This window comes from Tateyamaria sp. (genome assembly GCF_039945315.1).
GTDB lineage: Bacteria > Pseudomonadota > Alphaproteobacteria > Rhodobacterales > Rhodobacteraceae > Tateyamaria.
Window position 1 is genome coordinate 226933 of the sequence record NZ_JBDUXB010000006.1, and the last position, 49358, is coordinate 276290.

The window sequence follows — 49358 nt, forward strand, 5'->3', positions numbered from 1 at the left end:
ACTGCTTAGCGCACAGATCGATTCTTCGGCGGCTTGTTACAGCGAAAGATCAACAAATCGAAAAAGCCCTAGTTGTTCTTGGATCGCCTGTATGGAAGGCAGCTTTTTTGCAAAAGGCAGCCTTTGCCACATGATAGGTTCACCTGCGTGAACGTATCATGCCTGCAACTCTGCATCCCAATACAAAAAGTCCATCCAGCTTTCGTGCAGATGGTTTGGGGGGAACTTGCGCCCCATGTTTCGCAATTCCTCGGCACCGGGCTGACGCGGAGGTTTGCGCAAGGACATGCCCGTGCGATGCAACGCCTTAGACCCTTTGCGCAAGTTACATGGGGAACAGGCGGCAACGACGTTTTGCCAGCTTGTTACACCGCCACTTGCACGCGGCACCACGTGATCAAAGGTCAGATCGCCCTTGGCCCCGCAGTACTGACAACGAAATTCGTCCCTCAGAAATAAATTAAAGCGCGTGAAGGCCACGCGCTTTTGAGGTTTGACATAGTCTTTGAGGACAACGACCGACGGTATCCTTATCTCGGTACTCGGACTGCGCACCACCTCTTCGTACTCGGCCACGATGTCGACCCGGTCGAGCCATGCCGCCTTGACCGCTTCCTGCCAGGGCCATAGCGACAAGGGATAGTAGCTGAGCGGCCGATAATCCGCATTCAGCACCAGCGCAGGGTGATGTTTCAGCGCAGACGGGCTGCGCACGAATTCTGTCCTAAATTCACCATCCATCATTACTGCACCCGTCCTCGCTTTGTCCGCTTGAGCGCACCGGGTCGGGGGAGCCGCCCCAGCTTTGAGTTCGACTATATCTTGTGGAAATCGATCTGCAAGACCTCAGGTGACCACAGGATGTCGCAATTGATGTATGCTGAATATATGACCACCTTGTGACGTTTATCTACAAGCTGCCCCTGCGTCAGCTTGGCTCATGGAATCAACCAAAGGTAAGGAATACATCACTCGACGAAAGAGAATTAATACCCCAATTATTAGTCACACTCCAAAAACCGAAAGGGCCAATTTGGCCCGCTGAATTCAAACCGTTCGTATCCAGCCTTGGAGCTACCCCATGTCCGCCGAACAAGACTTTGCCCCCGCCCCTGCCCCACAGAGACCTGGCGCCCTGTTTCAGAAGCTGATCAGTGAACGCAAAACTCTGTCTGCAAGCGAGAAAGAGGTCATCGCGGATGCCAGCGCCTTTACTTATGTGGACCGTACATGGGTCACGCTTTGGTATGATCCGGGCCACGCGATCCAGTCAAAATGCGGTGGCATGACCGCTTACCGGGCCATCACAACGTCGGGCGATCTGCTGTGGTACGTCGCCCCCCAAGGAGATGCCCCGGTTTATCACGCTCAATGTTCTGATCCTTTCGAGGCGATTGAACATGCAACCGTGGCGCTAGGAGCGCAAACTGATCTGAACCGTCGGTGGGCGCATATCGAGCGGCTTGCGCGGGATCTGCGCAATGGGACACTCGACTTTGATGTGCGCACAGAGGATGCACGAAACGTACCTTTGCGGGCCTCAGCTTTGAAAGGCGTTTTGGCGCTCGCAAGCCTGTTTGGCCATGGCAAAATATCCGGACGCACGGCAGCCGCGTTGATGACTGTTCAGCCAAGCATCGGGTTCATCATCCATGCAGCCTGGCTGCGCGCACAATCGAACACGCCTTCCCAACAGGGCATCGTAATTGCGCCGCATCGGCCTGTCGGGTTTGAAGCGATCTGCTAATCCTGCCTACGCGACGGCCGCAATCGCGCCGACCGTCGCATCAAGGTCTGACAGGGCGTCGACGAAAACCTCAGACACTGTCCCGCAAACATACAGACCAAACGGCCGGTCCAACGCGTCTTTCAGCGTTTAGATCTGTAACGGCGTGTCCGGCGCGCGCTTATCTGGCCAAAAGCTCCACGCAAGCGACAAACTCAAAACAGCGACCATACGTCCGCCAATTCCGACTAGCATCCGCATAAGCTACAGGCCCAATTTGTCCCGCATAAAGGCCAGCGCGACGCTTAACCCGTCTTGGGCGATGCCGTGGGCGGTGCCTTCCATTACGTGCGCGTACACGTCCTTCCACCCTGCTTCTTGCAGCGCTTCGGCCGCTTGCGGAAGAGACTGGGGCGGCACGACATCATCCTGATCACCATGCACCAGAAGAATGGGCGGTCGGCTGACGACCTCGTCCGCGAGGCTTTCGGGGTTCAGCAGACGGCCGGAAAAGGCCACGATCCCGGCCACTTCATCCTCACGCCGCGGAGCCACATGCAGCGCCATCATTGTACCTTGGGAAAACCCGAACAAAACGACCTGCTCTGGCATGACGTCTTCGTCCACCATTAGAGCATCTAAAAAGGCGTTGAGATCGGCGCTCGCGGCGATCAACCCACGCTCTGCCTCTTCCTCGCTTGACCCGTCGATCCATGGGATCGGGAACCATTGATAGCCACCCGGATATCCCGGTATCTCTTCGGGCGCATTGGGGGCTACAAACAGCGTATCCGGCAAGTGTTCGGCCAATGGATCCGCCAACCCCATTAGGTCAGCGGCATTCGCACCGTATCCGTGCAGGAACACCACGATCGAGCGCAGCTCGCCCGAATGGGCCGCACGCCGTTCTGATTTTAGAATTCGTGTCATGTTAGTTTCTCTCCCAGTCGACGTGTCGACCTGACCGACATGCCAAAACACGCGCGCCGATGGAACCAGCTTTTGGGTTCTGGCGGCAGAAAAGTCCGCTCTCGCCGCAGCCCGCAAGCCAAATCAGCGCTTATTCTTCTCCGAAAGGCGTTCAGATTTGAATGGTGGCGCATTGTCTAAGATCTAGATCCACAAAGAAACCAAAAGCAGCCGTTCCCTGCGTCGTTCTTCAATGGCCGAGTTGCTGACAATGGTGCCGTTCTGATCACCTCGGCTGAATGCCGCTTCCGAAGAAAAGCAGCCATTCATGCTGGCCGAGATGTCATTGCCATTTAGCGTTTATTATCGTTAGCTTACCACCCTAGCCGCTGTCAAAATCGCGGTGCGACATCGCCTAGCGACCAGAAATCATAGGGAGTAAATCAATGAAGAAACTACTTGGTTCAACGGCCGTCGCCTTTTTTCTCGTTTTGGGTCCGTCCATGGCCGTTACGCCAACCGGCTCTGATTTTAATGATACCGGTGACATTTTGGCCCGCTCTGCTGAGCATACGAACATTGAATATGACATCATGGTCCAGCGTGCTTCGCAGGCCGCAATTTACTACATGCCTGCCGTCGCCGAAGTGGATTTCATTAAGGCGACGAGACGCGCAGGTGGTGACTACGACACGGTTAACTTTGTCACCAAACCTTTTGGGTCCGAAAAAGGGTTCCTCACCGCGAACGATACGACTGCCTATGCGTGGGGGTCTATTAGTGCCAAAGACGGACCAATGGTTGTCGTAGTTCCCCCCATGTCCGACAAAATTGACTATTTTGGCTCTTTCATCTCGGCATGGCACGTTCCGATGGTCGATGTAGGCTCAAAGGGGGCTGATGAGGGCAAAGGCGGGAAATACCTGTTCATTCCTCCGATGTACGACAACGCGTTCGGCACAGCAGAAGAGTTGGAAGCCCAAGGCTACATTATCGTACCCAACTTTGACACTTACGAGGCGTCGTTTTCCTTCCGCCCGACGCTTTTGAACGGTGCCACCCATGCTGAAGCAGGTGCGCATGCCGAAGGCATCAAAATCTATTCACTGGAAGAGGCGGTCAACGGTGAAATCGAGCCGACGCATTATTTGGATGCGACCGAACTCCCTTATGATTGCCTGCCATATTACAACATGACCTTCATCGAAGACATCAACGATGTCGTGCAAAACAATCCAGTGCGTGAGAAAGACCGCGCCATGTACTCAATGCTGCAAAGCATCGGTATTGAAAAAGGCAAAGCGTTTGAGCCGACGGATATCCAGAAGAAAGCCGCTCTTGAAGGTCTGGAACTTGCGTACTCATACATGCAGAAAAAGTTCGTAACTGAGGGCGAAACTGTCGCGCCGCTGTGGATCAAAGATGGTGAGAAGCTTTCCGAGTGGTCCTTCTGGAACTTTGGCCCTCAGGCTGGATTGGGCTTCCCGTTCGAAGACGCAGAAAAAATTCTGATCGACAAACGAGCAGCATCCTACTTCTATGTAACCTTCCTGCCAAACAAGCTGGGCGGAGCAACTTTCTACCTGACGGGGCTGCGGGATTCGGATGGCAACATGCTGAACGGTACAGACACCTACAAGCTCACCGTTCCCAATGACGTTCCGGCGAAAGATTTCTGGTCAGCTATCGTCTACAATATGGAAACCAAGAACTTTAACCGTGGCGTTGATCGTGTCGGCGCGTCGACCAAAGATTTGGACAAAATGGTCAAGAATAACGACGGCTCGGTCGACATCTACTATGCGCCAAATCTGGATGAAGTCCCGGAAGGCTTTGAGGCCAACTGGGTAACGACCGAGAGCGCGACAGACGCGAACGACTGGTTCTTCCTGTTTCGTCTCTATCGTCCCGAGACGAAGGACTGGTTCAAGAACTGGATGCTGGGCGACGTTGAAAACATCTCGAAAAAATGACAAACCAAGGGGCTCTTTCGAGGGCCCTTTTCTTCTTACCGCAATAGAAGTCTTGTTTAGTCCGGTGTCTGAGCATTGCTGCCGTTTGTTCATTTAGCAGCATTGGTCAAAATGGGCTCAAAACAGTCATTCGAACCGGAGCGCCCTAAGGTCCGCCTCAGCGTCAATCATCAGCTTTTGGATCTATAGATCCAAAGCCTAGCACACCCCTTCACGCCCCTTGATCACCCGGTAGTAGGTAAAGAACAGGCGCGCCGCCACTGCGCGCCACGGGCTCCAATCTTCGGCCATCGCACGCAGTTCTTTTTCCTTTGGCCGGTCAGGCAGATCAAAGATCACCCGCGCCGCTTCTTGGAGCGCCAGATCACCGGGCGCAAAGACATCCGGTCGTCCCAGCGCAAACATCGCATAGATTTCTGCCGTCCAGACCCCAATGCCCTTGATGGCCGTCAGTGTCGCGATCACCTCGGTGTCTGGGGCGTGGCGCAAAGCGTGATAGTCGATCCCTGCCTCGGCCAGAGCCAATGCATAGGCGATCTTTTGACGGCTTAGGCCAGCAGCGCGCAGGCCCTGTTCTCCAGCAGCGATCACAGCTGAGGGCTGCGTCACCCCCCCCCTGTTCCAGTCGCAACCAGATCGCATTGGCCGAAGCCGTGCTGACCTGCTGGCCGATGATGGCATTCAGGAGTGCTGCAAACCCATCTGGGCGGCGGCGCAAAGGCAGTGGGCCTGCTATCTCCAGCGCACGCGCCAGAGCCGGATCTTGCGCTTCTAGCCAAGCGGCCCCTTCGGCCACATCCTTTTCTGTCTCGATGATCCTCACAAGCCCTTTACCCATCTGCGCACGTCCTCCGGTGACATAAGGACTGGGCCATCCGGCAAAGGTGGCGGACGCAAAAGCACAACGGGCAGTCCAAGCGCCCGGGCCGCTGCAAGTTTGGGGTAACTGTCCGGCCCGCCCACGTTGCGAGCGATCACCACGTCGATGGACAATTCGCGCAACACTTCGACTTCGCCCTCTACATCAAAGGGGCCCGCACCAAAGACATAGGTACAATTTGGCGGGGCGGGCAAATCATGTGTGCTCAGCTGGCGCAAAAACACAGGCCCATCATGTTTGGCCAATATCGGGCCACTGCCCTGCCCGGTCGCCGCAAACACGCGGGTTCCGCTTGGCAACGCCGCAACGGCCTGTTCAATCGAGCTTACAGTTGTCCACTGATCGCCTGGTTCCGGTTTCCAGAGCGCTCGTGCAACGCGGGCGTATGGCAAACCCGGTTTCACCCAGCGGTGACGCGTTTGTGTGTCAAAGGCATGGGTGACGTCCAGAATGGCTCTAACGTCGTCAGGCGCATTTTGCACCACCTCTGCTTCTACTGGGACAGGTGTGCTTTCATCGGCCCAAAGAACACAAACCCGATGCCCGGCGAGGGCCTGCAGGGTCCCAGCGGTTTCGCGGGCGCCTGCCAGAACAAGGATGGGGGGAACGGGGCTCATGCCTGCACCCTACTGGCAAAACCGCACTGCGCAACCGGCTGTGCATCCATGCGGCATTGCAGTCCTTGTGGCCGCTTCACACGCGGGCTAACCAGAGCCAATGACTGAAATTGATGACTCCCGCGCCAAGCGCAATGTGGCCGTTCTGGTGGCCGCCCAAGCCTTTCTAGGCAGCCAGATCACCATGATGTTTGTGGTTGCCGGTTTGGCCGGGCAACAGATCACGCCCTATGCCTGTCTTGCCACGCTGCCCATTTCCCTGATCGTTTTCGGGTCGATGACCACCGCGCCGTGGCTGTCCAACGTCATGCAAAGGTTCGGGCGCAAGACCGGGTTTATCCTAGGTGCTTGCGGCGGGCTGATCGGGGCGGCGATTGGGGCCTATGCGCTCTCGATCTCCAGCTTCTGGCTGTTTCTGGCAGGCAGCTACATGACGGGTATCTATATGTCTGCGCAAGGTTTTTACCGGTTTGCAGCGGCCGATACCGCATCCGAGGCGTTTCGCCCAAAAGCAATCTCCTACGTCATGGCCGGGGGCTTGCTGTCGGCCATCATCGGTCCTCAGGTGGTCGGCTATGTCACCGCCAATACAGCGGATGCGACCGTGGCACGCTATATCCCAATCTATTGGTGGGCGATTGCATTCAACGTGATGGGCATGGCGCTGTTTCTGTTGCTCGATATCCCAAAACCCCCGGCTCCGCCCGCTTCAGATGGGCCCGGACGCACCCGGCGCGAGTTGCTGGCTAGCCCGCGTATTGCTGTCGCCGTTATCTGCGCGGCCGTATCCTATGCGCTGATGAACCTGGTGATGACGTCCACGCCACTGGCGGTCGTGGGATGCGGATTTGGCGAACCCGACGCGGCCAACGTAGTCACCATCCACGTACTGGCCATGTTTGCGCCGTCCTTCTTCACCGGGCACCTGATCAGCCGCTTTGGCGTCGAACGGATCATGGGGCTAGGACTTGGGATTCTGGGCGTTGCCGGGATTGTCGCCCTGCAAGGCGTTGATCTGATGAACTTCTACAGCGCGCTGTTTCTGTTGGGCATCGGCTGGAACTTTGGCTTTATTGGCGCGACCACAATGCTGGCCGGGGCGCATACTCCGCAGGAACGCGGCCGCATGCAGGGGATGAACGATCTGATCGTATTTGGCGGAGTGACTGTGGCCTCGCTGGCGTCCGGCGGCCTGATGAACTGTATCGGCGGAGACCCGGTTGAGGGTTGGGCCGCTGTGAACATCGCGATGGTACCGTTTCTTGTGCTGGCGGGTGGATCGCTGATCTGGCTTGTGATGCGCAACCGAACGGCCACTGCCTAAAGTACAAGACGCCCCAACAGCACTGTGCGCGCCAGCCGAAACGGCGTGACACCCGGATCAAGGCGCGCTTCAGCCACTGATCCGGGATCGTGCACGACCTGCTTCAACGTCACAGCCGCACCAATTGCTGGCCATAGTGCTGGCTGTACAGAACGTGCCACGCGCGGACGTGCGAGGTGATCCTTGGCCCGCCCGGCTAGGACCGCGACCCCGTTATCGGTGCCATTCAGCAATGGGAGCCGCCCGGCATCAGCCAACTCAGGCACCGCCCGCAAGAACCCCGCCGTCCCAGCCGCAAAGGCAAGGTCGCGCACAGATTTTTCAGCGTCCGGCCGAGCCCCAAGAACGTCACAGGCCGTCCACATCAGATGACCTGCCGTCTGATCAATGTAGGCGTCCATATGCGCCTGATCCTCGAACGCATCGCGGTAGATATCCCAGCGCCGCGCAGCGACGCTTTCGTCCAACCGCTTGGCCTGCGCCGGAGACAGGATATCCGCCAGAGGCGTCGTCACCTCATGCTTGCGGACCGGCTTGCCTTCCGCAATCTCCTCCAGCGCATCGCGCCACCATTGCAGACGCATTTCCGCGATCATCGCTTCTTGCGTGACCCAAGGCGCGCGGGACACTTCGATATTGAAGGCGTAAAGCGGAAACAGAACGGCACGCGCCTCTACTGGCGCGGCCATCACCGTGCGAAAACGCAAAGGGTCGCCCTTTTCCACGATTTGAGCGCAGGGAATGATCGCCTCAGGCAGGCTCATGCAGGTGTGGCAATCAAAAGCGCGTAGGCAATATGATCCTGCGCCGCGCGCCACAGATCAATCTCGCGCTGGTGTTCATCCAATGCGGCGATCAACGCAGTATCGGGGTCTTGCTCTCGCAACATGTTGATCCGGGCTTGAAGTGGCCCGTAGTAATCCGCCCACGGTTTGCCCACAATCATGCGGTGATCCTGAACGGCATACCCCGCCGCAGTGACGCGCGCGTTGATGCCCTCAAGGTCGGTGATTTGCGGATATTCTTCCCAGAATGCCCGCACATCTGCGCCTGGCGGCGTGCTCAGCAGAACCGGTTCGGAGAACACCACTGCACCGTCGGGGTTCAGTACAGTGCGCCAGCCTTGCAACCCTTCTGTCACGCCCAGAAAATACAACGCCCCCGCGCACCAGATCAGATCGTAGTTGCCCTCAGGTGTACTCATATCGCCTTCGATGGCCTGAACACGTGGGCCATACGCCGCGATACGCGCGCTGGCCTCTGTCGCAAAATGCGCTGTCTTTTCGACACCTGTGATGTGCGCCTCTGGCAGTGCCTCGGCCAGCGTCAATGTGTCCGCGCCCGGCCCACAGGCGGCATCAAGCACGTCGAGCGGCCCGGAAAGGCCCAACTGCTCCAACGCCCAGTGCACATCTGCAGGCTCACCCGGCCCCTCGCGATGCAAATCGCGGTGTAACGTCAAATACGCATCGATCTGTTCGGGGGTCATGTCACACCGTCCTGTACCAGCTTCCACCGGATCGCATCCAGCAAGGCTTCAAAGCTTGCATCCACAAGGTTCGCCGACACCCCAACGGTCGACCAGCGCCGCCCCTGTCCGTCCTCGCTGTCGATGATGACGCGGGTTACGGCTTCGGTTCCGCCCTGGGTGATGCGCACTTTGAAATCAACTAGCCGGATGTCTTCGACATAAGACTGATAGCGGCCCAGATCCTTGGCCAGCGCCTTGGAGAGCGCATTGACGGGACCGCGATCCGTGCCGTGTTCATCCATGGATTCAGACACCGACAGCATCTTTTTGCCGTCTACCTTCACCACGACCACCGCTTCGGACAGGGACACCATTTGATTGCGCTTGTTCTTGCGCCGCTCGATGGTCACGCGATAGCGTTTGACCTCAAAGAACTCGGGCAACACGCCAAGCTCATTGCGCGCCAGCAATTCGAACGAGGCTTGCGCCACATCATAGGTATAGCCCTGCCCCTCACGCACCTTAATCTGGTCCAGAATGCGGGCCAGCGCTGGGGCCTTGGGCGCGACCTCGATCCCCATCTCGGTCAGGCGTTTGCGCAGGTTGGATTGCCCCGCCTGATTGGACATTGGGATGATGCGTTCGTTTCCAACAGCTGCGGGGTCAATATGCTCGTACGTCGTCGGGTCCTTTAGAATGGCCGAGGCGTGCAGCCCTGCCTTGTGGGCAAAGGCCGACGCGCCGACAAAAGCCGCCTGTTTCTGCGAGACCCGGTTCAAAATGTCATCCAGCATACGGCTGGTGCGGGTCAGACCTCCTAGCGCCTCAAGGCTCACGCCCGTCTCGAACCGGGACGCATAGGGTTCTTTCAGCAGCAGGATCGGGATCAGTGCTGTCAGGTTGGCGTTGCCACACCGTTCGCCCAATCCGTTCAGCGTACCTTGGATTTGGCGCGCGCCCGCATCGACCGCGGCCAGTGAACCGGCCACGGCCTGTTCGGTGTCGTTGTGGGTGTGGATGCCAAGGTGGTCACCGGGGATACCGCTGTCGATCACCGCCTTGGTGATGCGCGCGATGTCTGCGGGCAGCGTGCCTCCATTGGTATCGCACAGGGCGATCCACCGCGTGCCCACGTCATAGGCGGCGTGGATGGCTTGCAGCGCGTAGTCGGGGTTGGATTTGAAACCGTCAAAGAAGTGTTCCGCATCAAAAATCGCCTCGCGTCCTTGGGCTTTGATATGGGCAAAGCTTGCGGCGATGTTGGCGGTGTTTTCTTCGAGGCTGATCCCGAGGGCCGTTTTGACATGGAACTCATGGGTCTTGCCCACAAGACAAACGGCGGGGGTGTTTGCATTGAGGACGGCGGCCAGCACGTCATCGTTTTCGGCGCTCATTCCGGCCCGTTTGGTCATGCCAAAGGCGGTGAAGGTGGCGCGGGTTTGGGGGGCGTTTTCGAAAAAGGCGCTGTCGGTCGGGTTCGCCCCGGGCCAGCCGCCTTCAATGTAGTCCATCCCAAGGGCGTCGAGGGCTTGGGCGATCTGGTGCTTGTCCGAGGCTGAGAATTGTACCCCTTGGGTCTGCTGGCCATCACGCAGGGTGGTGTCAAAAAGAGAGAGGCGTTCGCGGGTCATGTTTAAGTGTCCCATGCTGGGACAGAGGTGCGTCCGTTAAAATTCAGTGGGTTACAGAGACGGTTTAATGTTCTGTTCAGATTTGAGACGCGCTGTAGGCCATCTGTCCGAGCCGTGGCGCTTGCGTCACGGCCAGCCCCTGACCGCCCCGTCACGTCAAAGGCGTGCGTCCGCACGACGAGGGCGCTACTCCCCCACCCAAGGTCGGAAGTTGGCCTGTGGTTGGTGCGGATCATAGCAAGGCCTCCAGTTTGGAAGGGTCAAAATCCGGGCCGGGCAACCATGTGGCAGATCCACCGATATCCGTCACCTGAACGCCAATAACATTCAGCACGTCCCGCAAGCGATCCGCTTCGGCCCAGTTCTTTTCCGCTCGCGCAGATGATCTTTCTTCCAAGAGCCGATCAATCGCGACCACGATCCAGTCTTCCATCTCATCGTTTTGCGATGGGGACAGATCAAGGAGGTCCCAGTCGGATACCAAACCGAGCGTGTCCAATGCATGTGCCATGGGCGCCAAGCCCTCAGCCGTATGCGCTTTGGACAGAACATGCAGCCGCGCCAATGCGCCCGGTGTGTTCAAGTCGTTGCCGAGAGCACCCATGAACTCCGGATCGCCATTCCAGCGATCCATATCACGCAATCGTTCCACCATCTTGGATGAAAACCCGTGTTTTTGCAGGGTATTCAGCCATCCCATCAAAGTCTTTTCAGCTTCCGCCCGCTTCTTCTCTGTCCAGTCCATCGGCTTGCGATAATGCGTCGACAGCATCACGAACCGGATCACTTCGCCCGGGACGCCCTTCTCCAACAGGTCACGCACGGTAAAGAAGTTGCCCAACGACTTGGACATCTTCTTGCCCTCGACCTGCAACATCTCGTTGTGCATCCACACCTTGGCAAAGCCGTGGCCTGCGCAGCGGGATTGTGCGATCTCGTTTTCGTGGTGGGGAAACTGCAAATCGTTGCCGCCACCGTGGATGTCAAACTCGGCACCCAAAAGATCATGCGCCATGGCCGAGCACTCGATGTGCCAACCGGGGCGGCCACGGCCCCACGGGCTGTCCCAGCCCGGCAATTCGTCTGTGGACGGCTTCCACAATACAAAATCCATGGGGTCTTCTTTGTAGGGTGCCACCTCGACCCGTGCGCCTGCGATCATATCATCGACAGACCGACCCGACAGTGCGCCGTACTCTGCGTATTTGCGCACCCGAAACAGCACGTGGCCGTCGTTTTCATAGGCAAAGCCGTCCGCGATCAGTTGGGATATCATCGCCACCATCTGATCGATGTATTCCGTCGCACGCGGCTCGGCATTCGGGCGCAACGTGCCAAGCGCGTCCATGTCGGCGTGATACCAACCGATGGTCTCATCCGAGCGTTCGCGCACCAACTCTTCGATCGTGCCGGGCGCCCCTGCTTCTTTGCGCGCAAGGGCGGTGGCGTTGATCTTGTCATCTACATCCGTGAAATTGCGCACATAGGTGACGTGATCGGCCCCGTAGGTGTGGCGCAGCAGACGATAGAGCACGTCAAACACCAAAACGGGGCGCGCGTTGCCCAAATGTGCGCGGTCATAGACCGTTGGCCCGCAGACATACATCCGCACATTCTCTGGATCGAGCGGCTCGAACGCCTCTTTGCGGCGTGTGGCGGTGTTGTAGAGCGTGATGGTCATAAGGCGTACTCGCGACAGCAGGTTGGCGCGGGCCTAGCAATTCTGATCTGTCATGAAAACAAAGAACCGGCCCGCTGAGGAAATCAGCAGATAATGCAGCAAATGATGCAAGGGGTCCGGGTCATGCTCTATCGCTAGCCCATGGCGCGCCCAAGGGTCAACCCTTGTCTGAGCCGCGCCGGGCGGGCAAACTGCGCCCATGAGCCGCGAAACCGTCGATAGCATCTGTGCCACTCTGCCGGGTGCCCATTGGGCCAGCCACCACGAAGGCGGGCTTGATGCGTGGAAAATCGGCGACAAAATGTTTGCCTGCATTGGCATGGCCAATGATGGCGTGTCGGTTAAATGCGCGGATGTGGAAACAGCGCAATTCCTTATCGAAATCGGCGCGGCCCAAAAGGCAAAGTATTTCCACCGCTCTTGGGCGCGGGTCCCATTTGACGGCAAGGGGGCGGACGAATTTCGCGACCGCATCCACACGTCCTATGCCATTGTCCGCGCGAGCTTGCCCAAGAAACTGCAAGCCACGCTTGCGCCGTGGAACGACGGTTCGGCCTAGAACGCAACGCCTGCAACGCGCCCGTTCTCTGATTGAAAAAATCCCGGGGGAGTCCAAAGGACGGGGGCAGAGCCCCCCAAAGAGTCGCGCGGGCAGAGCCCTCATTTGGATCACAGGTGGCAAAGGCGTTGTTGGCGTGTTGACATCCCCACGCCGCGCGTGCCCCTTGCGCAAAACCCACATCAGGGAGGCGTACCATGGCTCTTTCAAAACGTATCGCGACATTGACCGGCGGCGGCTCGGACGGGTGGGATCTGTTCCTCAAAGCGCGGCGCATGATTGCGGATGGCGTTTCTGTGACCGAACTGACCATTGGCGAACATGACATCCGCACCGCCGCCCCAATCCTGCAAGACATGCACCGCAGTGCGATGGGTGGCCACACAGGCTATGCGATGGTCCCGGGCACGGATGCGCTGCGCGATATTGTGGCCAAGCGCGCAACTGAGCGCACCGGCGTGCCCACCAGTCGTGACAACGTGTTGATCACCCCGGGCGGTCAGGCCGCCCTTTTTGCCGCCCATGCTGCGGCGTGCGATCCGGGCGATGTCGCACTGTTTATTGACCCTTATTATGCCACGTATCCCGGCACGATCCGGGGCGTGTCGGCGATCCCACGCAGCATTGCGACGCGGGCCGAGGACGCGTTTCAGCCGCGCGCGCAAGATATCGAGGCGGGTGTGGCCGGGGCCAAGTCGCTTTTGATCAACTCTCCCAACAATCCCACGGGCACCGTTTATTCCCGCGCCACGCTGGAGGGGATTGCAAATATATGCCAGCGCCACGATCTGTGGCTGATCTCGGACGAGGTCTATGACAGTCAGGTCTGGGAGGGCGCACATCTGAGCCCCCGCGCCCTGCCCGGCATGGCCGAGCGTACGCTGGTCGTCGGCTCGATGTCCAAAAGCCATGCGATGACCGGGTCGCGCTGTGGCTGGCTGATCGGGCCTGAGCATGCGATTGAAGGGTTAATCAACTTCTCCACCCATACGACCTATGGCGTGCCGGGATACATTCAGGATGCCAGCGTGTTTGCGCTGTCTCAGGGCGATGAATTTGAAGCCGAAGTGGGCGCCCCGTTCAAACGCCGCCGCGCGATTGCGCAAAGGGTGCTGGCCGCGCAGAACAAGGTGGGTTTGATCCCTGCGCAGGGGGCGATGTACCTGATGCTGGATATCCGCGCCACGGGGATGTCGGGCGATGATTTTGCCGATGCCCTTTTGGAGGCCGAGCATATCGCCGTTATGCCGGGTGAAAGCTTTGGCACTGCCGCTGCGGGCCATTTGCGCGTTGCGATGACCGTTGATGACGATGCGTTTGAGGCCGCCTTGACCACCTTGTGTCGTTTTGCCGAGGGCCGTGCAGCCTAACCGCCTGCGTTTCCTGTGTCTGCTCTGATGTGATGCATTGCGTCTGTACCCGTGGCGCAAGTCTTTGCGCGTATCGGCCAGTTTTGGGGCGGTGGTAGAGGGGGCCGGGTCACTGCCCTGCCCCCCCCTTTTTTTGGTGCTAGAAGCGGATTGATCCGCGCACTGTCAGCGTGGTTGCGTCTGCATCCACGCCCGTGCCCGAAATGTCGTTGAAGTTGTGTTCAAGCAGTTCGGCACCGACGGTGTAGCGTTCGTTGATCTGGTAGGCGACGCCGATGCCATAGAACTCTCCGCCTTCGGAACCGAGCGACGTGTCGACTTCGGCCACACCGGCGGTGACGTAGCCAAGGGTGCGCCCGAAATCATAACCTGCGCGCAGTTTCAGCCTTGCGACACTGTCCACGGTCGCCGCACCGTTCAGGTAAATGTCGGCGCCGTCATAGTCCAGCTCTCCGCCCAGCACGAAGGTGCCAAAATCATAGTCATAGCCGAGGTGCACACCGTAAAGGACATCATCGCCGTCCGCTGCACCGGTGCCATCCACGTCGCCGTAGCCAAGCTGCACACCAGCATAGCCCCCCGTCCAGTCCCCACCCTGAGGCACGACGGCCACGGATGCAGGCGCCGCAGGTGGGATCGGATCAGCGGCCGGGGCGTCCAAGGCGCCCGCGAACGCCGGAAGAGTGCTAAGACCGGCAAGGCTGGCGGCCAGTGATGCGGCAAGAATCTGAGATTTCATTGTCTGCTCCATTTGTGAGTGGTCGCGGCACGCAAGGCGCGCCGCCGCCTCATCACGTGGGCAAACCCAATGACCAATTCCAGACACGAAACCGTGCGCCCCCTCTCCTGAGCAAAGGCTTGCCCTCAAACACAAAAACCATGCGCAATCCCCCGCCAAGACGAGGTCGCAAACAGGACAGACAGGCAGAAAACGGCGCGCCAAGCTGATCCGACCGGAGACTTTCCGCAACGTCGCACCAAGTCATGGAGGCTGAGTGTGCAGGCAAGCCGAAGCAAGATCGCGTTGATCACCCGCACCATCGGGGCGGAGCGTGGACGCGCGGCGCGGGGCCGACCGAACACTTAGACGAAGTACCTCACTCCGTTTAAGAAATCAGACCCGGACAACGACCTCATGAATGACCTTTCTCCAAAATCCAGATCAGGTGGGCGCGCCGCGCGTCGCGCCGCCCGCGCCGCCCCATTGGCAGACCATCTGCGCCCCATTCGCCCCGGCCTTGAAGGGGGCACATACAACCCCCTGACGCCCGCGCAGGTCGAACGTATCCACCAGGGCGCGCTTGATGCGCTGGAGCAGATCGGACTGGCCGATGCCCCGCCAAGTGGCGTGAAATACCTGACCGACGCTGGCGCGATCCAAGGCGATGATGGGCGCATCCGTTTCCCGCGTGCGCTGGTCGAAGATACAATCGCACATGCAAATCGCACCATGACGCTGCATGCGCGTGACCCGCAATACGACCTCGACCTGTCAGGATCGCGCGTGCATTACGGGACCGCTGGCGCGGCCGTAAACCTTGTGGAAGTCGATGGGCGCAATTACCGCGAAAGCACCGTGCAGGACCTGCACGATGCCGCGCGCATTGCCAATCAACTCGACAACATCCACTTTCTTCAGCGCCCAATGATCTGCCGGGACATCCCCGACACAATCGAGATGGAATACAACTCGGTCTTTGCCTGCGTGTCCGGCACCGGCAAACATTTGGGCACCAGTTTTACCGACACCACCTGTGTTGGCCCCGCCATGGAGATGCTGCACATGATTGCAGGCGGCGAAGACGCGTGGCGGGCGCGCCCCTTCGTGTCCAATTCCAACTGCTTTGTTGTGCCGCCGATGAAGTTTGCACCCGAAAGCTGTGAAGTGATGGAGGCCTGTATCGAGGCGGGTATGCCTGTGCTGTTGCTTTCCGCTGGCATGTCGGGGGCCACCGCCCCGTCGACCATCGCCGGAGCGATCATGCAAGCCACGGCCGAATGCCTTGCGGGCCTTGTCTATGTAAACGCAGTCAAACCCGGCGCGCCTGCGATCTTTGGCACGTGGCCCTTTGGCCTTGATCTGCGCACGGGTGCCATGTCCATCGGATCAGGCGAACAGGCGCTGTTGAGTGCCGGATGCGGCCAGATGCACCGGTTTTATGACATTCCCGGTGGTGCTGCGGGTGGTGCGTCTGACAGCAAGCTGCCTGACATGCAGGCCGGGTGGGAACAGATGTGTTCGAACCTGTCCGCGGGCCTGTCTGGCGTGAACATGGTCTATGAGGCGGCGGGCATGCATGCTTCGCTGCTTGGGTTCTGCCTTGAATCTCTGATTTTGGGCGATGACATTATTGGGCAGACCCTGCGTTGTGTGCGCGGGATCGAGGTCAACGACGAGACGCTGGCGTTGGATCAGATTGCAGATGTGTGCATGAACGGCCCCGGCCATTATCTGGGCACGGATCAGACGCTGAGCGGCATGCAAACCAATTGCGTCTATCCTACATTTGGCAGCCGCACATCGCCCAAGGAGTGGGTGGAACTGGGCAAGCCTGACCTGCTGGCCCTGGCCACTGCGCGAAAAGAAGAGATTTTGGCCATGAAGACCGCCGCCGCCCTGCCCCCGGATGTTGAGGCCGCTGTCCGTGCGCGGTTTAACATCCATTTCCCGGCTTGGGTCGACTGAACGCGCACCCCAAAAACGCAGTGAGGCCCGGCCCCTGGGGGGAGACCGGGCCTCACGCCCCCGACAGCTGCGATCGTCCGTCCGTTTGTGCGACCGGAGACCCACAATGCTGTGGGCCTTCTAGCCGTCGGTTGCTGGCATCAACCCCGCTTCTTGTGCAGCTGCGATCTCTTCTGCATCCAGCGCGCCATCGGCATTGAGGTCCATTGTTGTGAACATATCTGTTGTGACCTCGGGCATACTGGCCTGCACTTCGTCGATGGTCAGAACACCATCGCCGTTTACGTCCAGATCGGCCGCGCTTTGCCCCATGGCCAGTGCTGGAAACGTCAGGGCCGCAAGGGTGGTAAGGGCTGCATATTTCGTCATGAGTAACTCCCGTTAAGTTTGCTTCATGAGGGGTCCGTGAGTGGCGCCCTCAAAAGGTAAGAGCCGTCACGGGGCCTGCGCATCCCGGTCTGTCGCTGTGTATGGAGCCCCGCGCGAGGGCCTGCCGATTGGGATGTGTGTGATGGGCGGCGCCTTGCCCAAAAAGGGGGGCGCGGCCGGATCGGCCAGAATCCCCGGGGGTTTCAACCGTGCCGTGTGCGCCCACCTTTGATCCATGATGGAACATAAACACCCAAACCCCCGCCGCCTTGTGCCCCTGATCCCGATCCTGAACCGGCGTGCACGACGCCTTGCGCGTAGCCCGGCAGAGGCCGAGGATCTGGTGCAGGACACGTTGCTGAGCCTGTGCCAATGTTTGCGCGCAGGCCACAGGATTGACGATTTGCCAAGCTACGCCATGCGCACCCTGTCCAATCGGGCGCGCCGGGGCTGGCGCGTGCAAGCAACCGAGGAGCTGGAGGATGATCATGGCATCACCGAGCCCGATGCCCTGATCCGCCTGGATTTCGCCGACACGCTTGCGGCGATCTCGGGGTTGCCCAAACCACAGCGTCAGTTGATGGAACTGGTTGTGGCCGGAGAAACGTCCCCTCGCGCGCTGGCCAACAGCACAGGTTTGCCGGTTGGCACCGTTATGTCACGGCTGGCGCGGGCGCGAGCGCGCTTGCGGATCAAGTTGGAGGAGTGACTGAGGGCTGACCGCCCTCAGGCCGTCGCAAAGCATCCCGAGTGGTGGGGCAAATGCGCAGCCTTGCCAACAAAAGAGGGGAGCGCGAACGCTCCCCTTTAGTTTCGCCGTTCAGGCTCAATATGTTAACCGCCCGGTACTTTTTTGCCTGCGGCCTGAACGTCGTCTGGAGCGAACGCATCCGCCCCGGAAAAGGTGGGGGGACGTAACGTACCGCCCCACCCGTCTCGTCGGGGACCGGCCTGCCCAAAGCCAGCCCGGCCCCCTCGCGCCCCATGTCCGGGGCGCGTAGTCGTTTAGCTACACCCGGACGTTCCGCCGCAGGTGTTGCACTTCATGCAGGTGCCGTTGCGCACCAGTGTGTAGTTGCCACATTCGCCGCAGGCTTCGCCTTCATAGCCCTGCATCTTGGCTTTGGTGCGGGCATCCATGCTGACCGATCCGGAGGACACGGCCGTCGTGGTTGTCACCATTGCGGCCCCTCCGCTTACGGCCACTTCGGGCACCAGCGTTTGCAGCGCGGTTTCGGCATCAATCGTTGCCGCTTCGGCCATGCCGCCCTGCAACACGACCAGATCCTGTGGCATACGCTTGCGCAGATAGCCGGACGAGCTGATTTGTTTCAGCACTTCCAAGGACTTGGAGGCCGCAGTTTCCGAAAGTTCGGAGACGTTGGACACGCCTTCTTCTACGCCCGCGCCGATGTCATCAAAGGTCGCGCCTTCGGGTTTCACGTGCGCCAGATCGGTGCGGTCAAGGTAAGACACAGCCAGTTCCCGGAACACATAGTCGAGGATCGAAGTTGCGTTCTTGATGCTGTCATTGCCCTGCACCATGCCCGCTGGTTCGAACTTGGTGAAGGTGAAGGCATCGACGAACTCTTCGAGCGGCACACCGTATTGAAGACCAACTGACACCGCGATGGCGAAGTTGTTCATCATGGCGCGGAAGCCCGCCCCTTCCTTGTGCATATCGATAAAGATTTCGCCCAAATTGCCGTCTTCGTACTCACCGGTGCGCAGGTAGACTTTGTGCCCGCCGACGATGGCTTTTTGGGTGTAGCCCTTGCGGCGCTGAGGCATCTTTTCGCGGTGCGATTTGACGATCTCTTTGACCACGACCTTTTCGATGATCTTTTCGGCCAGAACGGCGGCTTTTTCCACTGGGTTTCCGGTTTCCAGAACCTCTTGGGCTTCATCGTCGTCCTCGACGAGCGATGCGGCCAAAGGTTGGCTGAGTTTCGAACCATCCCGATAAAGCGCGTTGGCTTTGACGCCCAGCGACCAGCTGAGTTCATAGGCCTTTTGGCAGTCTTCGATCGTGGCATCGTTGGGCATGTTGATGGTTTTGGAGATCGCGCCCGAGATGAAGGATTGTGCTGCGGCCATCATGGTGATGTGGCTGTCAACGTTCAGGAAACGCTTGCCTTTTTTGCCGCATGGGTTGGCACAGTCAAAGATGTGGTAGTGGTCTTCCTTGAGGTGTGGCGCGCCTTCGAGCGTCATTGTTCCGCAGACGTGGTCGTTGGCCGCATCAATGTCCGCCTTGGAGAAACCAAGCGATTTCAGCAGATCAAAGGTGGGGTCGTTCAGCTTTTCAGCCGGGATGCCAAGGACGCCGGTGCAGAACTCTTCACCCAGTGTCCATTGGTTGAAGACAAAGCGGATGTCGAAGGCCGATTCGAGTGCCGCGTCCACTTTGGCCAGCTCATTGGGGCCAAAGCCGTGACCTGCCAGCGACGTGTGGTTGATGCCGGGGCTGTTGCCGATGGAGCCGTGGCCAACTGCGTAGGACACGATCTCTTCGATCTGGGCCGAGCCGTAGCCGAGGTTTTCCAGAGCAGCAGGCACAGAGCGGTTGATGATCTTGAAGTATCCGCCGCCTGCGAGCTTTTTGAACTTTACCAGAGCGAAATCTGGTTCGATCCCGGTTGTGTCGCAGTCCATGACCAGACCGATGGTGCCGGTCGGCGCGATCACAGTGGATTGCGCGTTGCGATAGCCGTGTTGTTCGCCCAGTTTCAGCGCCTCGTCCCATGTGGACATCGCCAGATCGATCAGGCGGGTATCTGGGCAGTTGGCGTGATCCAGTGCGACAGGTTTCACTGCCAGCTTTTCATAGCCTTCGGTCGAACCATAGGCCGCTGTGCGGTGATTCTTCATCACGCGCAGCATGTGGTTGGCGTTCTTCTTGTAGCCCGGGAATGGCCCCAACTCGCCCGCCATTTCGGCCGATGTGGCATAAGCCACGCCCGTCATGATCGCGGTGAGTGCGCCGCAAAGAGCGCGGCCTTCGTCACTGTCATAGCCGTGGCCCATGTTCATCAGCAGACCACCGATGTTTGCATAGCCCAGACCCAGCGTGCGGAAGTCATAGGAGCGCTGCGCGATTTCCTTGGACGGGAACTGTGCCATCATGACCGAGATTTCGAGTGTGATGGTCCAGAGGCGCGAGGCGTGAATGTAGTCTTCGACCTGAAACACGCCGTCCTTGAGGAAGGTCAGCAGGTTCATCGACGCAAGGTTACAAGCCGTGTCGTCAAGGAACATGTATTCGGAACAAGGGTTTGAGCCCCGGATCGCACCGTCTTCGGGGCATGTGTGCCAATCGTTGACGGTGTCGTGGTACTGGATGCCCGGATCGGCGCAGGCCCACGCGGCGTGTCCGACTTGCGCCCAAAGGTCGCGCGCTTTGATCGTCTTTTCGACCTTGCCCGTCACCCGGCTGATCAGTTCCCAATCGGCGTCTTTTTCAACAGCCGTCAGGAAGGTATTGGTGACGCGGATCGAGTTGTTAGAGTTCTGACCGGAGACTGAATTGTAGGCCTCGGAATCCCAGTCGGTGTCGTATGTGGGGAACTCGATGCTGGTGTGGCCCTGGCGAGCATAGTCCAGCACGCGTTTGACATAGGTTTCGGGGATGGCGACCTTTTTGGCTGCTTTGACCGCTTCTTTCAGCGAGTCGTTTTTCTTTGGGTCGTACGCATCTTCTTCTGCGCCGTCCCATGCCTTGATCGCGGCGAACAGGCCGTTCAGCTTTTCCTCGTGCATCTTGGAGCCAGCGACGATGGACGCCACTTTTTGCTCTTCGATGACCTTCCAGTTGATGAAGTCTTCGATATCGGGGTGGTCGGCATCAACGATCACCATCTTGGCCGCGCGGCGTGTTGTGCCGCCGGATTTGATCGCGCCGGCGGCGCGGTCACCAATTTTGAGGAAGCCCATGAGGCCGGAGGATTTGCCGCCGCCGGAGAGCTTTTCGCCTTCTCCGCGCAGGCTGGAGAAGTTTGTGCCAGTACCGGAGCCATATTTGAACAGGCGTGCTTCGCGCACCCACAGGTCCATGATGCCACCATCGTTGACCAGATCGTCAGAGACCGATTGGATAAAGCAGGCGTGTGGCTGGGGGTGTTCGTAAGAGGACTTGGATTTTGTCAGCTTGCCGGTCTTGTAGTCGACATAGTGGTGGCCTTGGGCCGGACCGTCGATGCCGTAGGCCCAGTGCAGGCCTGTGTTGAACCACTGCGGGCTGTTTGGTGCGGCGCGCTGTGTCGCCAGCATGTGACGCATTTCGTCGTAGTAGGCTTGCGCGTCTTCTTCTGTGGTGAAGTAGCCGCCTTTCCAGCCCCAATAGGCCCAAGCACCCGCCAGACGGTCAAACACCTGCTTGGAGGACGTTTCACCGCCCATTTCGGCGCCTGGGACCGCTTCGGAGCGCCAAAGGAACTCAGGAACATCGTCTTCTTTGACTTTTTGCAGCTTGCTGGGCACGCCTGCTTTGCGGAAGTATTTTTGCGCGATGACGTCGCTGGCCACCTGGCTCCATTTGGCAGGCACTTCGACCTCGTCCAAGCGGAAGACGGTTGTCCCGTCGGGGTTGCGGATTTCGGACACGGTTGTCACGAAATTCAGGTCTGCGTATGCGTCCTGTCCAGCCGTAGTGAACTGTCTTTCAATTTTCATCGCGCTGCCTCTTAATTCAGCTTGTGTCAGTATCAGGTTGGCCCGACGTTGCGGGGACCCCGGTGTGCGTGCCAGCACGAAAGACAAAGCGATAGCGCCACGTGCAACCGCTATGGCTGCACATCTCCAAGGCTCTTGCGAGCACCCGAGTTCACTGGCTGTATTCTGTCCCTCGCGCCCGGTCGACCCCTCGTAGCGCTACCCACTACATGTTGTGGTGATTGACCCGGCCCGCACAAACTGGCGTATCTTGCCCCGCAACGTCAACGGATTTTTAAATCTTTTTTGACATCTTTTTTCTTGACGATTGGGTCTTGGGCCACCCTGCCGCACTGAACCTGATTCAATTGGTTAACAACCAGAGAAAGACCGCAAAATCCATCCACGTCCCGATCGCAAATTTTGCCAAGTAAGGGGCCGACTTAGCCCCAAATGTGGATGCTTCACCTTAAGTTATCCACAGTTAACACTCGGCAAAGTAGAAAGCTTTTGCCGCGCTGCGGAAAATGTGTTTGTGTGAGATATCCCCAAAGTGAGGCACGGTATGCGACCCATTTTTGCAGTTTTGTTGGTCGCCTTGTGCGGATGTGCACCACAATATGTAGAGACAATTGCGTCTTCAGACCAAGACCTGCCTGTACGACGTGCGATTTTTGAGCAGCCCCCCGCGCCGCTCGACCTTGCTTTCCGCTCATCATGCGACTCACCCGGTGACGAATTGCGCGTCGTTTCGCGGTCTGTCGTTCAATGTAGGATCCTGCCGCCCCCAGATTTGGCTGCTTTCTTGCTGGTGCAGTATGACGGAGCGCTTGAGGCCCCTACACTGGTCGTTCAGAAACAAACGGATGCAGACGCGGACGCGTTTGTTGTGGAGCTGTCGTATTTCGCAGAGGTGGTGCAGAAGTCAGGCAATCCGCGCCGCATCTATTTCAAGCAGCGCAGCCTAGATCAGTTGATGGATCAGCTTTTGGTGGCAACGGGCGGAATCGCGGCAAACGCCATTTAAACGCACCATTGCACGCTTGAGATATGCGTTGTGTGAAACACTGACGCATTGATCCGCTGTACGGCTTTACTTTGATATTTTGAAATGGTCGGAGCGAGAGGATTCGAACCTCCGACCCCCTGTACCCAAAACAGGTGCGCTACCAGGCTGCGCCACGCTCCGACCGTGCGCCTCTATTAGACATGCTTTTCGGAATTGAAAAGCCCCTTAGCACGGCCAAGCGGCATCAGTTTGCGAAAAGCTTGGGTGGCGCAACTGATCACCGGCTGTGATACCCATTGTCCGGGCAAGCCCGCCGTTGATTTCCAGCACGTGCGTCAGGCCATCACCGCCAAAAATTGGCGTTTCGTCCAACGGGATCGCGCGGTGGTGGATATTCTTGATCGTCCCGGTGGCGTCCGCGAACAGCATATCCAATTCAATCAACGTGTTCCGCATCCAGAAAGACAGTGTGCCGGGGCGCTCATAAACGAACAGCATGCCCGCAGATGCCGGCATGGACGGACGATTCATCAAGCCGATGGCCCGTTCTTCGGAATCATCTGCGATTTCGACTGTAAATCGGGCCTGCCCGAACTCCCCCCGGATCCAGACGGTCCCTTCACTACAAGCCGCCCACAGGGATGGTACTGAGAAGATCGAAATAAAAGCGGCGATAGTCGATCGGTACGCCCACGCACGGGCGCGCGTCGCAATCTTAGTCATCCGCATCTTTGGTGAGCGCAGCTTCCCACGCTTGCACCTCAGCGGCCATACGACCACGCTTTCCGTCGATCACTCGCATGGCGAGCGCTTCTCCGGGAGCAAGATCTGAGAGACCCGAGCGGCGCAGCACCTCGACATGCAAAAACACATCCTCCGGCGCGCCGAAGATGTTGGCGAACCCGAATCCTTTGCCTTTGTCGAACCATTTTACGCGTCCAGGTTCGAGCGGCGCATTTGCAACAGCATCCTGATCCAACTCAGCAATATCAGCGAGAGGTTCACTTTCAACCAAGGCGGGTGGCTGAATCGTCAAAACTTCAACCGCCTGAACCCCCCGTTCTGTCTTTTGAATGCGCACTGTGACGTCCGAACCATCGGCGACAGAGGACTGCCCAAAATTGCGCAAGACATTGACGTGCAACAGGATATCCGGGCCCTCATCGCCTGACACAATGAAGCCAAATCCTTTTACCGGGTCGAACCATTTTACCGTGCCGGACACGGATTCAGGGTGTTCCAAAAACTCTGACACGCTTCATCTCTCTGCGCATTTTGCGTCGTTACACAAGACTTGCTCTATTTCACCCACCAGTTTCAAGAAGTTAAAGTCATCTATTTTCAATTATTTGCATTTCACGTCGCGTGAAATTCACGGGCAAAGCCGCGAATTACTCCATTGACCGCCCGATTTTTCGCGGCTCCAACGGAAGCGATCATGCAACCGAAAGGCACCATCGGCCCAGAATTCAATCTCAATGGGTGTGATCCGATAACCGCCCCAAAACGGCGGGCGCGACGGGTTCGTTCCGTGTTGTGCGGTCACCTTGGCCATCTCGGCCATAAGCGTTGCGCGTCCCTCGAGTGGCCGGCTTTGCGCGGACGCCCACGCCCCAAGACGTGATTTGAGTGAACGCGAGGCATAGTAAGCATCCGCCTGCGGCCCATCTTCCTTACTCACATGCCCTCGCACGCGCACCTGTCGTTGCAACGACTTCCAGTGCATCACGAAGGCCGCTTTTTCGGCGTGATCCAATTCGCGCGCCTTTGCGCTTTCATAGTTGGTGTAAAAGACAAAAGCGTCGTCCTCGATCTCTTTAAGCAGAACCACACGCGCATTGGGCATCCCACTTGCGTCCACCGTGCTAAGAGCCATGGCGTTGGGGTCGTTGATCTCGCTCGCCTCAGCCTCGCTCATCCACCGTCGTATGATGTCGAATGGGTCATCGCCTGCAAAAATATCGCGCCGGTCTGCCATCTCGTTTCTCCTTCGTCCCCTTACAACTCAGCTAGCCTTGCCGGGGGATATGATCAACCACATCGCGCTCCCTTGATGCTGTCTGGGCAATGGCCTAAAGCTGATCGCCAGAAGTATGGGACAGGTGGGCAGAGATATGGCAACAGACCTGATGGCAGGAAAACGAGGCCTTATCATGGGGCTGGCCAACGACAAGTCGATTGCGTGGGGGATTGCGCGCGCGCTGCATGGGGCGGGCGCAGAACTGGCGTTTTCCTATCAAGGCGATGCGCTCAAGAAGCGCGTCGATCCCTTAGCGGCACAACTGGACAGCGACATCGTGCTGCCTTGTGATGTAGGTGACGAGGCGTCGATGGATGCGCTGTTTGCTGATCTCAAAGAGCGTTGGGGGACCCTTGACTTTCTGGTCCACGCCATCGGCTTTTCCGACAAGAACGAGTTGCGTGGGCGTTATGTCGACACCAGTCGTGACAATTTCACCATGACAATGGACATCTCTGTTTATTCCTTCACCGCTGTTATGGCGCGCGCCGAAAAGATGATGAACCCCGGCGGCAGTGCCGTGACCCTTACCTATTACGGGGCCGAGCAGGTCATGCCGCATTATAATGTGATGGGCGTGGCAAAGGCGGCACTTGAGGCTTCGGTCAAATATCTGGCTGAAGATTTGGGCAAGGACGGCATCCGTGTGAATGCGATTTCAGCTGGCCCCATCAAGACGCTGGCCGCCAGTGGCATTGGCGATTTCCGCTACATCATGAAGTGGAACGAATACAATTCCCCCATGCGCCGCAACGTAACCATCGAGGATGTTGGGAAATCCGCGCTCTACCTTCTGTCGGATCTGTCTAGCGGCACGACAGGTGAAAACCTGCACGTGGACGCCGGGTATCACGTTGTGGGTATGAAGGCAGTGGATGCCCCAGATATCTCCAAAGGGTAACGCATGTCTCTGACGCTTGCAGACCTGATCGCGTTCAATGCTGTGCTGATTGCAGCCATCGCCGCGCCGGGTGCAGCGCTTTTGTATTTCATCAAGACAACCGTGACCTCTGGCCGCGTCGCGGGCATGCTCACTGGCGTGGGGCTTGGCACTGCAGCCGCGCTGTGGACGTTGGCGGCCCTCATGGGGCTTGAGGCTGTGTTCACTGTGTTCCCTTGGACCTATACGGCGCTTAAAATCGGCGGTGCACTTTATCTGATCTGGATTGCGATCCAGACGTGGCGCCATGCGCGCGACCCGATTGGTGAGGCACCAATGCCCCGTGGCCGGGCCATTGTTTCGGGGCTGCTGCTGAACTTTGGCAATCCCAAGTCCATGCTTTTTGCCGCCGCTGTGATCGTGGTGGTCTTTCCCCAAGGGCTGGGCGTGGTGGATATCGCGATCATTGTCGCCAATCACCTCGTTCTGGAACTCGCCTTTTATGCAGTCTTTGCCGTCCTGCTCAGTTCGCCCCCTGCCCGGCGCGCCTATGTCGGCCTCAAACCTGTTCTTGACCGTATCGCAGCAACCCTGCTGGGGGCCCTTGGCGTGCGTCTGATTTTGGAGAAATAACTATGGCTGATCGCCTACCACACGAAAAAGGGTTCCACGTGAGCTGGGATCAGATGCACCGCGACAGCCGTGCACTGGCTTGGAGGCTGGATGGCAAAGGCCCGGATGACGGCAGCTGGCGCGCGGTGGTGGCCATCACCCGAGGCGGCATGGCACCCGCAATGATCGTCGCGCGCGAGCTCGACATTCGCACCGTCGATACGATCAGCGTCAAATCCTATCACTCAGGCGGCGGCAAAGCAGATCAGCGTCGTGATGCTGAAGTGCTAAAAGCGCCGCAGGCAGACATGATGGGAGACGGCACCGGCATTCTGATCGTTGACGACCTCGTCGACAGTGGCAAGACACTGGAATTGGTGCGCAGCCAGTACCCGAACGCCCATTTCGCAACCGTCTATGCCAAACCGTCCGGTGAGCCTCAGGTGGATACGTTCATCACCGGGGTCTCTCAGGACACGTGGATATTTTTCCCATGGGATATGGCATTGCAATATGTTGAGCCCTATCGCGGGACAGATTGAATACCGCACACTGAATTCTCGCCTCCGACACCCGCCGCAGGAGCTGCGTCATGACCCTACCCCGCACCGCGACTACCTTTCCGCCCCCTGTGATGGAGGCCCGCCGTTGGCTTGAAGGTGTGAAATTTGGCGCAAACCGCCCCCTGATCAACGTCAGCCAGGCCGCCCCGGTCGAGCCGCCCCCACCTGAGTTGCGTCAAGCCATGGCCGATGCTGCACTGACCAAAGATGATGCGCACCTTTACGGCCCTGTCCTCGGCATGCCCGCTCTGCGCGCTGCGTTAAGCACGCAGATCAATTCGCACTATGGTGCGGACACAAGTGCAGATAACGTAAGCATCACGTCTGGCTGCAACCAAGCTTTTGCTTCAGCTCTCTCTACGCTGTGCGCCGAAGGGGATGAGGTTATCCTTCCAACCCCATGGTACTTCAACCATAAAATGTGGCTGGACATGACGGGGGTAACGTCGGTTCCGCTGCCTGTTGGCGCGGGTCTTTTGCCGGATGTTGATGCGGCCGCCGCATTGATCACCCCCAAAACTCGCGCCATTGCGCTTGTCACGCCGAACAACCCGGCGGGGGTGGAATACCCTGCTGATCTGGTTCTGGCGTTCTATGAATTGGCCCGCGCCAATGGCATCGCGCTCATCGTCGATGAGACCTACCGCGATTTTGACAGCCGGTCCGGTCCCCCTCACCTTTTGTTTCAGCAAGACGGGTGGGAAGACACGTTTATACACCTTTACTCCTTCTCCAAGGCCTACCGTTTGACCGGGCACCGCGTGGGCGCGCTGATTGCTTCTCCTGAGCGCTTGGCGGAGGCAGAAAAATTTCTTGATACAGTTGCCATTTGTCCCGGTCAGATCGGTCAATACGCTGCGCTGTGGGGACTTGAGAACCTCAGCCAGTGGGTCGCGGGTGAGCGAGACGAAATCCTGACCCGGCGCTCGGCAATTGCGACCGGTTTTCCCGCCCTCGAAGCCAAGGGCTGGGAATTGTTGGGGCTGGGCGCATACTTCGCCTATATCTCTCATCCATTCGAGATGTCGTCTGCCGATCTGGCCCCACTTTTGGTGCGAGAGGCAGGCATTCTGTGCCTGCCTGGCACCATGTTCTGGCCCGAAGGTGCGCCCGAGGGCAAAGCGCAACTGCGCATCGCCTTTGCCAATCTGGATGCCGCAGGAATCGATACGCTTTACAAAAGGCTGTCAGCACTGGCCATCTGAACCCAACCGCCCTTGCCCGTCCGCCCTTGCACAGATAGACATCGCCAAACTGAAATTTCCCCGAAAAGAGGGCACGCATGGCCAAGGGCTCGAACTCATTCTCAAAAACCGCAGTTTGGATCCTCTTGGGTCTGCTGATCCTTGGCCTTGGCGGCTTTGGCGCGACCAATTTGTCAGGCACGATCCGGACAGTTGGCAGTGTTGGCGACAAGTATATCGACATCGATGACTACGCGCGCACACTGCAACAGGAAATTCAGGCGGTGAGCCGCCAGACCGGCCGCCAACTGACATTTGCGCAGGCTCAGGCGGTTGGTCTGGATCAAGCGGTGCTGGCCCAATTGGTGCGCGCCCGTGCGCTCGATCATGAGGCTGCCGAGATGGGTTTGAGCGTGGGCGATGAAACGCTGCGCGACGAAATCCTCAACATCTCTGCATTTCAGGGGCTTGATGGCAGCTTTGACCGCGATGCCTACAGCTTTGCCTTGCGCAATTCCGGCCGCTCTGAGGCCGAGTTCGAAGCGCAGTTGCGGGACGAAGTTGCCCGGTCCCTTTTGCAGGCCGCAATCATGTCTGGCGTGAGCATGCCCGAGGTTTATGCCCGCACGATGGTCGATTTTCTGGGTGAAACCCGAGATTTCACTTGGGTGCGGCTGGGACAGGCCGATTTGGCCGAACCCCTGCCGACTCCGGATGACGCCACACTGCGCGCCTATTACGAGGCCAAACTTGACGACTATGAACTGCCCGAGACCAAGCGCATCACCTATGCAGCCCTGCTGCCTGAGATGATCCTGGAAACGATGGAGATTGATGAGGAAACGCTGCGTGCCGAATACGAGGCCTCAGCCGAAGAATTCAACATGCCCGAGCGCCGCTTGGTTGAGCGTCTCGTGTACCTTGACGAGGCCGCCGCCGAGCGTGCGGCTGCACAGCTTGAGGTGGATGGCACCACTTTTGAATCCCTTGTTGAAGAGCGTGGGCTCGCTCTGGGCGATGTTGATTTGGGAGATGTGTCTCGCCTTGAACTCGACGCCGCAGGTGAGGCTGTCTTTGGTGCCGAAGTCGGTGATGTCGTTGGCCCACTGCCCTCGTCTCTTGGCCCTGCCCTGTTCCGCGTCAACGGCGTGCTGCCCGCCCAATCGACATCGTTTGAGGACGCTGCGGGCATGTTGCGCATCCGTCTGGCACGGGATGCCGCCCGCCGTCAGGTCGACGTGCTGGCGTCAGAGTTTGACGACATGCTAGCCGGAGGTGCGACGCTTGAGGAGCTCGATGCAGAAACCGACATGGCCATAGGTAGCATCGACTGGTTCCCGGCCCAAGGCGAAGGCATCGCGGCCTATGACAGCTTTCACGAAGCCGCGCGGACTTTGAGCGAAGAGGATTTCCCGGAAATCATTTCGCTGGACGATGGCGGCATCTTTGCCATGCGTCTTGAAGAAACACTGCCGCCTCGCCCTGCGCCATACGAAGACGCGATCGAGAACGTACGCGCAAATTGGGAGGCAGCACAAACCGAAGAGCGCCTGACCACCCAAGCCGAGGCTGCATTGCCCGCGCTCACTGGCGGAGAGAGCTTTGCCGAACAGGGGTTGGACGCGATTTTGGAAATTGATCTCGATCGCTCGGCCTTTGTGCAAGGCACGCCCCCGGCATTTATGCCTGCGGTTTTCGAGATGGAAGTCGGCGAAGTGCGCATCATTCAGGGCTTTGGCTCGGTGCTTGTGGTGCGCCTGGACAAGATCACCGCCGTCGAAACCAACGACGAAGTGACGACCGAGACGCAGGCCCTCAGCGCCGAGATCGGTCAGTCGGTTGCGACTGAATTGTTCAACCTGTTTGGCGAAGACGTCGTGCTGCGTGCAGGCCCACAAATCAACCAACAGGCACTGGACGCGGTGCACGTGAACTTTCCCTGATGGCTCTCGTCCCTGAATTTGACAGCTTTGCCGCAGCCTATGCGGCGGGGCAAAATCAGGTGGTCTACACACGACTGGCCGCCGATCTGGACACGCCTGTGTCGTTGATGCTCAAGCTTACGGGGGCACAAAAAGACGCCTTTGTGCTTGAGTCCGTTACCGGCGGCGAAGTGCGCGGGCGCTATTCGATCATCGGAATGAAGCCTGACCTGATCTGGCGCTGTCAGGGCGAGACATCTGCAATCAACAGGCAGGCCCGATATGACGCGGACGCGTTTGAAGACGTGCCGGGCAACCCGCTGAATGTGCTGCGCGACCTCATCGCAGAAAGCCGGATCGACCTGCCCATCGACATGCCCCAATCGGCCGCCGGCCTCTTTGGCTATCTTGGCTATGACATGATCCGTTTGGTGGAACATTTGCCGGACGTAAATACAGACGTTCTGGGCCTTCCGGACGCGATTATGCTGCGTCCGTCCGTCATCGCCGTGCTGGACGGGGTAAAGGGAGAGGTCACCGTGGTCTCTCCGGCGTGGGTCAGCGAAGGCCAAAGCGCGCGCGCGGCATATGCCCAAGCCGCTGAGAGGGTAATGGACGCCGTGCGCGATTTGGAACGCGCCATGCCGTCTGAGACCCGCAATCTTGGTGATGCCGCCGATGTGCCCGATCCGGTCAGTAACTTTACCAAGTCCGGATACATGGAAGCCGTCGAAAAGGCGCGCGACTATATCAAGGCCGGCGACATCTTTCAGGTGGTACCTGCACAGCGCTGGACGCAAGAGTTCAAAGAGCCGCCTTTCGCGCTCTATCGCAGTTTACGCCGCACAAACCCGTCGCCGTTCATGTTCTATTTCAACTTCGGTGGCTTTCAGGTGATCGGGGCAAGCCCGGAAATCCTGGTCCGTGTATTTGGCAACGAAGTTACCATTCGCCCCATCGCAGGTACCCGCCCCCGGGGGCAAACTCCCGAAGAAGACAACGAACTTGAGGCCGATTTGCTGGCCGACAAGAAGGAATTGGCCGAGCACCTCATGCTGCTCGATCTGGGCCGTAATGATGTGGGCCGTGTGGCGCGCATCGGCACGGTGCGTCCAACCGAAGAGTTCATCGTCGAACGCTATTCCCATGTGATGCACATTGTCAGCAATGTTGTGGGTGAGCTGGACGAAGGCAAGGACGCGCTGGACGCATTCTTTGCCGGGATGCCAGCGGGCACAGTCTCGGGTGCGCCTAAAGTGCGCGCGATGGAGATCATCGACGAATTGGAACCCGAAAAGCGGAGCGTCTATGGCGGTGGTGTCGGCTATTTCAGTGCGGGGGGCGACATGGATATGTGTATCGCACTGCGCACAGCCGTGGTGCAGGACCAAAAGCTCTACATTCAGGCCGGGGGTGGCGTGGTCTACGACAGCGATCCCGAGGCTGAGTTTATGGAGACTGTGCACAAAGCGGGTGCGATAAGGCGCGCAGCCAAGGACGCGGCGCGATTTGGTGGTGGGAACCAGTGATCCCCTTTTTGCGCGAGGTTTAGGGGTGCGGGAGCGAAGGGCGTTGAGCCATGCCGCGTGAGGCGTTTTCGATCGGAGGCGTCAATGTTGCGCCTGGAACGCGCCGCAGTGTCACCCTGCCTGTCTCTGCCCTGCCCGATCACACGGCTGTTGGTCTGAACGTCGAAGTTATTCACGGTAAACGCGCAGGCCCTGTGATGTTCGTCAGCGCCGCGGTGCACGGCGATGAGGTGATCGGCGTGGAGATTGTGCGTCGGTTGCTGCGCACACCTCAGCTGATCAATCTGCGGGGCACGCTTTTGGTGGTTCCTGTCGTCAACAGCTTTGGGTTCTTGGCGCGGTCGCGTTACCTGCCGGACCGCCGCGATCTCAACCGTTGTTTTCCCGGCTCGGAGTCGGGGTCTTTGGGATCACGCCTTGCCTACATCTTCCTGCGTGAGGTGGTGTTGCGGTGCGACTTTGGCATCGATCTGCATTCGGCCGCCGAACATCGCACCAACCTGCCCCAGATTCGCGTCACGCCGCAGAATGCAACGACCGCGCGCATGGCCCGCGCCTTTGGCGCACCCGTCATTCTGACCTCGCCTTTGCGCGATGGGTCTTTGCGCGGTGAGGCCGCAGAACGCGGCACCCCTGTCTTACTCTATGAGGCAGGCGAAGGGTTGCGGTTTGATGAGTTTGCTGTGCGCGTCGGCGTTGCTGGCATCCTGCGTGTCATGCGGGATGAAGGCATGCTGGCCGCCAAGGGAATTGCCAAGGCCCGCACCCCCTCGCTGGTCTGCCGCGCGTCTACATGGTTGCGCGCGCCTGTAGGTGGCCTGCTGCGTACGTTCCGGGCCGAAGGCGAGATTGTAGAAGAAGGCGACGTGCTGGCCGCCATATCCGACCCTGTTGGGGACGTGGAAACCGAATTGCTCGCCCCCGGCCCAGGCATCCTGATCGGGCGCGCCGTGTTGCCCGTCGTGAATGAAGGCGACGCCGTGTTTCATCTGGCCGAGTTGAGTGCATCTGCCAATGAGGACACCGTTGATGCCCTCACCGCTCAGCTGGAAGCCGATCCGCTGTTTGATGAAGATGAGATCATCTGATCGCTATTCTGGCGCAGGTACCAGCGTCGTCAGGACTGCTGAAATGGGTGCAAGTGCCACACGCTCAGCCCGATCTTGCAGCCCCCAAAGCAACAGTGCCGAGATCGTGTCAGGCCGCACCCGGCCGACCATGATCACGCCGCCCTCCTGCCCGGCGCGGAACGCCGCCTGATCGAGGAACCGCCGGATGGTCGTAGGTGTCTGATCGGCACTGTCGAAGTCGCGAAAGATCAGCCCCGCTGGCACGCCGTCGCGCACGGCCAGCTTATGCGTGGTGTTGAGCCCTTTTGATTGCAAAACTAGGCCGTGACCTGTGTCGAGCACTGCCTGAGCGATCTGTTCGGACGCATCGCGGCTGTCTTGCAGGCCAGTTCCAACCCCTTCCATGACGCCAACGGCCTCCGGAACTGCATCAAGTGCCGCCGACAGGGCCACTTCGGCATCACCGGCCGTCGCACCTGTGGGCAAGTCAATCAGCGCCATCACTTCAAAACCCTGCGCGCGGTAGTCGGCCATCCGCTTCGTTGCATCTTCTAGCGAGGCGTCGACCGCAAAGCTGAGCGGATAGGGGAAACTCTGCAAGGCGGCCAGCCCGACGGCTCCGCCCGTGAGGTCGACACCGCCGTCTATCAAGACGATGGACATCAGCGGTTTGCCTTCAGGGTTTTCGAAGGGCCTTCCATAGGCGACGATTGCCCGCGGGTCGAGGAGTGCGTCTTCGACTATGGCGTCTGTGTCTGCATCAGGAACCTCCGGCGTGCGGTCGACAAGCGAAATCGCTGGTTTGCCAATCTTGGGACCCGTGTTCGGCGTCGGATCGTCCGCACTCGGCAGGGCTGCGATCTGTTCGCCCGCGTCGCCATCCGATGCCGGGGGCCTTGGTGCTGTTTCACTTGTGGCAGCGGGCGCATCCGCTTCTGCTACTGACGGCGCCTCAGCCACCTCAGGGGTTTCGGGCGCAGGGGCTTCGGAAGCTGGAACTTCGGGTGCTGAGGTTTCCTCCTCGGCAAATGCTGTCGGAGCCTCTGGCACGGATGGCGGCGCGGGCTGGGCTGGTTCGGTCGAAATTGACAGTTCCGTTTCAACTTGCGGTGCCTCTGGCGCTGCAGCCGGGGCACTTGGGGCCACCGGTGTGTCATCCACAACAGCCAGTGCGCCTGCCTCTGCAGTGTTTGCAGGATCCGCCAGATCGTCAGCCTGTCCCGTTTCAGGGACCAAAGGCGTATCGTCGCCCGCCTCAGTTGCGGCGGTTAAATCGTCAGCGTCGGGTGTACTAACCTGCGGCGCACTTTCATCCTGCACCAGATCCGCGTCTGTCACAGCCGTCGCCGCGCCGTTTTCACTGGCCTCTGGCGCATCGGTGCTGCTGGGCGCGGTGACCTCAGCCAATGGCGCAACGCGGTCCTCTGACATCACCGACACCACACCGGCCCCGATCACGCTGACCACCCCGCCCCAGATAATGCCGCTCAGAAATCCTCTGGCCATGTCTTTGTCCCTATGTCCTGCCCGGGCCCGACCTCGCTTTGCGATGTGTCGCCCCGGTCTGCTTTACCTCACTTGCCTGAACCGCGCCGTCCTCTTGACGAAGGCGGGCGAGCCTGAGCATGTATGCGCGCAACTATAAGGGCCAACGGCCCCCCTTGGAACACGAGATTTCACCATGCTGCTGCTGATCGATAATTACGACAGTTTTACCTACAACCTTGTGCACTATCTGGGCGAGTTGGGCACCGACGTCGTGGTACGCCGCAACGACGCACTGGACGTGCAAGAGGCAATGGCGATGCGCCCTGCGGGCATCCTGCTGTCCCCCGGTCCCTGCGATCCAGATCAGGCGGGCATCTGTCTTCCTCTTACTCTGGCGGCGGCGGAAACCCGCACGCCGCTGATGGGCGTGTGCCTTGGGCACCAGACAATTGGGCAGGCCTTTGGCGGCAAGGTGGTGCGCGCGCCTGATATTGTGCATGGCAAGATGAGCGTGATGCAGCACAAAGGCCGCGGCGTTTTTGCTGGCCTTCCAAGCCCGTTCGAGGCCACGCGATACCATTCGCTGACAGTCGAGCGCGAAAGCGTGCCCGACTGCCTAGAGATCACCGCAGAGATTGACGATGGCACGATCATGGGCCTGTCTCACAAGACGCTACCGATCCATGGGGTTCAGTTTCACCCCGAATCCATCCGGTCGGAACATGGCCACGCGCTGCTTAAGAACTTTACAGACTTGATGCCGGTGACCGCATGAGCGACGCGCTTAAACCGCTGATTGATGCCGCTGCCAATGGCCCACTGACCCGGGATCAGGCCGAGGCGGCGTTCCAGATTCTGTTTGAAGGAGAGGCAACGCCAAGCCAGATCGGCGGCCTGTTGATGGCTTTGCGCACGCGGGGCGAAACTGTGGACGAATTTGCCGCCGCTGCCGCCGTGATGCGCGCAAAGTGCAACGCAGTGCGCGCGCCCGAGGGGGCCATTGACATCGTCGGCACCGGTGGGGACGGCAAGGGCACACTCAACATCTCGACCGCCACAGCCTTTGTTGTCGCGGGTGCGGGCGTCACCGTCGCAAAACACGGCAACCGCAACCTCAGTTCCAAATCGGGGGCGGCAGATGCGCTGACCCAGATGGGCATCAACGTGATGGTTGGCCCGGACGTGGTCGAGGCGTCGCTGGCGGGCGCAGGCATTGGGTTCATGATGGCCCCCATGCACCACCCGGCCATTGCGCATGTGATGCCAACGCGGGCTGAATTGGGCACGCGCACCATCTTTAACATTCTCGGGCCCCTGACCAACCCCGCTGGGGTCAAACGGCAACTCACAGGCGCCTTCAACCGCGACCTGATCCGCCCTATGGCCGAAACGCTTGGGCAGTTGGGATCAGAGGCCGCATGGTTGGTCCATGGCTCAGACGGAACGGATGAGCTGACCATTTGCGGCACATCGTGGGTGGCGGCATTGGAAAATGGTGCGGTCAGTGAATTCGAAGTACATCCCGAAGAGGCCGGCCTGCCCGTCCACCCGTTCAACGACATCCTTGGCGGTAGCCCTGAAGAGAACGCAATCGCCTTTACCGCCCTGCTTGACGGTGCGCCCGGCGCGTATCGCGACGCGGTACTGCTCAACTCCGCTGCTGCTTTGAAAGTGGCTGGAAAGGTCTCTGACCTCAAAGCCGGGGTCGCGCACGCCAAAGAAAGCATCGACTCAGGCGCTGCTACGGCCAAGATCAAGGCAGTAGCCCAAATCACACAGGGAAGCTGATCCGCTTTATCTCGCCAAATAAACTGCGGGGGTTTGCCCCTGCGCACGTACTCACAAAAAGAACCGCATCATGACTGAAACGATCCTCGATAAAATCAAAGCCTACAAGCTGGAAGAGGTCGCCGCCGACAAGGCCGCCAAACCGCTTGAAGCGATCGAGGCCGAAGCGCGTGAAGCGGGGCCCGTGCGCCCCTTTGCCGCCGCCCTCCAGCGCGCCAACCGCGAAGGATACGGTCTGATCGCCGAGATCAAAAAAGCCAGTCCATCCAAAGGTTTGATTCGTGAAGACTTTGATCCCGCCACGTTGGCCGCTGCCTATGAGGCAGGCGGTGCGACCTGCCTTTCGGTCCTGACGGACACGCCTAGCTTTCAGGGTGCCAAGGCATTTCTGAGCGCCGCCCGGTCTGCTTGTGCCCTGCCCGCCTTGCGCAAGGATTTCATGTACGACACCTATCAGGTCGCCGAGGCACGTGCGCGTGAGGCCGATTGCATTCTCATCATTATGGCCAGCGTCAGCGATGCACAGGCACAAGAACTGGAAGATGCCGCCATGGAATGGGGTATGGACGTGCTGCTGGAAGTGCATGACGCCGAAGAGTTGGAGCGTGCTTGCGGCCTTAAAAGCAAGCTGATGGGCATCAACAACCGCAATCTCAAGACCTTCGATGTCACGCTCGACACGACGCGCCAGCTGTCGCGGCATGTGCCTGCCGACCGCACCATCGTGGCAGAAAGCGGGCTGAACAGCCCGGCCGATCTTGCCGACCTCGCGATGTATGGCGCGCGCACCTTTTTGATCGGGGAAAGCCTGATGCGGCAGGACGATGTGGCGAATGCCACGCGGACGCTGCTGGCCAATCCGCTAACCTCAGGCGGGGGCATGTAGATGGCACTGACCCACTTTGATGCAGACGGCGCGGCCCACATGGTCGATGTGTCAGAAAAAGACGTGACTGACCGGGTTGCCGTGGCTAAAGCATGGATCAAAATGCTGCCAGAAACCTTTGATATCATTACGCAAGGCCGCGCCAAAAAGGGCGATGTGATCGGTGTGGCACGCCTTGCCGGGATCATGGCCGCGAAACGGACGTCGGACCTTATCCCGCTGTGCCACCCGCTGCCGATCACCAAAGTGGCCGTTGATCTGGAACCTGACGCGGCACTGCCGGGCCTGCGCATCACGGCCACGGTCAAGACGACGGGCCAAACCGGTGTAGAGATGGAAGCGCTGACTGCGGCCTCAACGACTGCACTTACGGTCTATGACATGGCCAAAGCCGTTGATAAGGGCATGGAGATTGGCGGGCTGCGCGTTGTTTTGAAAGATGGCGGAAAATCAGGCCGTTACGAGGCGACATGATCCCAGTTTTAACTGCGCTGGACCACTTGTTCGCTCTGGCCGATCCCATCGACATCGAAACCGTACCTTTGCGCGCGGCCGCTGGTCGGATTCTTGCACAGTCGGTGAGCGCGCGCAGAACCCAGCCGCCTTTTCCGGCCTCTTCTATGGACGGATACGCCCTCAAAGCTGTTGAGGCTGATCTGCACGCCCAATTCAAGGTGGTGGGCGAATCTGCCGCCGGACACCGATGGGACGGCACTTTGAGTGCGGGGCAAGCCGTCCGCATATTTACTGGTGCACCCGTACCGGACGGCGCCGATAAGATTGTAATCCAAGAGGATGTCACGCGCTCGAGAGACATGATTTCGATTACAGACGACCCCGGTCCCAAGGACAATATCAGACCTGCAGGTGTCGATTTCGAACAGGGCATGGTGATCGACGCGCCACGCCGACTGTCCCCTGGTGATATTGCACTGCTTGCTTCGATGAACATTCCCGAAGTGCCTGTGCGACGCGCGCCAGTGGTTGCACTGATCTCAACAGGGGATGAGCTGGTTGTACCGGGCGAGAATCCGGGTCCAGATCAGATAATCGCGTCTAACACATTCGGGCTGGCTGCGATGCTTGAACAGGTCGGTGCGCGAACACGTATTCTGCCTATTGCGCGGGACACCGAAAGCTCTTTGCAAACCGTCTTTGACCTGACCCAGGGTGCAGACCTAATCGTGACCATAGGCGGGGCATCGATCGGCGATCACGATCTGGTTGCCGGTGTGGCTGCCGACCTTGGTATGGAGCAAGCGTTTTACAAAGTTGCGATGCGCCCCGGCAAACCGCTGATGGCCGGGCGCCTCAACGGAATACCGATGGTGGGCCTGCCGGGTAACCCGGTGTCGGCCATGGTTTGTGGCGCGGTCTTTCTTACACCAATGCTGAACGCGATGCTCGGCCTGGGACAAGCGCCTGCCCCACGTTTGCCGATGCCATTGTCCGCTCCACTGGGTCAAAACGGGCCACGGGAACATTACATGCGGGCGATTGTGTCAAACGGCAGGGTCGCGGATGCAGGTGCACAGGACAGCTCGTTGTTGAGCATATTGGCGCGCGCAAATGCGCTAATTGTCCGACCGCCCCACGACCCCGAGCGAGATGAGGGTGATCCAGTGGAGGTTATAACCCTAAGTTGAACAGTTGACACAAAACAAGAACGTCCGTAGAACAAACCCAAACCACGGGAATGTGGTGACCATTGTTTCGGAGGACAGGGCATGTTGACGAAAAAGCAGCTGGATCTACTGGCATTCATTCACAAGCGGGTGCAGCGCGACGGTGTGCCGCCTAGCTTTGACGAGATGAAAGAGGCGCTGGACCTGCGATCAAAATCCGGCATTCACCGCCTGATCACTGCCCTTGAGGAACGCGGCTTCATCCGCCGTCTTGCGCACCGCGCGCGTGCGATCGAGGTCGTGAAACTGCCCGAAAGCATGGGCGGAGCGAGCACAACTGGCGGGTTCACTCCGCGCGTCATCGACGGCGATCGGCCCGATACGCCCCCCCCTCCGGGCGCACTTGATGTTGAAACAGCACACGCGGTTGAATTGCCTGTGATGGGCCGGATTGCAGCGGGTGTCCCTATTTCTGCAATATCCGAAGTGTCCCATTCCGTCGCTGTTCCCGGTCAGATGCTGTCTGGCAAGGGTGATCACTATGCCCTTGAGGTTAAAGGTGATTCGATGATCGATGCAGGGATCAACGACGGTGATGTGGTTGTTATCCGTGAAACGTCAGTCGCCGATAATGGCGATATCGTTGTCGCATTGGTCGAGGATCACGAGGCGACCCTCAAACGCTACAAACGCAAGGGCGATAGCATCGCGCTAGAGGCAGCAAACCCGGCCTATGAGACCCGTGTGTTCCCGGTGGGTCACGTCAAGGTGCAGGGCAAGCTGGTCGGTTTGATCCGCACGTATTGATTACTACGAAAATTAGACAACTGGGCGGGCCAACAGGTCCGCCTTACTTTGTTTTATGGACCATTTTGTCTCTGGTTTCCGGCAAGTCCAACGGAACCTTCGGATAACGCGCCCAGCCTGACCACATGCGGTCCCCGCCCACGTCGCGGGCAGAGACGAGCCGTGCGTCTTTTCCTTCGCCCACAAGGGCCACGGCCCCCGTGGCACGCAGCGTTTTGGGGTCAAGAACCAAACAGTCTGGCAGCGCTGGCTGCGCCAATTCACCGTTCATCACCACGATGTCGCCGGGACGACAGCCTGCAAAGCTGGCAATGGCACGTTTGCCACTCACCTGGATCAGGTTGAATGCCGCAACCTTACCGACAGACCAGCGCAACGCGGCCACATCCTGTGCGACGCCATCCCCGTCGTTTTCCAACCAGTTGCGCGCAACAAACCCGGCACCTTTTTTGCGACTAAGTGCGCGGCCCGTGTCTGTCATCACACCGATCAGCCCACCGGTGTCCGCAATCAATACGCGCGGCCGGTCGCCGAATTGCCAAAGCGCAAGGGCCAACCCGATGCCGGCAATTCCGATGTAGCGCATCCGACCCTGCCACAAGATCACAAACAGTGCCCCAAGCGCCATGATCGGCAAAACTCAGGGTCCCGGCCCTGCTACGAAGCCCCGTGCACCCTCCAGATTTGCCACCGTATCGGCAACCCACAAGATCCAACGCAGCCCGCCGCCCATGATCCACAGCCCAATCCAGTCGAGACCGAAGGGCGCCAAAAACAACGCCAACACAGCCGCCGGAATGACTAGAACCCCCATCAGCGGGATAGAGGCGAGGTTGGCAATCAGCCCATAATGGGCAATGGCATTGAAATGCGCAGCCCCGATGGGTGCCGTCGCAAGCCCCGCAACACTCGACGAAATCACGACGGCCACCACCGGAGCCAGCCACTTGGGCCCCATGGATACCTGCCCTTCCCGCACCCAGCCAAACACCGCCACGAGCGCTGTTGTCGCGGCAAATGACATCTGGAAGCCCGGCCCCATCAGCGCCTCGGGTCGTAATGCCAGAACGATCATCGCCGCGAGGGCCACGCCGCGCAGGGAAAAAGCGCGCCGGTTGACCAGAACCGCGCACAAAGCAACGGCAACCATGATAAACGCCCGCTCAGTTGCCACGTTGCCCCCTGATAGTGCGAGGTAGACAGAGGCCGCGATGAGCGCGCCGACGGCAGCCATTTTGCGCGCAGGCCACCGCAAGGCGATAGCGGGAATGAGTGCGAAGATCAGCCGCAGCAGTGAGAACACGAACCCAGACAAGAGCCCCATATGCAGCCCCGAGATTGCCAACAGGTGGGCCGTATTTGAGGCACGCAAGTCTTCCAGACCGTCCTGACTGATCCCACTGCGATCGCCGGTCGTCACAGCGGCGGCAAAGCCCCCAACGTCCCCCGGAAGGACTTCGCGTACCCGCATCGAGGCGATCATGCGGATGCGGAATACCGTCTGACGCACGTCGAACTCGGCTTTGGAAATCGCCATCAGGGGCACCCGTGTGTATCCCACGCTCCCCAGTTCGGCGAACCATGCATGGCGTTGGAAATCAAAGCCGCCCGGCTCCACCGGCCCGCTGGGCGGGCTTATGTGGGCGGTGGTCATCACACGCAGCCCCGGTTCAGGCGGCACCCCAAGGGTCGCATCGCCATGCAAAGAAATGCGCACACGGTGCGGGGTTTTGTCCGGGCCAACCCGGTCCAGTTTGACCCGGTCCAATGTGAGGCGCACCGCGTCAGAGCTGCTGCGATCCATGCCCACGATCCGCCCTTCGACCGGGCCATAATATCGCCAGCTTAGCACGGGCCTCGCGACCGAATGTGCGCGCCACGCAGCCAGTTCAAATCCAAGAACCATCATAAAGAGAAATACGGGCACCGGAGACAGGCTTTGATCGCTGATGCGCGCCAACCAAACAAGTGCTGCACCGCCCACGCAAATGCCAGCAAGCAACGCCATCGAAGGTTCAAATGTCATTCGGAAAAACAGGGCAATGCCCATGGCCATGCCCACGGGCAACCAGCCAAACAGACTGCCCCTCTGAAACAACAACGTTTGGCCAAATTGCCCGATCAGGCCCATGCTTGCCCCTGTCGCCCTTGGTGAGTATCAGGAGGCCGAACCCTAAGACCGTCATGGTTAAACAAAGGTAAAGATCGCTCTTATGTCCCTTCCCGTCGTCACCCGCTTTGCCCCCTCGCCCACTGGCTTCTTGCACATCGGCGGCGCGCGCACGGCGCTGTTCAACTGGCTTTATGCCCGCGCCAATGGCGGCACGTTCCTGTTGCGGGTTGAAGACACAGACAGGGCACGCTCGACCCCCGAAGCGACGCAGGCGATTCTGGACGGAATGGACTGGCTAGGTCTGGACCACGATGGCGATGTAATCAGCCAGTTTGCGAGGGCAGACCGGCATGCCGAAGTGGCCAATCAACTTCTGGCTGAAGGCAAAGCTTACAAGTGTTTCTCTACTCAGGAGGAAATCGCAGCCTTTCGCGATGCCGCCCGTGCAGAAGGCAAATCAACCCTATTTCGCTCCCCCTGGCGCGATGCCGCACCCGAGTCACATCCTAATGCGCCTTACGTGGTTCGCATCAAGGCCCCACAAAGCGGCGAAACCGTCATACGAGACGCGGTGCAAGGCAATGTGACCATCCGCAATGAGCAGCTGGACGATATGGTTCTACTGCGCGGAGACGGCACTCCAGTCTACATGCTGGCCGTGGTTGTCGACGATCACGATATGGGCGTCACCCATGTGATCCGGGGCGATGATCACCTCAACAACGCCGCGCGTCAGATGATGATCTATGACGCGATGGGCTGGGACGTGCCGGTCTGGGCGCACATCCCGCTGATCCATGGAGAGGACGGCAAGAAACTATCCAAACGACACGGCGCACTGGGCGCGCAGGAGTATCAAGCAATGGGTTATCCCGCCGCTGGTATGCGCAACTATCTGGCGCGGCTGGGCTGGAGCCATGGTGATGATGAGTTTTTCACAGATGCGCAGGCGCGCGACTGGTTCGACCTTAACGGGATCGGCAAAAGCCCGGCGCGGTTTGACGTTAAAAAACTGGAGAATCTGTGTGGTCAGCACATGGCACAGATGGATGACGCTGCGCTGCAGCAAGAAGTTGATGCCTATCTGGCCGCAGCGGACATGCCACCGATCACAATTGCGCATCAAGATGGCATGCGCGCAGCCCTACCATTTGTCAAAGAACGCTCTAAAACCTTCCCGGAACTCCTTGATAAAGCACACTTTACGCTGACCGATCGACCAATCACGCCGGATGAAAAAGCCGCTAAAGCGCTTGATACGGTATCCCGTGGTATACTAGGGCAATTGACGCCGCACCTGCAAAGCGGTAGTTGGGATCGTGACAGTTTGGAGGTTGTCCTGAACGACTTTGCTGCGTCTCAGGACACAAAATTCGGCAAGCTCGCTGGCCCGCTTCGCGCGGCCCTTGCAGGTCGGGCCGTAACGCCTTCGGTTTTTGACATGATGCTGGTGCTGGGGCGCGATGAAACCCTGGCCCGGCTTGAGGATGCTGCCATCTGATACGGGATCTATTCCGTTGGCGGCCAAATGATGGGATCGCGGCCCTTGCCGGGATCCAGGTGGCTTGCGCTGCCTTGCGACGAAAGGAATAACCCGATGGCTGATAGTCCCAAATCTGCGAAACTGACGATAGGCGACGACTCTTACGATCTGCCGATACATTCGCCCACCGAAGGCCCTGATGTTGTCGATATCCGCAAGCTTTATGGTCAGGCGGGTGTGTTCACTTACGACCCCGGTTTCACCTCGACTGCCAGTTGCGACAGCACCATCACCTTTATCGATGGGGATGAAGGCGTATTGCTGCACCGGGGCTATCCTATTGGTCAACTTGCTGAAAAATCTCACTATCTCGAAGTGTGCTATTTGCTGTTGTACGGTGCGCTTCCATCCGCGCAAGAACTCGAGAAGTTCGAAAGTTTGGTGACCAACCACACCATGCTGCACGAACAAATGGTCTATTTCTATCGCGGGTTTCGTCGGGACGCGCACCCGATGGCAATCATGACCGGCGTCGTCGGCGCGATGTCTGCTTTTTATCATGACAGTACCGACATCCACGATGCGCACCAACGCGAAGTGGCTTCGATCCGTCTGATTGCCAAAATGCCGACAATCGCCGCTTGGGCCTATAAGTTTTCGATTGGCCAGCCCTTTGTCTACCCACGCAATGACTTGGATTATGCTTCCAACTTCTTGCGCATGTGTTTTGCTGTGCCTGCAGAAGATTACCAAGTGAACCCGATCCTGAGCCGGGCGATGGACCGCATCTTTACCTTGCACGCCGATCACGAACAAAATGCGTCGACCTCAACCGTGCGCCTCGCCTCGTCTTCGGGTGCCAACCCGTTTGCCTGCATAGCCGCAGGCATCGCCTGCCTTTGGGGACCTGCTCATGGCGGCGCCAACCAAGCCTGCCTTGAGATGCTCAAGGAAATCGGCACCCCGGACCGCATCCCGGAGTTCATTGCACGCGCCAAGGACAAGAACGATCCGTTCCGTCTCATGGGCTTCGGTCACCGGGTGTACAAGAACTACGATCCGCGTGCGAAGATCATGCAGAAGACCTGTCACGAGGTCCTCGGCGAGCTTGGCATCAAGGACGATCCGCTGCTCGATATCGCAATGGAACTGGAAAAGATCGCACTCAACGATCCCTATTTCGTTGAGAAGAAGCTTTATCCGAACATCGACTTCTACTCCGGCATCACGCTTCGTGCGCTCGGCTTCCCGACCACCATGTTCACTGTGTTGTTCGCTCTTGCGCGCACAGTGGGCTGGATCGCCCAGTGGAAGGAAATGGTGGAAGATCCGTCCCAGCGTATCGGCCGTCCGCGTCAGCTCTACACAGGCTCGCCAAAGCGCGACTACACGCCGATCGAACAGCGCTAAGTCGCCGTCATCGAAACAAATTAAAAGGGCGCCTAACGGGCGCCCTTTCTGTTTGTCGCTTCATTTGTGCCGATAGACCAAATCGCCGGGGTCAGGCGCCTTCGCTCGATCGTCGAGCCACGCACCCAAACGCTCTGCCAAAGCCCGCGAGCGTAGATTGTCATCATCAATATAGCTGACCAGTGACGGCAAGTTCAGTTCAGTCAGCGCCCATGTCCGAAAGGCGGTTGCGCCTTCAAAGGCATAGCCCTTCCCTTCGGCGCCCCCATAGACAAACCAACCCAACTCAGGCTCGGGAAACAACGGGCCGCCATTAATGCCGACCTGTCCAATGCAGAGCCCGCTCTGCTTGTCGTCCATCATCAAGGCTCCATGGCCGAAGAGTTGCCATTGGACAAGGTCGTGACAGAACATGCCCCAGGCGACGGGGACTTCGTGCGGCCCGCCCATGCCTGAAGATCTCCCGGACCGCATCATGTCCCGGTAGGCAGGCCAATCATCATAGGATTGGGCGCGCAAGATCAAACGGTCGGTTTCAAGTCTTGGGATATTCATGAGACCTCGGACAAAGAAAGGTGGCAACCGCACAACGCCACTGCTTGTCCCGCAACCAACCGGTTCAATCAAGTCTGGCGTTTCAAAACCTTGAGCACGATGGACGCCGCCGCATCGCTCTGCTTTCCGCCGTCCGGCAACCGCATTCGGGCATCCAGATCCTTCAATGCTTCGACCTGGTTGCGTCGTTCGCTGCTATCGATCAGAAGCTCACCGATCACATCCGACAATGTGCCTGGGTTGGCTTCGTCATCCAGGAATTCCGGAACGACATTCCGGCCAAGTATGATGTTCGGCAGCACCATGGAACCAACGCTGGCTATCGGAATGATCTTGTGTATCTGCCGCAGACGACGATAGAACCAGTCAAGTTTGTAGCAGATTGCCATGGGAACGCCGGAGATGGCGAGTTCCAGGGATACAGTTCCTGACGCGGCCAGAGCCGCGTGGGCCCTGCGGAAAGCTCTATATTTGTCGGCCTCACCGTCAATGATGGTCGGCTTGCTCTTCCACTGGGCCACCCCGTCAACAATGCGTTCGCGCAGATGCGGAACAGCAGGAAGAAGCACCTCCAGATTCGGGAACCGCTCCTTCAACTTGTCGACCGTTCCTCCAAAGTCAGCCAACAGGCGGTCCACCTCGCTGCCACGGCTGCCTGGGAGGACAAGCAAGACCTTTTCGAGTCCGTCGACAGGCGCCCGTTCCCCCGCGGATGGGCGAAGTTCACTGAGCCGTTCAATCAATGGATGGCCGACATAATGTGTTGGAGGGCCACCAAGCTTCCTGTGTATCTCAGGCTCGAAGGGAAGAATTGCCAGAAGCTCGTCCACATAGGCTGTCATCTTGCGCGCCCTGCCCGGCCGCCACGCCCAAACTGATGGAGAGACATAGCCTATGATCGGAATATGCGGAGCATGTTTTCGCACACGCTTTGCAACGTTGTGCGTGAAGTCCGGACTGTCGATGATCACGAGCACATCGGGATCGCTCGCCACGATCGCATCGACGGTTTGATAGACTCTTCTGACAATCAGGGGCAGCCGCGCCAGAACGGCGGAAATCCCCATGACCGAAATATCCGAGATATCGAACAGGCTCTCCATGCCAAGGGCCTGCATGCGGCGACCACCCAACCCGGTAAACGCCACGCCGCCATCACCGAGCCGCTGCTGCAAGGCCTCCATGAGCCGGCTGCCAAGAAGATCTCCTGATTCTTCGCCGACACAGATTGCGACCCTGACCGGGTTGCCCGACAGTGACATGTCGCCTCAACTCCCGTCGTCGAGTGTTTCTGCCTGAAACCCGAACAGAAACAGACCAGCGGCATCAGCCTTGGCAATCGTCTCGGAACGATCAGAAACAAGAGCGCCGCCAGCTTCGACCGCAATCCCCGCCAGTCCGGCTTTCGCTGCAAACTCAACTGTTTTTGGACCGATGGTCGGAAGATCTACCCGAAGGTCTTGCCCGGGCTTGACCGCCTTGACCAGTACGCCGGCCTTACCCTTGGCTCGCACCCGGCCGCTCTCCCGCAAGGTCGCACAGCGCTCCAGCATGACATCCGTGCCTTCCGCGCCTTCCACCGCGATCACGCGCCCGCCAAGCGCGACTGCTGCCTGGCCGATGTCGAGATCACCCAGACGCGTTGTCGCCAATCGGGCGAGCTCCAGATCACGGAGATCCTCCGCGCGTGGCTTATGCACGCCCATGGCGTCGCCGGCAGCAAGAAGTTCGGGTGTGATGTCCTTGATGCCGACCACCTGATAGCCTTCCACTTCAAAGAGACCAATGACCTTCGTCAGAAGGCTATCGTCTCCGCCTACAAGCGCCTTGAAAATTTTCGGCAAACGTTTCAACGTTCCGAGATCGCCGACAATGGAGGTGAAGTCGGGGCGCTTTGTGACGCCTCCTATTAGCAAGACCTGCTTACAGCCAGCTTTTGCCATAGACTTGTAAAGTCGGCCGATTTCACCCCAACCGAGCTCGATATCAGCCCTGGCCTGCAGCTCGGTTTCGGCCTCTCCCTTGATCGCGACCACGTAGGCCGCGCGCTGTTGAGACGCCAGGCCATCCAGCACTTGAAGCGGAATACGACCATTGCCGCAGATCACGGCGACGGGAGCAGCCTTGGACTGCTCCTGAAAGCTCATGGATGCGGACACAGGCGCTTGCATGGTCGACCGATCAGTCGCTACCGCGCGGCGTACAGAACCTGCGGTTTTCCTTTTCAAGGATGAAGTCGGTCACCGTCTTGACCAGTGGCTGATCAGCATTCTCGGTAGCCACTGAGTCCGCGCGCTCACGAAGGGTGCCCTCATCGCTCTCGAACAGCTGCTTATAGGCGCCTCGCAGTGCATGTATCTGCTCGCGAGGCAGCTCCTTGCGCTTGAGCCCGATCAGATTGAGACCAGCAAGGCGCGCCCTGTCGCCGATAACCGACCCAAATGGAATCACATCGAACTCGACACCGGTCATGCCACCAACGATCGCACCCGTACCAATTCGGCTCCACTGACGCACTGCGCTCAAGCCACCCATGATGACATGATCTTCCAGCTCGACGTGACCCGCCAGGGTCGCATTATTCGCAAGAATGACATGATCGCCCACGATACAATCGTGACCGACATGGGCGCCCATCATAAACAGGTTGTTGTTTCCGACCTTGGTCAGGTCACCGCCACCTGCTGTTCCCGGGCTCATGGTAACATGTTCGCGGATCTGATTGTTCTGACCGATTTCAAGCCGGGTCGGCTCACCGGCGTATTTCAGATCCTGCGGCTTGTGACCAATGCTCGCAAAGGGAAAGATATGCGTACCACTGCCAATCGTTGTATGACCGGCCAACGCGACATGCGCTTCGAGAATGACACCTGGCTCAAGGCGCACATTTGGACCAACCACACAATAGGGTCCGATCCGGCAGCCATCACCGACAACAGCGCCGTCTTCAATGATCGCGGTGGAATGAATATCTGCCATCAAGTCCTCACGCATCCACCAGCATCGCGCTGATTTCCGCCTCAGCAACTTTCGCACCGTCAACCATCGCGACCGCGTCGAACTTCCAGATCGTGGCACGTTGGCGGATTTTCTTGACGTGGAAATGAACCTGGTCGCCCGGCACCACCGGCTTGCGGAACTTGGCCTTGTCGATGGTCATGAAATAAACGAGCTGCGGTGGGCTGTCCTTGCCCTTCGCATGGACGCACAAGGCACCGGCAGTCTGTGCCATCGCCTCGATCAAGAGCACACCAGGCATCACAGGGCGTGTCGGAAAGTGTCCCTGAAAATGCGGCTCGTTGATCGTGACGTTCTTGATGCCGATGCAGCTGTCATCACCGTCCATCTCGACGATCTTGTCGATGAGAAGGAACGGATAGCGGTGCGGAAGAACTTCCATGATCCGCATGATGTCTGCGCTGTCGAGCGTCTTTTTGTCTGTCTCTTCCATTCAAAGCCCCTTGGCGCCGGGTGCGCCGTCACATAGGTGGATCCAAGTGCGGATCCGTTTACTTCTCGCTGCCGCGCTCTGCAAGCTTGCGGATCGCCGCAAGTTCCCGGAACCACTGTTTTACGGGCTTCGCCGGTGTTCCGCCATACCGACCACCAGCTGGAACATCGTCATTGACGATACTCACGCCAGCTATCTGGGCACCCATGCCAATCGTGACGTGGCCGCGAACGCCGGTCTGCCCGCCAATGGCAACATAATCTTCAAGCGTACAACTGCCTGAAAGCCCTACCTGGGAAACGATCACGCAATGGCGGCCAATGACAACGTTGTGTCCGATCTGGACCTGGTTGTCGATTTTGGTTCCTTCGCCAATGACCGTATCCCGGTTTGCGCCCCGGTCAACTGTGGTGTTGGCGCCGATCTCCACATTGTCCTGAATAACGACCCGTCCAATCTGTGGAACCTTCAGGTGACCACCTGGTCCCATGGCATAGCCAAAGCCGTCCTGACCGATACAGACACCCGGGTGAAGATATACCTGGTTTCCGATCAGAGCGTGCTGGACAGACGCATTCGCGCCGACAACGCACTCACGGCCGATACGAACACGCTCACCAATGACAGCGTTCGCCCTGACAGTGCTTCCCGCACCAATTTCCGCACCCGCACCAATCACGGCACCGGCCTCTACAACAACGCCCTCTTCGAGCACCGCAGTGGGTTCGACCACAGCACGGTCCGAGACACCCAGCGCATTTTCTGCGCGCGGCACCATTGCAGCGGGAAAGAGTTGCGCCAGAACGAGGGCCCAGGATCTGTACGGCTCACGGCATAGAAGCACGGCCACGCCGTTCGGAACCTTGTCTTTATGTTTGCGACCAACAAGACAGGCCGCAGCTCGGGTCTCTGCCAGTTTGTTCAGGTAGAGCGTATTGTCAAAAAAGACGAGAGATCCGGGAACAGCATCTTCAACCGGAGCAACACCGGAAACCTTCAGAGCCGGATCGCCCGAGAGTATCTCCGCCTCCGCCCAATCAGCAATGGTCTGGAGGTTCACATTCTCCGGAGCGGCAAAGAAAACGGGATCTGACATGCTCTTCTTCCAATAGCAAAC

General features: G+C 58.8%; 45 protein-coding genes, 1 tRNA gene and 1 pseudogene. 23 read left to right on the top strand and 24 right to left on the bottom strand.

Annotated elements, in window-relative coordinates; translation table 11 throughout:
• Positions 1–156 precede the first annotated feature (156 nt).
• Complete coding sequence (locus ABJD00_RS03165; protein WP_413829645.1) at positions 157–741, bottom strand: HNH endonuclease; 585 nt, start codon at positions 739–741, stop codon at positions 157–159.
• A gap of 340 nt (positions 742–1081) precedes the next feature.
• On the opposite strand from ABJD00_RS03165, the gene ABJD00_RS03170 reads away from it, so the two are divergent.
• Positions 1082–1747 carry a hypothetical protein gene (locus ABJD00_RS03170; protein WP_413829346.1) on the top strand — a complete coding sequence of 222 codons (666 nt, stop codon included), beginning with the start codon at positions 1082–1084 and terminating at the stop codon, positions 1745–1747.
• A 243-nt stretch (positions 1748–1990) separates the two neighbouring features.
• Here ABJD00_RS03170 and ABJD00_RS03175 read toward each other — a convergent pair whose 3' ends face one another.
• Positions 1991–2656 (bottom strand): alpha/beta hydrolase, encoded by a 666-nt coding sequence (locus ABJD00_RS03175; RefSeq protein ID WP_413829347.1) that lies wholly within the window; start codon positions 2654–2656, stop codon positions 1991–1993.
• Positions 2657–3081: 425 nt separating this feature from the next.
• Here ABJD00_RS03175 and ABJD00_RS03180 point away from each other — a divergent pair, with 425 nt between their 5' ends.
• On the top strand, positions 3082–4608 hold the full coding sequence (locus ABJD00_RS03180; RefSeq protein WP_413829348.1) for a DUF1214 domain-containing protein: 1527 nt from the start codon (positions 3082–3084) through the stop codon (positions 4606–4608).
• 198 nt (positions 4609–4806) lie between these two features.
• Here the strand turns inward: ABJD00_RS03180 and ABJD00_RS03185 are convergent.
• Together ABJD00_RS03185 and ABJD00_RS03190 are read right to left on the bottom strand one after the other, a co-directional pair.
• A pseudogene (locus ABJD00_RS03185) lies at positions 4807–5446 on the bottom strand (DNA-3-methyladenine glycosylase family protein).
• Positions 5428–6105: a precorrin-6A/cobalt-precorrin-6A reductase gene (locus ABJD00_RS03190; protein ID WP_413829349.1), complete on the bottom strand. Its 678-nt coding sequence runs from the start codon at positions 6103–6105 to the stop codon at positions 5428–5430. The pseudogene ABJD00_RS03185 and the gene ABJD00_RS03190 overlap by 19 nt, the downstream one beginning before the upstream one ends.
• Before the next feature lie 100 nt (positions 6106–6205).
• Here ABJD00_RS03190 and ABJD00_RS03195 point away from each other — a divergent pair, with 100 nt between their 5' ends.
• Positions 6206–7429 (top strand): MFS transporter, encoded by a 1224-nt coding sequence (locus ABJD00_RS03195; protein WP_413829350.1) that lies wholly within the window; start codon positions 6206–6208, stop codon positions 7427–7429.
• On the opposite strand, the gene ABJD00_RS03200 is transcribed toward ABJD00_RS03195, so the two are convergent.
• From ABJD00_RS03200 to cysS, 4 genes are all read right to left on the bottom strand, one after another.
• Positions 7426–8193 carry a squalene/phytoene synthase family protein gene (locus tag ABJD00_RS03200; protein ID WP_413829351.1) on the bottom strand — a complete coding sequence of 256 codons (768 nt, stop codon included), beginning with the start codon at positions 8191–8193 and terminating at the stop codon, positions 7426–7428. The two genes, ABJD00_RS03195 and ABJD00_RS03200, sit on opposite strands and share 4 nt — an antisense overlap.
• Complete coding sequence (locus ABJD00_RS03205) at positions 8190–8918, bottom strand: class I SAM-dependent methyltransferase (RefSeq protein WP_413829352.1); 729 nt, start codon at positions 8916–8918, stop codon at positions 8190–8192. Before ABJD00_RS03205 ends, ABJD00_RS03200 begins: the two co-directional genes overlap by 4 nt.
• Positions 8915–10531, bottom strand: a complete 1617-nt coding sequence (gene cimA / locus ABJD00_RS03210) for a citramalate synthase (RefSeq protein ID WP_413829353.1) — start codon at positions 10529–10531, stop codon at positions 8915–8917. The genes ABJD00_RS03205 and cimA overlap by 4 nt, the downstream gene beginning before the upstream one ends.
• 232 nt (positions 10532–10763) lie before the next feature.
• Complete coding sequence (gene cysS / locus ABJD00_RS03215; protein ID WP_413829354.1) at positions 10764–12212, bottom strand: cysteine--tRNA ligase; 1449 nt, start codon at positions 12210–12212, stop codon at positions 10764–10766.
• 199 nt (positions 12213–12411) lie between these two features.
• Between cysS and ABJD00_RS03220 the strand changes: the two genes are divergently transcribed.
• Positions 12412–12771 carry an MmcQ/YjbR family DNA-binding protein gene (locus ABJD00_RS03220; protein WP_413829355.1) on the top strand — a complete coding sequence of 120 codons (360 nt, stop codon included), beginning with the start codon at positions 12412–12414 and terminating at the stop codon, positions 12769–12771.
• A 197-nt stretch (positions 12772–12968) separates the two neighbouring features.
• Entirely contained in the window at positions 12969–14141 is a 1173-nt protein-coding gene (locus ABJD00_RS03225; protein ID WP_413829356.1) for a pyridoxal phosphate-dependent aminotransferase, read from the top strand.
• Positions 14142–14280: 139 nt separating this feature from the next.
• On the opposite strand, the gene ABJD00_RS03230 is transcribed toward ABJD00_RS03225, so the two are convergent.
• On the bottom strand, positions 14281–14880 hold the full coding sequence (locus ABJD00_RS03230; protein WP_413829357.1) for an outer membrane protein: 600 nt from the start codon (positions 14878–14880) through the stop codon (positions 14281–14283).
• Between the two features lie 396 nt (positions 14881–15276).
• On the opposite strand from ABJD00_RS03230, the gene ABJD00_RS03235 reads away from it, so the two are divergent.
• Complete coding sequence (locus tag ABJD00_RS03235) at positions 15277–16827, top strand: trimethylamine methyltransferase family protein (protein ID WP_413829358.1); 1551 nt, start codon at positions 15277–15279, stop codon at positions 16825–16827.
• Between the two features lie 120 nt (positions 16828–16947).
• Here the strand turns inward: ABJD00_RS03235 and ABJD00_RS03240 are convergent, their stop codons facing one another.
• Complete coding sequence (locus ABJD00_RS03240) at positions 16948–17196, bottom strand: hypothetical protein (RefSeq protein ID WP_413829359.1); 249 nt, start codon at positions 17194–17196, stop codon at positions 16948–16950.
• 238 nt (positions 17197–17434) lie between these two features.
• Between ABJD00_RS03240 and ABJD00_RS03245 the strand changes: the two genes are divergently transcribed.
• On the top strand, positions 17435–17905 hold the full coding sequence (locus ABJD00_RS03245) for an RNA polymerase sigma factor (RefSeq protein WP_413853744.1): 471 nt from the start codon (positions 17435–17437) through the stop codon (positions 17903–17905).
• Positions 17906–18201: 296 nt separating this feature from the next.
• Here the strand turns inward: ABJD00_RS03245 and ABJD00_RS03250 are convergent, their stop codons facing one another.
• Positions 18202–21867 carry a vitamin B12-dependent ribonucleotide reductase gene (locus tag ABJD00_RS03250; protein WP_413829361.1) on the bottom strand — a complete coding sequence of 1222 codons (3666 nt, stop codon included), beginning with the start codon at positions 21865–21867 and terminating at the stop codon, positions 18202–18204.
• A 544-nt stretch (positions 21868–22411) separates the two neighbouring features.
• On the opposite strand from ABJD00_RS03250, the gene ABJD00_RS03255 reads away from it, so the two are divergent.
• Entirely contained in the window at positions 22412–22873 is a 462-nt protein-coding gene (locus ABJD00_RS03255) for a hypothetical protein (RefSeq protein ID WP_413829362.1), read from the top strand.
• Between the two features lie 85 nt (positions 22874–22958).
• Here ABJD00_RS03255 and ABJD00_RS03260 read toward each other — a convergent pair.
• From ABJD00_RS03260 to pdxH, 4 genes are all read right to left on the bottom strand, one after another.
• A tRNA-Pro gene (locus tag ABJD00_RS03260) sits at positions 22959–23035 on the bottom strand.
• A 45-nt stretch (positions 23036–23080) separates the two neighbouring features.
• Positions 23081–23578, bottom strand: a complete 498-nt coding sequence (locus ABJD00_RS03265) for a DUF192 domain-containing protein (protein WP_413829363.1) — start codon at positions 23576–23578, stop codon at positions 23081–23083.
• Positions 23571–24110 (bottom strand): cold-shock protein, encoded by a 540-nt coding sequence (locus ABJD00_RS03270; RefSeq protein ID WP_413829364.1) that lies wholly within the window; start codon positions 24108–24110, stop codon positions 23571–23573. Before ABJD00_RS03270 ends, ABJD00_RS03265 begins: the two co-directional genes overlap by 8 nt.
• Before the next feature lie 117 nt (positions 24111–24227).
• Positions 24228–24833 (bottom strand): pyridoxamine 5'-phosphate oxidase, encoded by a 606-nt coding sequence (pdxH, locus tag ABJD00_RS03275; RefSeq protein WP_413829365.1) that lies wholly within the window; start codon positions 24831–24833, stop codon positions 24228–24230.
• A gap of 136 nt (positions 24834–24969) precedes the next feature.
• Here pdxH and fabI point away from each other — a divergent pair, with 136 nt between their 5' ends.
• The 7 genes from fabI to ABJD00_RS03310 all read left to right on the top strand — a co-directional run bounded on the left by fabI (position 24970) and on the right by ABJD00_RS03310 (position 32653).
• Positions 24970–25776, top strand: a complete 807-nt coding sequence (gene fabI, locus ABJD00_RS03280; protein ID WP_413829366.1) for an enoyl-ACP reductase FabI — start codon at positions 24970–24972, stop codon at positions 25774–25776.
• 3 nt (positions 25777–25779) lie between these two features.
• Entirely contained in the window at positions 25780–26388 is a 609-nt protein-coding gene (locus tag ABJD00_RS03285) for a LysE family translocator (RefSeq protein ID WP_413829367.1), read from the top strand.
• A 2-nt stretch (positions 26389–26390) separates the two neighbouring features.
• Positions 26391–26909, top strand: coding sequence for a xanthine phosphoribosyltransferase (gene gpt, locus ABJD00_RS03290; RefSeq protein WP_413829368.1), 519 nt, complete (start codon positions 26391–26393; stop codon positions 26907–26909).
• 50 nt (positions 26910–26959) lie between these two features.
• Positions 26960–28135 carry an aminotransferase gene (locus ABJD00_RS03295; RefSeq protein ID WP_413829369.1) on the top strand — a complete coding sequence of 392 codons (1176 nt, stop codon included), beginning with the start codon at positions 26960–26962 and terminating at the stop codon, positions 28133–28135.
• Positions 28136–28212: 77 nt separating this feature from the next.
• Positions 28213–30057, top strand: coding sequence for a SurA N-terminal domain-containing protein (locus ABJD00_RS03300; RefSeq protein WP_413829370.1), 1845 nt, complete (start codon positions 28213–28215; stop codon positions 30055–30057).
• The gene (gene trpE / locus ABJD00_RS03305) at positions 30057–31565 is read left to right on the top strand and encodes an anthranilate synthase component I (protein ID WP_413829371.1); all 1509 of its coding nucleotides are present in this window, start codon (positions 30057–30059) and stop codon (positions 31563–31565) included. The genes ABJD00_RS03300 and trpE overlap by 1 nt, the downstream gene beginning before the upstream one ends.
• A 50-nt stretch (positions 31566–31615) precedes the next feature.
• Positions 31616–32653, top strand: coding sequence for a succinylglutamate desuccinylase/aspartoacylase family protein (locus ABJD00_RS03310; RefSeq protein ID WP_413829372.1), 1038 nt, complete (start codon positions 31616–31618; stop codon positions 32651–32653).
• A gap of 3 nt (positions 32654–32656) precedes the next feature.
• On the opposite strand, the gene ABJD00_RS03315 is transcribed toward ABJD00_RS03310, so the two are convergent.
• Positions 32657–34141, bottom strand: a complete 1485-nt coding sequence (locus ABJD00_RS03315; protein WP_413829373.1) for a divergent polysaccharide deacetylase family protein — start codon at positions 34139–34141, stop codon at positions 32657–32659.
• Between the two features lie 175 nt (positions 34142–34316).
• Between ABJD00_RS03315 and ABJD00_RS03320 the strand changes: the two genes are divergently transcribed.
• The 6 genes from ABJD00_RS03320 to lexA all read left to right on the top strand — a co-directional run bounded on the left by ABJD00_RS03320 (position 34317) and on the right by lexA (position 39229).
• On the top strand, positions 34317–34898 hold the full coding sequence (locus ABJD00_RS03320; RefSeq protein ID WP_413829374.1) for an anthranilate synthase component II: 582 nt from the start codon (positions 34317–34319) through the stop codon (positions 34896–34898).
• Complete coding sequence (gene trpD, locus ABJD00_RS03325) at positions 34895–35911, top strand: anthranilate phosphoribosyltransferase (RefSeq protein ID WP_413829375.1); 1017 nt, start codon at positions 34895–34897, stop codon at positions 35909–35911. Before ABJD00_RS03320 ends, trpD begins: the two co-directional genes overlap by 4 nt.
• A 70-nt stretch (positions 35912–35981) precedes the next feature.
• Positions 35982–36797, top strand: a complete 816-nt coding sequence (gene trpC, locus ABJD00_RS03330; protein ID WP_413829376.1) for an indole-3-glycerol phosphate synthase TrpC — start codon at positions 35982–35984, stop codon at positions 36795–36797.
• The gene (moaC, locus tag ABJD00_RS03335; protein ID WP_413829377.1) at positions 36798–37271 is read left to right on the top strand and encodes a cyclic pyranopterin monophosphate synthase MoaC; all 474 of its coding nucleotides are present in this window, start codon (positions 36798–36800) and stop codon (positions 37269–37271) included.
• Positions 37268–38443: a gephyrin-like molybdotransferase Glp gene (glp, locus tag ABJD00_RS03340; protein ID WP_413829378.1), complete on the top strand. Its 1176-nt coding sequence runs from the start codon at positions 37268–37270 to the stop codon at positions 38441–38443. Before moaC ends, glp begins: the two co-directional genes overlap by 4 nt.
• Positions 38444–38524: 81 nt before the next feature.
• A complete protein-coding gene (gene lexA / locus ABJD00_RS03345) occupies positions 38525–39229 on the top strand; it encodes a transcriptional repressor LexA (protein WP_413829379.1) in 705 nt (234 codons plus the stop codon).
• 43 nt (positions 39230–39272) lie between these two features.
• Here the strand turns inward: lexA and ABJD00_RS03350 are convergent, their stop codons facing one another.
• A complete protein-coding gene (locus ABJD00_RS03350; RefSeq protein ID WP_413829380.1) occupies positions 39273–39866 on the bottom strand; it encodes a hypothetical protein in 594 nt (197 codons plus the stop codon).
• A gap of 3 nt (positions 39867–39869) precedes the next feature.
• Positions 39870–41360 carry a ComEC/Rec2 family competence protein gene (locus ABJD00_RS03355; RefSeq protein WP_413829381.1) on the bottom strand — a complete coding sequence of 497 codons (1491 nt, stop codon included), beginning with the start codon at positions 41358–41360 and terminating at the stop codon, positions 39870–39872.
• 82 nt (positions 41361–41442) lie between these two features.
• Here ABJD00_RS03355 and gltX point away from each other — a divergent pair, with 82 nt between their 5' ends.
• Positions 41443–42843 carry a glutamate--tRNA ligase gene (gene gltX, locus ABJD00_RS03360; RefSeq protein ID WP_413829382.1) on the top strand — a complete coding sequence of 467 codons (1401 nt, stop codon included), beginning with the start codon at positions 41443–41445 and terminating at the stop codon, positions 42841–42843.
• A 96-nt stretch (positions 42844–42939) separates the two neighbouring features.
• Entirely contained in the window at positions 42940–44235 is a 1296-nt protein-coding gene (gltA, locus tag ABJD00_RS03365) for a citrate synthase (protein ID WP_413857686.1), read from the top strand.
• 60 nt (positions 44236–44295) lie between these two features.
• Here the strand turns inward: gltA and ABJD00_RS03370 are convergent, their stop codons facing one another.
• The 6 genes from ABJD00_RS03370 to lpxD all read right to left on the bottom strand — a co-directional run.
• The gene (locus ABJD00_RS03370) at positions 44296–44790 is read right to left on the bottom strand and encodes a GNAT family N-acetyltransferase (protein WP_348191321.1); all 495 of its coding nucleotides are present in this window, start codon (positions 44788–44790) and stop codon (positions 44296–44298) included.
• A gap of 68 nt (positions 44791–44858) precedes the next feature.
• A complete protein-coding gene (gene lpxB, locus ABJD00_RS03375; RefSeq protein ID WP_348191318.1) occupies positions 44859–46052 on the bottom strand; it encodes a lipid-A-disaccharide synthase in 1194 nt (397 codons plus the stop codon).
• A gap of 6 nt (positions 46053–46058) precedes the next feature.
• Complete coding sequence (locus ABJD00_RS03380) at positions 46059–46937, bottom strand: LpxI family protein (protein ID WP_348429561.1); 879 nt, start codon at positions 46935–46937, stop codon at positions 46059–46061.
• A 34-nt stretch (positions 46938–46971) separates the two neighbouring features.
• Positions 46972–47769 (bottom strand): acyl-ACP--UDP-N-acetylglucosamine O-acyltransferase, encoded by a 798-nt coding sequence (lpxA, locus tag ABJD00_RS03385; protein WP_348191312.1) that lies wholly within the window; start codon positions 47767–47769, stop codon positions 46972–46974.
• Between the two features lie 7 nt (positions 47770–47776).
• A complete protein-coding gene (gene fabZ / locus ABJD00_RS03390; protein WP_153768934.1) occupies positions 47777–48241 on the bottom strand; it encodes a 3-hydroxyacyl-ACP dehydratase FabZ in 465 nt (154 codons plus the stop codon).
• Between the two features lie 58 nt (positions 48242–48299).
• A partial coding sequence (gene lpxD / locus ABJD00_RS03395) for a UDP-3-O-(3-hydroxymyristoyl)glucosamine N-acyltransferase (RefSeq protein WP_413857692.1) occupies positions 48300–49358 on the bottom strand: 1059 nt, incomplete at its 5' end.

Coding starts and splice junctions, on each gene's coding strand:
- ABJD00_RS03165 (WP_413829645.1), bottom strand. CDS start 741: ATGGATGGTGAATTTAGGACAGAATTCGTGCGCAGCCCGTCTGCGCTG.
- ABJD00_RS03170 (WP_413829346.1), top strand. CDS start 1,082: ATGTCCGCCGAACAAGACTTTGCCCCCGCCCCTGCCCCACAGAGACCT.
- ABJD00_RS03175 (WP_413829347.1), bottom strand. CDS start 2,656: ATGACACGAATTCTAAAATCAGAACGGCGTGCGGCCCATTCGGGCGAG.
- ABJD00_RS03180 (WP_413829348.1), top strand. CDS start 3,082: ATGAAGAAACTACTTGGTTCAACGGCCGTCGCCTTTTTTCTCGTTTTG.
- ABJD00_RS03190 (WP_413829349.1), bottom strand. CDS start 6,105: ATGAGCCCCGTTCCCCCCATCCTTGTTCTGGCAGGCGCCCGCGAAACC.
- ABJD00_RS03195 (WP_413829350.1), top strand. CDS start 6,206: ATGACTGAAATTGATGACTCCCGCGCCAAGCGCAATGTGGCCGTTCTG.
- ABJD00_RS03200 (WP_413829351.1), bottom strand. CDS start 8,193: ATGAGCCTGCCTGAGGCGATCATTCCCTGCGCTCAAATCGTGGAAAAG.
- ABJD00_RS03205 (WP_413829352.1), bottom strand. CDS start 8,918: ATGACCCCCGAACAGATCGATGCGTATTTGACGTTACACCGCGATTTG.
- cimA (WP_413829353.1), bottom strand. CDS start 10,531: ATGACCCGCGAACGCCTCTCTCTTTTTGACACCACCCTGCGTGATGGC.
- cysS (WP_413829354.1), bottom strand. CDS start 12,212: ATGACCATCACGCTCTACAACACCGCCACACGCCGCAAAGAGGCGTTC.
- ABJD00_RS03220 (WP_413829355.1), top strand. CDS start 12,412: ATGAGCCGCGAAACCGTCGATAGCATCTGTGCCACTCTGCCGGGTGCC.
- ABJD00_RS03225 (WP_413829356.1), top strand. CDS start 12,969: ATGGCTCTTTCAAAACGTATCGCGACATTGACCGGCGGCGGCTCGGAC.
- ABJD00_RS03230 (WP_413829357.1), bottom strand. CDS start 14,880: ATGAAATCTCAGATTCTTGCCGCATCACTGGCCGCCAGCCTTGCCGGT.
- ABJD00_RS03235 (WP_413829358.1), top strand. CDS start 15,277: ATGAATGACCTTTCTCCAAAATCCAGATCAGGTGGGCGCGCCGCGCGT.
- ABJD00_RS03240 (WP_413829359.1), bottom strand. CDS start 17,196: ATGACGAAATATGCAGCCCTTACCACCCTTGCGGCCCTGACGTTTCCA.
- ABJD00_RS03245 (WP_413853744.1), top strand. CDS start 17,435: ATGGAACATAAACACCCAAACCCCCGCCGCCTTGTGCCCCTGATCCCG.
- ABJD00_RS03250 (WP_413829361.1), bottom strand. CDS start 21,867: ATGAAAATTGAAAGACAGTTCACTACGGCTGGACAGGACGCATACGCA.
- ABJD00_RS03255 (WP_413829362.1), top strand. CDS start 22,412: ATGCGACCCATTTTTGCAGTTTTGTTGGTCGCCTTGTGCGGATGTGCA.
- ABJD00_RS03265 (WP_413829363.1), bottom strand. CDS start 23,578: ATGACTAAGATTGCGACGCGCGCCCGTGCGTGGGCGTACCGATCGACT.
- pdxH (WP_413829365.1), bottom strand. CDS start 24,833: ATGGCAGACCGGCGCGATATTTTTGCAGGCGATGACCCATTCGACATC.
- fabI (WP_413829366.1), top strand. CDS start 24,970: ATGGCAACAGACCTGATGGCAGGAAAACGAGGCCTTATCATGGGGCTG.
- ABJD00_RS03285 (WP_413829367.1), top strand. CDS start 25,780: ATGTCTCTGACGCTTGCAGACCTGATCGCGTTCAATGCTGTGCTGATT.
- gpt (WP_413829368.1), top strand. CDS start 26,391: ATGGCTGATCGCCTACCACACGAAAAAGGGTTCCACGTGAGCTGGGAT.
- ABJD00_RS03295 (WP_413829369.1), top strand. CDS start 26,960: ATGACCCTACCCCGCACCGCGACTACCTTTCCGCCCCCTGTGATGGAG.
- ABJD00_RS03300 (WP_413829370.1), top strand. CDS start 28,213: ATGGCCAAGGGCTCGAACTCATTCTCAAAAACCGCAGTTTGGATCCTC.
- trpE (WP_413829371.1), top strand. CDS start 30,057: ATGGCTCTCGTCCCTGAATTTGACAGCTTTGCCGCAGCCTATGCGGCG.
- ABJD00_RS03310 (WP_413829372.1), top strand. CDS start 31,616: ATGCCGCGTGAGGCGTTTTCGATCGGAGGCGTCAATGTTGCGCCTGGA.
- ABJD00_RS03315 (WP_413829373.1), bottom strand. CDS start 34,141: ATGGCCAGAGGATTTCTGAGCGGCATTATCTGGGGCGGGGTGGTCAGC.
- ABJD00_RS03320 (WP_413829374.1), top strand. CDS start 34,317: ATGCTGCTGCTGATCGATAATTACGACAGTTTTACCTACAACCTTGTG.
- trpD (WP_413829375.1), top strand. CDS start 34,895: ATGAGCGACGCGCTTAAACCGCTGATTGATGCCGCTGCCAATGGCCCA.
- trpC (WP_413829376.1), top strand. CDS start 35,982: ATGACTGAAACGATCCTCGATAAAATCAAAGCCTACAAGCTGGAAGAG.
- moaC (WP_413829377.1), top strand. CDS start 36,798: ATGGCACTGACCCACTTTGATGCAGACGGCGCGGCCCACATGGTCGAT.
- glp (WP_413829378.1), top strand. CDS start 37,268: ATGATCCCAGTTTTAACTGCGCTGGACCACTTGTTCGCTCTGGCCGAT.
- lexA (WP_413829379.1), top strand. CDS start 38,525: ATGTTGACGAAAAAGCAGCTGGATCTACTGGCATTCATTCACAAGCGG.
- ABJD00_RS03355 (WP_413829381.1), bottom strand. CDS start 41,360: ATGGGCCTGATCGGGCAATTTGGCCAAACGTTGTTGTTTCAGAGGGGC.
- gltX (WP_413829382.1), top strand. CDS start 41,443: ATGTCCCTTCCCGTCGTCACCCGCTTTGCCCCCTCGCCCACTGGCTTC.
- gltA (WP_413857686.1), top strand. CDS start 42,940: ATGGCTGATAGTCCCAAATCTGCGAAACTGACGATAGGCGACGACTCT.
- ABJD00_RS03370 (WP_348191321.1), bottom strand. CDS start 44,790: ATGAATATCCCAAGACTTGAAACCGACCGTTTGATCTTGCGCGCCCAA.
- lpxB (WP_348191318.1), bottom strand. CDS start 46,052: ATGTCACTGTCGGGCAACCCGGTCAGGGTCGCAATCTGTGTCGGCGAA.
- ABJD00_RS03380 (WP_348429561.1), bottom strand. CDS start 46,937: ATGAGCTTTCAGGAGCAGTCCAAGGCTGCTCCCGTCGCCGTGATCTGC.
- lpxA (WP_348191312.1), bottom strand. CDS start 47,769: ATGGCAGATATTCATTCCACCGCGATCATTGAAGACGGCGCTGTTGTC.
- fabZ (WP_153768934.1), bottom strand. CDS start 48,241: ATGGAAGAGACAGACAAAAAGACGCTCGACAGCGCAGACATCATGCGG.